The following is a 56,792-nucleotide window of genomic DNA, read 5'->3' on the forward strand; positions in this document are numbered from 1 at the left end:
TTGTTCTCCGTGCGCCCCGGGCCGGGGAACTGGGTGTGCTTCTGATACCACACCAGCGCCACGTGCGCGGCGATCAACGCCAGGATGATGCCCGGGAACAGCAGCACGTGCGCGATGTACAAGCGCGGGATGATGATGTCGCCGGGGAAGTCGCCGCCGAACATCAGCCAGTGCATCCACGTGCCGATGATCGGGATCGAGATCGTGATCCCGGAGAACGCCGCCCGCAGACCCGTGCCCGAGAGCAGGTCGTCCGGCAGCGAGTACCCGAAGAAGCCCTCGAACATCGCCAGGATCAGCAGCAGCGAACCGATCACCCAGTTCGCCTCCCGCGGCTTGCGGAACGCGCCGGTGAAGAAGATCCGGAACAGATGCACGATGATCGACGCCGCGAACAGCAGCGCCGCCCAGTGATGCACCTGCCGCACGAACAGGCCGCCACGCACCTCGAACGAGATGTTCAGCGCCGTCTCATACGCCCGCGACATGGTCACACCGCGCAACGGCTGATACGCGCCGTCGTACACGACATGACTCATCGAAGGATCGAAGAACAGCGTCAGGTAGACGCCCGACAGCAGCAGGATGATGAAGCTGTAGAGCGCGATCTCGCCGAGCAGAAACGACCAATGCGTGGGGAAGACCTTGTTGATCGATCGCTTCATGAACGCCGCGGCGCGATACCGCTCGTCCGCCTCGTTGGCTTGGGCTGCGACAGAAGGACTCATGAACGGCGCTCCCAGTAGGCCGGGCCGAGCGGCTCGATGAAGTCGCCGTTGGCGACCAGGAAGCCCTCAGCGTTGACGGTGATCGGCAGCTGCGGCAGCGCGCGAGCGGCGGGACCGAAGATCGGCTTGCCCCACTCGGTCGCGGAGAACTGCGACTGGTGGCAGGGGCACAGGATCCGGTTGGTCTGCTGCTCGAACAGCGAGGTCGGGCAGCCGAGGTGGGTGCAGATCTTCGAGTAGGCGAAGTAGTCGCCGTAGTTGAAGCTCTCCTGCCCCTTACGCTTGATCGCCTTCTGCGCGTCTTCGGTGCGCAGGCGGATCAGCATGACGGCGTTGCGGATACCGCGCAGGGAGTCCAGCGTGGCGTGCTCGTCGCCGCGCCACTTCTCCTTCCACGGGAACACCGTCTCCATCGCGCCCGCGTCCAGATCCTCCGGACGCACCAGCACCACGTCGTCGGGCCGACCGGTGTCGCGCCGGATGTAGATGGTCTCGCCCGGGAAGTCCGGAGTCCAGCCCGAGACCCACAGCGGCGACTTGTCGCCCTTGGCCCAAGGATTCTTGATCAGGCCGCCGACGAACACCAGCAGCGCACCGACGCCGAGCACACCGACGCCCGCGCCCGCGGTGCGGGTGATCATCTTGCGACGTCCCAGGGTGGAGGTGTCCAGCGCGTCCTGCAGCTCGGCGACCAGGGTGCGGCGCTCGACCTCCGGCGACGGACCGTCGTGCCGCTGCTGGATGGACAGCTCGGCGGGGATGAACAGTTTGCGGATCAGCACCACCGCGACGCCGATGACCAGTACCGAGATGCCGAAGGTCAGGCCGACCAGCGGGGTGAACAGCGAGTAGGCCACGTGGCCGTCCTCGTTCTTGCCCTTGAACTCCCACGGCCAGAACAGGAACACGCCGACCAGCGCCGCTGCCGCGATGCCCGACACGGCGAACCAGAAGCTCACCGCGCGCTCGGCGCGCTTCTCCGCCCGGGTGCCCGGGATCGGGAAGCGCTCGCGGCGGTAGGCGACGTCGACGCCGTCGCGCTCGGTACCGAGCTTGACCAGCTCCTCGCGCGTCATCTTGTCGAGGTCCGCCTCGGTGGGCTCCGCCGGAGTCGCGTTCACCGGCTGCTCCTTCGACTGCTGCGCGTGGCCCTCATCCGGGCGACCCATGTCGTCTCGCTCCTTATTGCTCATGACCTGTGTCCTTTCGGCATGACCGGGGCGCCCTCCGTGGTCACGCGAGCTGCCTGCTCCGGGCGCTGACCGGTCATGACCGGGATCCGATCCACATCGCGGCGCCGACCACGAGCGTGATACCGACCACCCAGATGGCCAGGCCTTCGGTCGCGGGACCGAAACCACCGAGATCCCAGCCGCCCGGGCTGTGCTCCTCGGTGGCGTTCTTGACGTAGGCGACGATGTCGCGCTTTTCCTCCGGGCTCAGCTGGCGGTCGGAGAACTTCGGCATGTTCTGCGGGCCGGTGAGCATTGCGGTGTAGATCTGCTGTTCGCTCGCGGGTCCCAGCGGCGGTGCGAACTTGCCGGAGGACAGCGCGCCGCCGCGTCCGGTGAAGTTGTGGCAGGACGCGCAGTTCATCCGGAACAGCTCCGAGCCGCGGGCGATGTCCTCACCGCGCAGCGACTCCTGGGCGATCTCGCCGTTGGCGTCGCGGATCACGGTCGGGCCGCCACCGTTGGCCGCCACGTACGCGCTCAGCGCGTCGGTCTGGTGGGCGTCGAACTTCGGTGGCTTGCGCTCCGCCTGGGCCTCTTGGGCGGCCATCGGCATACGGCCGGAGGACACCTGGAAGTAGACGGCGGCCTCGCCGACGCCGATCAGGCTGGGACCGCGGTCGACGACACCCTGCAGGTTCGCGCCGTGGCAGGTGATGCAGGACGTGTCGTAGAGCTGCCTGCCCTCGCGGATCAGCGCGGACTGGTCCTCGTTCGCTGTGGCGCGCTGCGGGTCCGGCGTGAAGGCCGATGCCAGGAAGCCTGCTCCGACGAGGCCCACCAGCAGCGCAAGCCCGCCCGCGATGCGACGGCGAACGCGGCGCTGCCTGCGCGTCTTGCTGGCCTGGCCGTTCCCGTGCGTGGCGGGCTCTGGCGCTGACGGGGGAGATGAACTCATCTGTGTCCCTTTGGAGTAGACGGAACCGACTTGTGCGAAAGATCTTGGGTTCAGCCGCACCCGCTCGGCGGCGCGGCGTCCACGATCAGCGGACGAAGTAGATCGTGGCGAACAACCCGATCCACACGATGTCGACGAAGTGCCAGTAGTAGGAGACGACGATCGCCGCGGTGGCCTGCGCTGGGGTGAACTTGCTCACCTTGGTGCGGGCCAGCAGGAACACGAACGCGATCAGACCGCCGATGACGTGCAGACCGTGGAAGCCGGTGGTGATGTAGAACACCGAGCCGTAGGAACTGCTGGAGATCGACGTCCCCTCGTGCACCAGGTTCATGTACTCGTAACCCTGGCCGAGGACGAAGAACGTGCCCATCGCCAGCGTGACGACGTACCAACGGCGCAGGCCGAACACGTCACCCTTCTCCGCGGCGAAGACGCCCATCTGGCAGGTGAACGACGACGCGACCAGCACGGCCGTGACCGGCACGGCGAGCTTGAGGTTCAGCTCGGTCGGCTCCGGCGGCCAGTTACCGTTCGCCTGGGCGCGCGCGACGAAATACATCGCGAACAGGCCTGCGAAGAACATCAGCTCGCTCGACAGCCAGATGATGGTACCGACGCTGACCATGTTGGGCCGGTTCAGCGAATGCACACGCTGGGTAATGGCCGATCCTGGGGTCCCTACTGCGGTCGTCACGGGGGTAAGTATGACTCGTCGTAGTACGACGCCAGTACCCGGGTACGAAACTCGTTCCTCCGTGTCGAAAAACGCAGGGAAGGGCGGGTGATCGACCAGGCGGGGCGCAGGCTGAGCTGCGCGGCGGACCCTGGAACCGGTCGCACCCGCGACCGAACGCCCGGTCAGCATGACAGGCCCGGGTAAGGAGAACCTGAGATGGAGACGAATGTGGCAGCACGATTCTGGCGACGGCTGCGGCGGCGGGACCGGAGCACAGCCCTCGAGCTTCACCAGGCTGATCTGGTCGTCGTCGCGTCGAGCTTCGACGACGCGGAGGCGTGTTCGACCGCGCTGGCGCGCGCGACCGACCTGACACCGGACGCACCAGCGGTGCTGCGGCACCACCTGCGCATCCCACCACGGCACATCGAGACCGTCTGCGCGATCGCCGCGCAGGACGGATACACCCCCGCCCCGCCCGTCGGCGGACCGGGCACCGACGCACTCGAGACGGTCATCCTGCAGCGGGTCCAACTCCTCGACGCCCTGCACTGCTCGCAGGAGCGCTCGCGCATGGCCGGCCTCGCCCAACGCCACGACGGCACCGCCGACGGTTGGGACGCCTTGCAACCGGGGCCACATCAGCAGGAGCCGTAAGCAGACGGCGGCGCCGTCACCGCCGACGGCGAACCCGGGTCGTGCGATTGCCGACCCGACCACCCACCCCGACCCCCGTTTCCAGCGAAGCGAAACCGAGCATGTGCCGTTCGCGGCCCGGCTCGCGTCCGATCGGCCGTCGCGTGGGCGACGAAGAAGCAAGTGGCGACCACTCCGGCGCGAGCCACCAAAGCCGCGAACACCCAGCGACCCAGCCTCCGGACAAACCAGCACTGTCCGGCACCCGCCCGAGTGGCGACCGCACACGCCACAGACACCGGCGCCACCCACCCAACAGCCGACCCACGTCGTGCGCTTACCCCCTCACGGGACCACACCAGCTCGACTCCAGGTTTCGAGCGAAGCGAGACCGAGCATTGGCCACGAACACGCCGCGACGCAGTCGCGGCAAATACAACCCAGCTAGGCTGCTTGCGGACGAAACTGGTGCGCGAACCAGTGTGACGGGAGATGTGTGGAATGAGCGTGCGCAGCTGGCCCCAGGTGCTCGGAATCCTCGCCGACGGTGGCGACCTGGCCGCGGACGACACGGCGTGGGCGATGAACGAGATCATGTCCGACAACGCCACCCCCGCGCAGATCGCCGCGTTCGGCGTCGCGATGAAGATCAAGGGCCCTACGCCCGCCGAGCTGACCGGTCTGGCCGCGGGCATGCTCGACCACGCCCGGCTGGTCCGGATCGATGGCGACGCGGTCGACATCGTAGGCACCGGCGGTGACCGGTCCGGCTCGGTGAACATCTCCACCATGTCCTCGATCGTCGTGGCAGCGGCGGGCATTCCCGTGGTCAAGCACGGCAACCGGGCCGCGTCGTCGAAGAGCGGCGGTGCGGACGTGCTGGAGGCGCTGGGCGTGAAGCTCGCCCTCGGCCCCGAGGCGGTGGCGCGGTGTGTGCGGGAGGTCGGTATCGGCTTCTGCTTCGCGGCGGTGTTCCACCCCGCTCTCCGGTACGCCGGGGCGGCGCGCAGCCAGATCGGCATTCCAACGGTCTTCAACGTGCTCGGGCCGCTGACCAACCCCGCGCAGCCGCGTGCCGGCCTGGTCGGCTGCGCGTTCCCCGAACTGCTGCCGGTGATGGCGGGCGTGTTCGCCGAACGCGGTGCGAGCGCGCTGGTGGTGCGCGGCAACGACGGGCTCGACGAGATCACCACCTCGGACACCACCGAGGCGTGGATCGTCTCGGGCGGCCGGACGCGCCGGACCACCATCGATCCCACTCGCATCGGCGTCCCCCGCGTGGATCTGGACGCGCTGCGCGGCGGTGATGCCGAGGTCAACGCGGGTGTGGCCCGCGATGTGTTCGCCGGTCGCGCCGGCGCGGTACGGGACGCGGTACTGCTGAATTCGGCCGCCGCGATCGTGACCTACGACTGGTCGCGCGGCGCGGGCGATCCGGAGGCGGACCTGCATACCGCGCTCGCCGCCGGCATCGACCGCGCCGCCGAAGCGATCGACACGGGCAGCGCCGCCGCGCTGCTGGAGCGCTGGGCGAAGCTGACGCAGACGCTCGGCGACGCCTGAACCGGCGCACGGAGCGAGCCGTCACCCGCCGGGCTACTCGCCCAGCGAGAACCCGGCTTCGACTTCGGCGCGCGAGTACGACTTGAACGCGATGTGCGTCGTGGTGCGCACGACGCCCGGCGTCTTGTCGATCCGGCCGGTCACCACCTCGGCTATCTGCTCGTGGTCGCGCACCCGCACGATCGCGATCAAGTCCACGTCACCCGCGCAGGAGTAGACCTCGGCGACGCCCTCGGTGTCCGCGACCGCTTGCGCGGTCTCGGGGATGCGGCCGTTGTCGGCGTGAATCAAGACGATCGCGGTAATCATGGTGCTCAGCCTAAGCGGTCGAGGTAGGCCTGTTCGGTCGGTTGGGCGCGTACCGCCGCATCGGCGAGATCCGCCCAGCCGAGCCACCGCGCCGCGCCGAATATCGGCTCGCGGTATCCCTCGGCGGTCCGCACGATCCGCACCCCGGGCCGCGCCAGCCAGCGCGCGACCAGCGCCACCTCTTCCGGCGAGGCGCCGCGCAACGGTGGGGCGTCGTCCAGGTACGCGGCGGCCTGATCCGAAGCATCGGGGCGCGATCCGACGAGCATCGACGACTCCGACAGCGGCGCCATCTCTCGGGTCGAGCGCGCCGATGCGGCCGGTGTCGAATTCTCTTGCCGCTGTGCGTGCGTCGGGTCGGCGGTGGGCGGATGCGGCGCTGTGGTGCGGTGCGAAGCCTCCGCCCCGGCTGTCACAAGGGGTTCCGTAGTCGGCTCGGCATGGACGTGTCCTAGCGTCGTCTCCCCGGCCGGATGTGCCTCGACGAAAACCCCTGCCGGAACCACGGTCTCGGCGGACGCGACGATCTGTTCCACGATTGGCATCGGCGGCACGCCGCGCGGGGCGGTGCCCGCGCCGGCTAGACGGCCGTACCGGATGACCGCGAACTCCCATCCGCCGTTGTCGTCGGGATGCGCGGCGACCAGTTCGGCTATGCGTGCCACCGCGGCCAGTCGCTGTGTACGGCGCAGCGCGCGCACCACCCGGGCCGCGCGGTCGCGCACGCCCGCGGCCGCTTCGAAGTGCTGTGCCCGCGAATGGGTTTCGATGCGATCGAGCATGGAGCGGATCGGCGCGTCGCTGCGCCCGGCGAACAGCGCGCGCACGAGCGCGGGCGCGGGGGCGTACTCCGCCATATCCGACACCCTTCCCCTCGATCCCGCCGGACACCCGCCGACGAGCGTGGGCGGACATTCGTGCACCGCCCTCCGGGACAATCGCGTCGTGCAGGTGCGCAGCCCGGTGAACTCCGCGATGATCAGGCCGAGGTCGGCCGCGTCGTTACGAGAGTTGAACGGTCCCAAGGCGTCCCGCGTGGGTTCCCGCACCACCGAGAACCGGGGGAACGGCTCGTCGGTGAGGGTGAGCCACCAGGCCCGCTTCGGGAACTTGGACCGGCGATTGTAGGGCGGGGTGTGCGCCACCAGCAGCCGCAGTTCGCGCACCCCCGCCTCGAGCGCGTGCGCGCACACCACATGGTCGACCCGGGTCGCCAGCGACACCATTTCCTTCATTCGGCCCCGGGTCTCCGAACCGGTGAAGTAGTTACGGACGCGTCGGCGCAAGTTCACGGCCGTCCCTATATATAGGACTTCATCGGAAGGACCGCGGAACAGATACACGCCCGGACCGGCGGGGAGATCGGCCGCGAGGACGCGTTTGGATCGCTGCCGGGGGGTGATGTCGGGCAGATAGTCGAGCAGCTCGGTGAGACTGTGGACGCCCTGGTTCCCGACTCGTCCGATGAGCGCGTGCAAGACGTCGACGGTCGCACGGGCGTCTTCGAGGGCGCGGTGGGTGGGCTGTGTGGCGGCGCCGAGCAACCGGGCCAGCGAGCTCAATCGCACCGAGGGCGCTTCGTCTCGGCCGAGCACCCGCCGGGCCAGTTTCACGGTGCACAGCACCGGCGCGGCCGGCCACGCGGTGTCGCACTGCGCCGCGGCGGCGCGCAGGAACGCCATGTCGAACCGGGCGTTGTGCGCGACCAGCACCGCGCCCGACGCGAATTCCAGGAAGCCGGGCAGCACCGCCTCGATCCGCGGGGCGGCGTACACCATCGCGGTGGTGATACCGGTGACGTGCACGACGGCGGGCGGTATCGAGCGTCCCGGGTTGACCAACGTCGCGAACTCGCCGAGCACCTCCCCGCCGCGCACCTTGACCGCGCCGATCTCGGTGATGCCGTCCGCCCCGGGACTGGTGCCGGTGGTCTCCAGGTCCACGACCACGAACGTGGTGTCGTAGAGCGGGGTGTCGAGCTCGTCGAAGGCCAGTTGCTGGGCAGCGGCGGGGCGCGGCGCGGGGTCGGACACGGCGTGCAGCGTAGGGCCACGGTCCGACAGGAACGGGGCGTCCCAGCGCGCCCTGATATGCCCGAATGACACCGGGGGGATTCGAGCGCGGTACCCGGGAAATGATCTAGAAATGCGCAAATGAGATCCAGATCACAAATCAGAGAAATCTGTATCAAACATTGCGGCGAGTCCATCGAAATGAGAGTGATCTAGGCCGGGCGTGTCGGCCGCCGGTGGCTCTACAGCGTACAAACCGGCGACCGTAGTGCGATTTACGGCCAATTTTCCCTTGCGACCTGCCTAAACGCTCGCCAGACCACCGCGCGGCGACCAACCGGTTCCACCCACTGCATCCGGCCGCGGAGCGGGCTTACTTCTCGCGATTTCGCAGTCGTTATCTTTTCGTGATGCGCTGGGACGCATCTCACACCGAATCGACCGCCAATTGTTGAGCGACCCCTTTTCGCATTCCCTCTGCCTTTACAAATCACCGTGATGTGTTCGTAACCTTTTCGAGACCTCACGGAGTCCGCCGCACCCACCGGTGCGGCGCCGACGAAGTCCGCGGCACCACCGGGTGCGGCGTCGTGAGGCAGATTGGGAGTACCGCATCATGACGACCAACGCCGTCAAGCGTCACGCACAGCGCGCTGTTGCCGCCGGGGCCGTCGGCGCTGCCACCCTCGGGGCGTTCCTGCTTCCGGCAGCGCCCGCGTCTGCCCAGCCGGTGACCATCCCCGGTGTGGGAACCTTCGAAGTCCCGAACGAACTCCCGGTTCCGCCGGCGCTCCCGGGCGTCGAGCTGCCGGGTCCCGCTCCGCTTCCCTTCGCCGCGCCCAAGAGCTCCGGCGAAGTCGCCCTCGACGCCGCTCTGAGCAAGGTCGGCTCGCCGTACGTCTACGGCGCCGCGGGCCCCAACTCGTTCGACTGCTCCGGCCTGGTCCAGTGGTCCTACCGGCAGGCGGGCGTCGAACTGCCGCGCACCAGCGGCGCGCAGCTCGCCGCGGGCAGCCCCGTTTCGGTGGACGACCTACAGCCCGGCGACCTCGTCTCCTTCTACGGCGGCGGCCACTCCGGCCTGTACGCCGGTGACGGCAACGTGGTGCACGCGGCCACCTCCGGTACGCCCGTGCAGGTGGCGCCGATCTCCTCGATGCCGATCGCGGGCGCTCGCCGCTTCTGAGAAGCAGCTGGTCGGGCCGCACCCGCGCGGCCCGACCGCACCACGGCCCTGTGATCGTTTCGTGCTCTACTGGACACCGACGAGGACCGTTCCGTAACCTAACCGAGACCTTCGATTGATTACCCCGGTTCGCGGCTCGCAAACCACGGGTTCGAACGAAGGCCGATGCGTCGGTTTCACGAGAGATCGCTTCACGAGAGAACGGGGCACTGCGGGCTGTGGCTGAACATCACCGGAGACAGCGAACCAAACGTCTCATGGGAGGAGGGCTGGCAGCCGGGATGCTCGCCGCCGCTCTCTACAGCGGCGCTCCGGTTGGCGCGGATCCGGTCGCCCTCCCAGCGACGGCCTCCGAAGCCGTGCAGCGGATGATCGATCTGTCTCGTCAGTCCGAACAGCTCAACCAGCAAGCGCTGGGAGCGGAAGCCGAACTCGAGGCCAAGCTCGCCGTACAGCGTGACGCCGATGCCCGGCTGGCCGCGAGCACCGACATGGTCGATCGCGCCCGCGACGAAATCCGGCGGTATCAGCCGGTCATCGACCGCACCGCGATCGCCGCCTATCAAGGCGCCCGCACCAACCGCCTGTTCGCCGTGCTGGTCAGCGACTCACCGCAACAACTGCTCGACCAGATGTCCACACTGGACGTCGTCTCGGCGCAGACCTCCGAACAGCTCGACCGGTACGACAAGGCCACCGACGCCGCGACCGCGGCCGAATCGGCGGCCCGCGCCGCCGCCGACGCCGCCCGTTCCGCCGCGCAGAAGGCCGAGGCCGTGCGCATCGATCTGGAACACAAGCGCAGCGATCTCGGCGGCGCCATCGCCGAGGTGGTGCACGCTTGGGGCGCGCTGTCGGCGAAGGACAAGTCGGCCCTGGCCGGCTCGCCGTTCCCACCCGGGTTCGACCGGGACACCCTCCTGCAGGGCCTCGTTCCCGGCAGCGGCACCAGCGCGCTGGCGGCGGGCCTCACCCGCGTCGGCGACCCCTACGTCTGGGGCGCCACCGGCCCGGACAAGTTCGACTGCTCCGGCCTGGTGCAGTGGGCGTTCAAGCAGGTCGGCAAGAACGTGCCCCGGACGAGCTCGCAGCAGGCCGGTTACGGCACGCCCGTCGCCCAGAAGGATTTGCAACCCGGCGACGTCGTCTTCTTCTACTCGGACATGTCGCACGTCGGCATCTACGCGGGCAACGGTCTCATGCTGCACGCCTCCACCTTCGGCGTCCCCGTCGCGGTCGCGCCCATGGGCTCGACGCCGTTCCATTCGGCTCGGCGATACTAGACGCCGTGAGCGAGCCAATCAGCGGCATTGCACTACCCGCGGCACAACCGACCGGCGACGGGCGACCGTGACCGACCCGCGCGGTCGATACGGCACCCTGGGCCTCGGCACCGTGACGGCGGCGGTGACGTGCCGATGACCGGTTTGCGCAGCTTGCGCGCATGGTGGTCGGCGCGACGGCGCTTCGAGTTCTGCCTCACCGTCGCGATGGTGATGGCGCTCACCGGCGTATGTGTCGCGTTGATCATGTTGCCCAACACGGTGCTTCCGAAACCGCGGGCCGCCGAACCCGGCACCGCCGAGGCCGTCGGCCAAGCGGCGGCCGCCGATCCGCGACTGGCCGAGGTGCGGCGCCTCATCGAACCGTTCGGACCGATCATCGCCCGCGAGGTGGCGACCGGCGACGGACGGCAGTCGGTGGTCGTCGGGCACCCCGACCAGCGGAGCGACATCGAGGTCCTGGAGAGTGCGCTCGCCGACGCCATCGCCGCGGTGACCGACGTGTGGGGTCCGAGCTGGGCGCAGTCCGCGCTCGTCGTCGTCGCCTCCTCCCCGTCCGAGTTCGCCGCCCTGGTGCGCTCGGCCGGCCTCCTGCCCGCCGAAGTCGCCGCCGCCTCGGTCGCCGACCCGTTCACGCCGGGTACTCGACCCACCGGCCAGCGCGTCGTCTTCGGTCCCGACGCGGGGCGCCGCCTCGATCCCGAGGGCATGGCCACCCTGCTGCGGCACGAACTCACCCACATCGCGGCCCGCGCCGACACCGTCGACGGCGCCCCGCTGTGGATGCTGGAGGGTTTCGCCGACTACATCGCGCATCACGGCCAGGGCGAGCGGTTCACCGATATCGCCCCCACGCTCACCGCCCATGCCCACGCCGGCCGGATCCCCGAGGTTCTGCCCGCCGACGCCGACTTCTCCGGCCCCGACGCCGCGCTCACCTATGAAATCGCCTGGTCGATCTGCGCTTTCGTCGCCGAGAAATACGATCAACCCCGCCTCGTCCAGCTCTATCACCGCATCGCGGCTGGCAAGCAGGACCCGGCTGGCGAAGAGCTCGTCCTCGGCGAAGTACTCGGCACCACCCGCACCGCTTTCCTCGACGACTGGCGTTCCTGGCTCCGAGCAGTCGCGTAGGCCGAGACAGAGCGAGCGGCGATCGCTCGGACGCGAGCCACAAGGGGCCACGAACACGCCGCGACGCAGTCGCGCAGATCCGACACAGTATTTTGTTGCGCATGGCCCGAACTTTGCTGGTTACCAATGATTTCCCGCCGCGGCCGGGCGGTATCCAGTCGTATCTGCAGGCGTTGGCCGGTGAGCTGCCGCCGGATGACCTGGTTGTCTACGCTCCGCGCTGGCGTGGCGACAGTCATCTGAAGTTCGATGCCGAACAGAAATTCCAGGTCGTTCGCCATCCCACGACGCTGATGCTGCCGACTCCGCTCGTGCTGCGCCGGGCCACGCGTCTGCTGCGGAGCGAGAACTGCGACACGGTGTGGTTCGGGGCGGCGGCGCCGCTGGCGCTGATGTCGCCGGCGCTGCGCCGTGCGGGCGCCGAACGCATCCTGGCCAGTACCCACGGTCACGAAGTCGGCTGGTCGATGGTGCCGGGAGCCAGGCAGGCGCTGCGAGCCATCGGCGAGCACACCGACGTGGTCACCTACGTCAGCCGCTACACCCGTCGCCGATTCGCCTCCGCGTTCGGTGCGAACGCGGCGATGGAGTATCTGCCGCCCGGGGTGGACACCGATGTGTTCCGTCCGGATCCGGCGGCGCGGGCGGAGCTGCGCGAACGTTACGGCCTGGGCGACCGTCCGACCGTCTTGTGCCTGTCCCGGCTGGTGCCGAGGAAGGGCCAGGACGCGCTGATCCTGGCGATGCGCGAGATCCGCGAGCGGGTCGAGGGCGCGGTGCTGGTGATCGCGGGCGGTGGCCCCTTCGCGGACAAGCTGCGCGCCCTCGCGGTCGCCGCGGGCGTCGACGACGACGTGGTGTTCACCGGCCGCGTCCCGTCCGGCGAACTGGCCGCGCATCACACGCTGGCCGACGTCTTCGCGATGCCCTGCCGGACCCGGGGCGCCGGCCTGGACGTGGAGGGTCTCGGCATCGTCTACCTGGAAGCGTCCGCGTCGGGCGTTCCGGTGGTGGCGGGCAATTCCGGCGGCGCGCCGGAAACCGTGATCGAGGGCGAGACCGGGCGCGTGGTGGACGGCCGCTCCGTGCGGCAGATCGCCGACGCGGTGGTGGAGATCCTGTCGGATCGGGATGCCGCCGCACGGATGGGCGCGGCGGGGCGCGCGTTCGTCGAGCAGCAGTGGCGCTGGGACAACCTGGGCGCGCGCCTGCGACAGCTGCTGCGGTGATCCGCGTCGCATCTACTACGCTCAGCGGAGTGAGCAGTATCCAGGTCGCAGATCAGACCTTCGTCGCCGCATCGGGGGCCGCCGTGGCCGAGCTGCTGGCGGGACCGAACACGTGGCGCCGCTGGTGGCCGGACCTGGACTTGGAGGTCCGGGAGGACCGGGGTGAGAAGGGCATCCGCTGGTCGGTGGCCGGGGCGCTGACCGGGACCATGGAGGTGTGGCTGCAGCCCGCGCTCGACGGCGTGATCCTGCACTATTTCCTGCACGCCGAACCGCGGCCCGCGCTGCCCGTTGGCAAGCTCGCCGCGGCCAACCGGGCACGCCGGGTCGCCGGCAAGAACATGTCGTTCGAACTGAAGTCCCGGCTGGAGGCGGGTCGTCCGGCGGGCGTCGCTCCCGCGCCGCTTTCTTGATCCACCAGCACCGACGCTGAAAGGAATCGCTGTCCGCATGGCCGACAGGACCCAGAGATCGATCGTCATCGAGGCCCCGTCGCAGCAGGTGATGTCCGTCATCGCCGATCTGGAGTCCTACCCGGAATGGGTCTCGGCGGCGAAATCGGTCGAGGTGCTGGAAGCGGGGCCGGACGGTCTGGCCAGGACCGCGCGATTCGTGCTGGACGCCGGGGTGGTCAAGGACACCTATGTCCTGTCCTACGACTGGCGCGCCGATCGCAAGGCGGTCAGTTGGCGGCTGCTCAGCGGTGAGCTGCAGAAGGCGCAGAACGGCACCTACGAGCTGATCGATCGGCCGGGCGGCGGCACCGAGGTCGTGTACACGCTGACCGTCGACCTGAACATCCCGATGATCGGCATGTTCAAGCGCAAGGCCGAGAAAGTGATCACCGACACCGCGCTGAAGGAACTGAAGAAACGGGTCGAAGGCTGACCGCGCACCAGACCCGGGTCGAACTGTTCATCGGCAAGGGTGGGGTAGGCAAGACCACGCTCGCGTGCGCCACCGCCATGGCCGAGGCCGGAGCGGGCCGTCGCGTGCTGGTCGCCTCGCTCGACCAGGCGCACTCACTGGGCGACGCGCTCGGCTTCCGTTTCCCGCACGACCCGGGCACCGTGACCGGTGTCGCCACCGTGCTGCCCGGACTGGACGTGATCGAGGTGGACTCCCTCGCGCTGCTCGAGGACCGGTTCCGCGACGTAGTGCGGATGATCTCGACCGGCCGCGGGCACGAGCACGGTATCGATCTCGCCGCGCTGAACCCGGCGGAGCTGACCGGATTGCCCGGCGTGCAGGAACTGCTGATGCTGGTGGAGATCGCCCAGTTCGCCGCCGAGGACGACTGGGATCTGATCGTCCTCGACTGCCCGCCGTCGGCGGACATGCTGCGCATCGTCACCGCGCCCGGCACCCTGCTCGGCTACGTCGAGCGGATGTGGCCACCGCATGCCAGGGCGATGAGCGCCACCGGCACCGACCTGCGCCGCGCCGTGCTCGCGGCCACGGTCGAGCGGATCGTCATGGCCGTCACGGAGGTTCGCGATCTGCTCGCCGACCACCGGCGCACCGGAGCGCGGCTGGTCACGGCGCCCGAGCGGGTCGCGGTGGCCGAATCGGAGCGGGTTCGTTCCGCCGCGGCGCTGCTTGGCCTGCGGCTGGACGCCGTACTGGTCAACAAGGTGCTGCCCGACCTCCCCCCGCCCACCGATCCGGCCGGAGCCGAACATCCGGCCGTGCAGTGGTATTCGCACCGGCGGGCCGAGCAATCGGAGGTCATCGCGGATTTGCGGAGCAAGATGCCGGGTATTCCGGTGGTGATCGCGCAGCACACCGGTCCCGAGCCGATCGGGCTGAATTCGCTGGCCGCGCTGTCACGGGCGATGGAGTCGGCGGGCGATACCGGCGACGCTGCGCTTATGCTGAGCGACAATCAGACGGAGGTCGACGCGAGTTCCGGCGAACCGCTGGTTCTCCGGGAATCCGGCACCGGATTGCAGTCGGTGTACGCGCTGCGCATGCACCTGCCGGTGGTCGACGCCGCCACGTTGCGCCTTGGCCGAGTGGAGGACGATTTGATCGTGGGAGCGGACGGTGTCCGGCGCCGGGTGCGCCTGGCGCCGGTATTGCGGCGGTGCACGGTCGACAGCGCCGAACTCGATGACGAGTTCCTGGTGATCCGCTTCCGGCCCGATCCGCGGGTCTGGGCGCACGCGTCCGAAAGTGACGGACATGACCGGTGATCCGCATTCGCCCGAGAGCGACGGGCCCGACGGCCGCACCGCGCCGGACGGCGTCGCCGAATTCGCCGAGGAATTGAAACTGCTGGCCGAGGCGGTGCTGGAACGGGTCGAGCCGGTGCTGCGCCGCGCCGCCGACGGTCAGGTCGAGTGGTCCAGCTGCAGCTGGTGTCCGGTGTGCGCCGCCGCGGCGCTCGTGCGCGGTGAGCACCACGACGTGCTGGCCGCGCTGGCCGATCACGGCACCGCGATCGTCACCGTGCTGCGCGAGGCGCTGGCGGGGGTGCCGGTCGAACCGGTGATGCCCACCGACGCCGACCCGGAAACCGGTGCGCCGCATCGCCACGGTCGACGCGAGGACGCCGAGGACGGCGAAGGCCCCGGTTACGTCGACATTCCCGTGACGATCAAGGTATGACGCAGCAGATGGCCGATACGCGACCGCTGACCGTCGGAATCGATGTCGGCGGCACCAACATCCGGGCGTCGGTGATCGACGACAGTGGCGAGGTGCTCGACACCGTCCAGGCTCCGACGCCGCATTCCGCGCGGGCGCTGGAGGACGCGCTGGACCATGCCGTGCGCGACCTGTCCGGCAGGCACCCCATCGGGGCGGTCGGCCTCGCGGTCGCCGGGTTCATCAGTGGTGATCGCTCCACGGTGCGCTTCGCCCCGCATCTGCCCTGGCAGGACGCGCCGGTCGCCCAGCGCCTCACCGAACGACTGGAACTGCCGGTGATCCTGGAGCACGACGCCAACGCGGCGATGTGGGCCGAATACCGGTTCGGCGCCGCCGCGGGCGGACACAACGTGGTCCTCATCGCGATCGGCACCGGCATCGGCGCCGCCCTGCTGATCGACGGCCAGCTGTATCGCGGCTCGCACGGCGTCGCGCCGGAACTCGGTCACCTGCAAGTGGTTCCGCAGGGTCGGGCCTGCCCGTGCGGCAAGCGTGGGTGCTGGGAGCGGTATTGCAGCGGAACCGCACTGGCCGAAACCGCGATCGAGATGCTGGCCAGCGACCCGGTGCGGTCGGTGCTGGCCAGGGATGTAGCACGCGATCCCGGCTCGCTGACCGGACGGCGGGTCGCGGGCGCGGCGCAGGACGGTGACCCGCTCGCGGCACGGGTGATGGCCGACTTCGCGCGCTGGCTCGGGCTCGGACTGGCGTTCGTCAGCGACATCTTCGATCCGGATCTGGTGGTCATCGCGGGCGGCGTCAGCAGTTCGGCGCCGCTTTTCCTCGACGAGGCACGCGAGGAGTACGCGCGCGCGATCACCGGCGCCGGGCACCGGCCGCTGGCCCGCATCCGGACCACCCAGCTCGGGGAGGCCGCGGGCATGATCGGTGCCGCCGATCTCGCCAGGGCGGCCCTGCCCACTGGAGCGCACAAGCCCGCGCGGATCGCGCGGACCCACCGTTGACGCCGGAGCGCACGACCTCGCGGCGTGGCGCGACACGCCGGTGTCCACCATCGGTCGGCGTGGGGGCCGAAGTGTGGTGAGATTCGCCGCTGCGGTTGGATGTGATCTTGCACCAACGGTAAAGTCGGGATTTGACGCAGGTGCCCGCTACTATCCCGGTCCCGGGGGAAGGACGTCATGTTCTACTGGCTGCTGAAGTTCGTGCTGCTGGGACCGTTCATTCATCTCTACAATCGGCCTACGGTCGAGGGTGTGGAGAACATTCCGGCGGACGGGCCGGCCATTATGGCGGGTAACCACCTCTCCTTCGCCGATTGGTTGTTCGCTCCGTTGCTGAGTCCGCGGCGGATCAACTACCTCGCCAAGGCCGAGTATTTCAACACCCCCGGCATCAAGGGCCGGTTCCAGAAGTTCTTCTTCAGCGCCTCGGGCCAGTACCCGATCGACCGCAGCGGCGCCGACGCCGCCGAGGACGCGCTGAACGCCGCCCGCAAGCTGCTCGACCAGGGCCGCTTGGTCGGCCTCTACCCGGAGGGCACCCGCTCCCCCGACGGCCGCCTGTACAAGGGCAAGACGGGCCTGGCCCGCCTGGCGCTGGAGACCGGCGTTCCCGTCATCCCGGTCGCCGTCATCGGCACCGACCAGGTCAGCCCCCCCGGGCCGTTCCGCTGGCGCCGCAGGAAGGTCACCGTCAAGTTCGGCGAGCCCATCGATTTCTCCCGCTACGAGGGCATGGGCGGCAACCGCTTCGTCGAACGCGCCGTCACCGACGAGGTCATGTACGAACTCATGCGGCTCACCGGTCAGGAGTACGTCGACGTCTACGCGCACAGCCTGAAGGAGGGCGTACCCAGCGGCAGCCGCCCCGCGGCCGTGTCCGTCCGCATTCCCGACACCGCCGCGGGCTGATCCAGTTCGTCTCCGGCCCCGAGACCGCACGGTCTCGGGGCCGTTTCGTGTCCGGCCCCGGGCGATACGCTGAGCGAGCGATAACGCGACAGCGAGAAGCACTGAGGCCGAGCGCCTATTGGCCGCACGGACCCAGCCCGTTCACGTGGCGTTGACGTAGTTGCGCCAAGGTGTCCCACATGACTGGCTCAGGACCATCCCGGCGCACCGTCTTACGGGCCTCCGCGCTCGGACTCGTCGCAGCCCCGGCGCTGGCGGCATGCGCTCCGGACAGCGGCCCCGGGCTGGTCCGGCCGCGACCGGTGCTCACGCACGGCGTAGCGGTGGGCGACCCACGCGCGGACGGCGCACTGATCTGGGCCCGCGCCGATCGTCCCGCCACGTTGATCGTGGAAACCGCCGCCACGGAATCGTTCACCGACGCCAAGCGTTTCACCGGTCCGTTGCTCACACCGGATTCCGACGGCACCGGCCGGGTGCGGGTCGACGGGCTGCCCGCGGGACAGCTGGTGCACTACCGGGTGACCCTGCGAGGCGAGGACGACGCCACCTCCGAACCGGTCACCGGCGTCTTCCGCACCGCGCCCACCGCCGCGGCGGACATCAGGCTCCAGTGGTCCGGCGACGTCGCGGGCCAGGGCTACGGCATCAACCCCGACCTGGGCGGTATGACGATCTTCGCCACCATGGCCGCCCGCGACCCGCACCTGTTCCTGCACTCCGGCGACTCCATCTACGCCGACGGACCGCTGAAGGAATCGGTGGCCCTGCCCGACGGACGGATCTGGCGCAATATCGTAAGCGAGGCGAAAAGCGCTGTCGCGCAGACATTGGACCAATTCCGCGGTAACTACGCCTACAACCTGACCGACGAGAACTACCGCCGCTTCAACAACTCGGTCGCCCAAGTGGTGCAGTGGGACGACCACGAGACGGTGAACAACTGGTACCCCGGCGGACTCGTCGCCGAATCCAAGGGCTACACCGAACGCGGCATGGACACCCTCGCCGCCCGCTCGTGGCAAGCCTTTCACGAGTGGATGCCGCTGGAGCCGAGAGAAGCGGTGGACGGTCGCCTGTATCGCAAGATCGCCTACGGTCCGCTGCTCGACGTCTTCGTGCTGGACATGCGCACGAACAAGGACGCCAACGACGCCAACAACGGACCCAACGGCCGCATTCTCGGCCCGGCGCAGACGCAATGGCTGATCGACGGCCTGCGCGCGTCCACCGCCACCTGGAAGATCATCGCCAACGACTTGCCCCTCGGCGTGATCGTCCCGGACGGCGAACAGAAGAACACCACCGCCTACGAAGGCTCCGCCAACGGCGACCCCGGTGCGCCGTCGGGCCGGGAACGCGAGATCGCGCAGGTGCTGTCGTCGATCAAGGCGAACGAAGTGACCGGCGTCGTGTGGCTCACCGCCGACGTGCACTACACGGCGGCGCACCGCTATTCGCCCGAGCGCGCGGCCTTCACCGACTTCGACGAGTTCTGGGAGTTCGTCTCCGGTCCGCTGAACGCGGGCGCGTTCGGCCCGAACCAGCTGGACGGGACATTCGGCCCGGAAGCGGTCTACGTCCACGCGCCGCCGGCGCAGAACAGTTCGCCGCTGGACGGCTTTCAGCATTTCGGCGAGGTGCGCATCGACGGAAGGTCGAGGGAACTGACCGTCGACCTGTGCGATGCCGCCGGATCCGTCCTGTTCAGCAAGAGCCTTGCGCCCGCCTCGCGATAGCCCCCGAGTTCGGGGAAGCGGCGCGGGCCGCGCTGTGGTTAGCTTTTGGGCCATGAGCACGCCGCAAACTGTCTCCAACGCCGAGGAATACCTCCCCCGGGACACCGCCGATGTCGTTCGCACGGTACGGGATTCACGCGGCCGATCGGAACGGCTGATGGTGCGCGGTGGAGAGCTGCTCGACGAGGGGCTCACGCTGCCCGCCCAGCCGACCGTGGTGTCGCTGCGCCGGATGAATCAGGTGCTGGACATCAACCTGGGCCGGCGCACCGTCCGGGTGCAGGCGGGCGCCAAACTGTCCGACATCGACCGCAGGCTCGGTGCGCACGGTCTGGGCCTGCCCGTCGTCGGCGACCACCGAGACATCACCGCGGGCGGCTTCGCCTCGGTCGGCGGCGTCAGCGCGGCCTCGCACAAGCACGGCCTGTTCATCGACCAGATCGTCGATCTGGAGTACGTGGACACCGACGGGCGCATCGGCACCTGCGGGCGCACCCACCACACCGAGCGCTTCGGGCGCATCCTCGGCGCGGGCGGGCGCGCCGGCATCATCACCGCGCTCACGCTGGACGCGATCGAGATCGACAAGGACCGCACCTGGCTGACCACCGACGCCGACCGGTTCCTCGACTTCGACTCCTTCGTCGAACACGCCTACGCGGAGATCGCCCGGCCCGGCAACGCCGAGCTGCAAGTCGGCCGCTGGGTCGACACCGCGCCGCTGAAGGTGGCGCGTCCGGTCGGCACCGGCCACGTGCAGCTGGGCACGGTGCGCTTCGGACAGTGGTCGAGCCTGTACCCCACCGCGCCGACCCGAGGACTGCGCGCTCGGCGCGAGGTCGGGTCGCGGGCGCGGAAATCCCTCGGTGCCATCGCCTCCGCCGCACCCGGAAAGGCGGGCATGCCGGTGCGCAACGCGGCCGCCGGCGCGGTGTTGTTCGCGCCGAAGGTCCAGACCCTGCGCGATGCCGAATATCTGGCCGACACAGCCCTCAGCTCGTCCGAGCGTGGTCCCGCCTACCGGGTAGGCGTTTTCGCGCCCCTGTCGAGCTATACGTCGGTGTTCTACCGCCTCCACGATCTGTTCGCCGGGCACCGGGAACGCACGGGCTGCTTCACCGTCATCTCGGCGATGACCTACGGCGTGCGCTCGCGCTACCTGCGCGCGGAATCCGCCGCCCGCGGCCTGCCCCCCGAAGACCACGGCCTGATCACCTTCACCTGCCGCCTGCGCCCCGCCGCACTGCCCTCCGAACTGCTGCGCGACATCATGTCCGGAATCGAGGAGATCTGCCGCTCGGAGAACGCGCTGCGGTACGAGGCCGAGTGATTTTGCAGCGCCTTCGGCGCTGCGTGTTCGCGGCCCCCTTGGGGCTCGCGTCCGAGCGACCGCCGCTGGCGACTTCGTCGCGGACGCGGCGGCCACTCGGACGCGAGCCGGGCCGCGAACGGACAATGCTCGGTCTCGCTTCGCTCGGAACCTGTGGTTGAGCTGGTGTGGTTGCGACCAGCGGTGAGCTCGCTACCTGAGCGCGCAGACGTGTGAACGGGTGGCAGCCTGCGGATTCGATCCAGACCGGCCCGCCGACCCGCGACCGCGAGCCAGGCCGCACCGCGACCGTTCTCGAGGTGAGCGGCCGACCTGCTCGGCTCGAGCGGCGGATCTCGGCTCTGTGCTTCTTCGGCACGGATGAGTCGCCGCGCACCCTGGTTGGGGTTGCGCACGCACGCTGCTGACCCGTGAAATACGAGCAGAGCGCCCCACCGGAATTCCGATGGGGCGCTCTGCGCGTCTTCAGCTCAGTGCTTTTCCGGCCCGAGATAGTACTCGAACACCAGACCGGCGGCGGCGGCCAGGACGCAGACGACGCCGATGCCGATCAGCCAGAACTGGAAGAACGCCAGGCCGAGAGCCGTCACCGAACCGGCGGCGGCCAAGGTGATCGGCCAGAAGCTGCCGGGCGAGAAGAAGCCCAGGTCACCGGCGCCGTCCACGATCTCGGCGTCCTCGTAGTCCTCCGGGCGCAGGTCGACACGACGTGCGACGAACCGGAAGTAGGTGCCGATGATCAGCGACAGGCCCGCGGTCAGCACGGTGGCCGTGGTGCCCGCCCACTCGACGCCGGTGCGCGACTGGCCGGTGAAGAAGCCGTAGACCACCGCCACGATGACGAAGAACACCGTGAGCAGTTCGAAAATCCGCGCTTCGATCTTCATGTCAGATCAAATCCTCACTTGCTCTCGGCCGAGGCCGCGCTCTTGACGTCGCGCCTGGTGTTGAACGGCGTGGTGGAGGTGGCGACGGGGGACTCGCCGATGGACTCGAGCGCCTCGGCGTTGGTCTTGCCCGCCTGGCGCGCGTCCAGGTACTTGGTGAACTTCTCCGGCGTAACCGCGCGGACCTCGAAGTTCATCATCGAGTGGTAGGTGCCGCACATCTCGGCGCAGCGGCCGACGAACGCCCCCTCCTTCTCGATCTTCGTGATCTGGAAGACGTTGTCGGACTGGTTTTCCTTCGGGTTCGGCATCACGTCGCGCTTGAACAGGAACTCCGGCACCCAGAAGGCGTGGATCACGTCGGCGGCGGCGAGCTGGAACTCGATGACCTTGCCGGTCGGCAGCACCAGCACCGGGATCTCGCTGCTGGAGCCGATCGTCTCGACCTTGTCGTAGTGCAGGTAGGAGAGGATGTCGTTCTCCGGCTTACCGTGCACCGGGCCCGGCTGCGGGTGACCGTTCTTGGTCCGCTCCTCGTACTCGTCGAGCTGTTCCTGGCTCAGCGCCTCACGCGTGGTGTCGATGCCGTCGAACTTGTAGCCGTCCTTGAAGTCGACGTTGCGGTAGCCGAACTTCCAGTTCCACTGGAACGCGGTGACATCGACCGTGACATCGGGGTCGGCCACCTTCTCGTGCACGTAGTTCTGCACGACCACGGTGAAGTAGAACAGCACCGCGATGATGACGAACGGGATCGCCGTGTAGGTCAGCTCCAAGGGCACGTTGTAGCCGGTCTGGCGCGGGAACTCCGGGGAGTCCGCCTTCTTGCGGTGGAAGGCGACGGTCCAGAAGGTCAGGCCCCAGACCAGCACGCCCATCGCCAGCGCGGCGACGACCGACCAGGTCCACAGTTCCCGCATCCGGGTGGCCTGCGGCGTGACACCCGAGGGCCAGCCGAACCGCAGCCAGACATTGTCGATCGAGCAGCCCGAGACGAGCAGCGCGGTGATCCCCAAGGACACCGCCAGCCCGGCCCGCCGGAGGATGCGGCCCTGGGGACGGTAGGCCCGCGGAGCCGGCGGGGCGGGTGAATACCGCCGACCCCGGGCGGGTCGTGCCCCGATCTCTTCGCTCGCCTTGTGCGCCACGCTCACGCCTTCCTGGTCGCCACACATTTCGACAGTGCATCCTCAGGGCTGCGATCGGCCCCGACGATACGTTCAAAGCTCATTTCAGGGCACTCCAGGGCCAGCGCGTTCGCGCGGGTCGCCTGAGAGAGACCTGAGTACTACGGAGCGTAGACCAAACGCGCCTCCCCTTTGTCGTCGGGTCGGCTTCGACATCCCACCGGGCGCGCACGGGTCACCGTCACCAGCGATTCCGGCCGGGACGTGATGCGCACGACGCGCGGATCCCGTGGGTGCGGCATACTCGGACACTAGATTTCGTCCCCTTGCGTTCCATCCGGTGAACGCGTATCCCGACTGCGAGAAATGAGGTTGCCGACGCCGTGTGTGGACTGCTCGGATTCCTGGCATCTGACGAGGCGGCACCTGGCACGGTGGAGCAGGTCTACGAGGCCTTGCACTGCGTGCGTCACCGCGGCCCGGACGAGCGCGGTACCTGGCACGACGACCGCGTGATCTTCGGTTTCAACCGCCTGTCGATCATCGACATCGAGCACTCGCACCAGCCGCTGCGCTGGGGCCCGCCGGAGCAGCCCGAGCGCTACGCGCTCACCTTCAACGGCGAGATCTACAACTACCTGGAGCTGCGGGCGGAACTCACGGACGCGCACGCCGCCGAATTCCCCGACGGCAAGATCTTCCGGACCCAAGGCGACAGCGAGGCCATCGTCGCGGCGTTCCACTACTGGGGTCCGGAGGCGGTGCGGCGGCTGCGCGGCATGTTCGCCTTCGCGATCTGGGACACCGTGACCCAGGAGTTGTTCCTGGCCCGCGACCCGTTCGGCATCAAGCCGCTGTTCCTGGCCACCGGGCCGGGCGGCACCGCCTTCGGCAGCGAGAAGAAGAGCCTGCTGGAACTGCTGCCCGCGCTGGGGTTGAGCGACGCGCTGGACCCGCGGGCGCTCGAGCACTACACGGTGCTGCAGTACGTGCCGGAACCGGAGACGCTGCACAAAGACGTGCGAAGGCTGGAATCGGGCAGTTACGCCACCGTGCGACCTGGCGCGGCTCCGGCCGTCACCCGCTACTTCACGCCGAAGTTCTCCGTGCGGCCGTTCACCTCCGGTTCGGCGGCGGCGCGCTACCGGGAGATCGCCGCGGCGCTCGAGGACTCCGTCGCCAAGCACATGCGCGCCGATGTGACGGTGGGCTCGTTCCTCTCCGGCGGCATCGACTCCACCGCGGTCGCCGCGCTGGCAATGCGGCACAACCCGAAGCTGATCACCTTCACCACCGGGTTCGAGCGCGAGGGCTACTCGGAGGTGGACGTGGCCGCCGAGAGCGCCGAGGCGATCGGCGCGCGCCACATCGTGAAGGTGGTCTCCCCCGCCGAGTTCGCCGAGGCGATCCCGGAGATCGTCTGGTACCTCGACGACCCGGTGGCCGATCCGGCGCTGGTCCCGCTGTACTTCGTCGCCAAGGAGGCGCGCAAGCACGTCAAGGTGGTCCTCTCCGGTGAGGGCGCCGACGAACTGTTCGGCGGATACACCATCTACCGCGAGCCGTTGTCGCTGAAACCCTTCGAGAAGCTGCCCCGTGGCTTGCGCAGGCTGGCGGGCAAGCTGTCGGACCGTATTCCGGAGGGCACCAGGGGCAAGAGCCTGCTGCATCGCGGTTCACTCACCTTGGAGGAGCGTTACTACGGCAACGCGCGCAGCTTCAACGACGCCCAACTGCGGGCCGTGCTGCGCGAGTTCCGGCCGGAGTGGACGCACCAGGACGTCACCGCGCCGCTGTATGCCCAGTCGCGTGGCTGGGACCCGGTGGCCCGGATGCAGCACCTGGACCTGTTTACCTGGCTGCGCGGCGACATCCTGGTCAAGGCCGACAAGATGACCATGGCCAACTCGCTGGAACTGCGCGTGCCGTTCCTGGACGCCGAGGTGCTGAAGGTCGCCGAGGGTCTGCCGTTCGACCAGAAGATCACCAAGGAGACCACGAAGTACGCGCTGCGTCAGGCGCTGGAGGGCATCGTGCCGCCGCACGTGCTGCACCGCGCCAAGCTCGGCTTCCCGGTTCCGCTGCGGCACTGGCTGCGCGGCACCGAACTCTACGACTGGGCGCAGCAGCAGATCGCCGAGTCGCAGACCGACCACCTGCTGAACAAGGCCGCGATCAGCGAGATGCTGGTCGCGCACCGGGCCGGGACCGCCGACCACAGCCGCAGGCTGTGGACGCTGCTGGTGTTCATGGTGTGGCACGGCATCTTCGTCGAGAACCGGATCAAGCCGGACATCCAGGAGCCGGTCTACCCCGTCTCGCTCTGACCCGGGAACAGACGAAGGCGCGCACCCGGCTGGGGTGCGCGCCTTCGGCGTCTCTACCAGGTCACAGCAGGGGCTTGAGGTCGGCAGCGGCCTCCGGACCGTAGGCCAGGGTGAGACGCTCCAGAGCCGACTCCTTGTTCAGCGTCCACTCCTGCGTGCCCATGGTCTCCAGCACGAGCACGGCGATCAGCGAACCCAGTTGAGCGGAACGCTCCAGGCTGAGCCCGGCGGTGTGGGCGGTGAGGAAGCCGGCGCGGAAGGCGTCGCCGACGCCGGTCGGCTCGACCTTCTCGATCTCGGGCACCACGCCGACGGTCACCTCGGTGCCGTCGCGGTCGACGATCCGCACACCTTCCGGGCCGAGGGTGGTGACGCGGATGCCGACCTTCGACGCGACCTCTTCCTCGCTCAGGCCCGTCTTCTGCAACAGCAGCGCCCACTCGTACTTGTTGGTGAACAGGTAGGTGGCGCCGTCGATCAGCTGCACGGACTGGTCACCGTCCAAGCGAGCCAGCTGCTGGGAGGGATCGGCGGCGAATGGGATGCCGAGCTCACGGCACTCGGCGGTGTGGCGAAGCATCGCCTCCGGGTCGTTGGCCCCGACCAGGACCAGATCCAGATCCCGGGTCTCGGCGAGCTCGGCGATAGAGATGTCGCGGGCCTCAATCATCGCGCCGGGGTAGAACGACGCGATCTGGGCCATGTCGTCGTCGGTGGTGCAGACGAAACGGGCGGTGTGGGCGCGATCGGACACCAGCACGGTGGAGCAGTCGACGCCGTGCTTCTCCAGCCAGGCGCGGTACTCGCCGAAATCGGCCCCCACGGCGCCGACGAGCAGGGGCGCGCGGTTGAGCAGGCCCATGGCGTAAACGATGTTGCCGCCGACACCGCCCCGACGGATCTGCAGATCATCGACAAGGAAGCTCAGCGAGACATGGTCGAGCTGATCGGCCAGCAGTACGTCGGCGAACCGTCCGGGAAAACGCATGAGATGGTCGGTCGCGATGGACGCGGAAACGGCGATGGACACGTGGCTGGGCCCCTTCAACGGTAGGCGGCAAGCGGTGCAGACCGGGACGCGAGTCCCGGTCTCACCGTAGCTGATCCGCCTCGCCGGGTCTGCAGGCCGTACGGGTCCCGTGACGCGAAATGCGCGCTCAGGTCCCGCTTTCGGCGCCCCTCGGGTTGGGTGTACTCGGCGAGTTACCCATGTCCTCGCGGCATCAGTCGTCGCGTTCGGCCACACTCACGCGCGGCCGCGGGCGCTCAGTTGAAGGAGTCGCCGCAGGCGCAGGAGCCGGTGGCGTTCGGGTTGTCGATGGTGAAGCCCTGCTTCTCGATGGTGTCGACGAAGTCGATCGAGGCGCCCTGCACGTACGGCGCGCTCATCCGGTCGACGGCCAGCGTGACGCCACCGAAGTCGACGGTCAGGTCGCCGTCGAGCGAGCGGTCGTCGAAGAACAGCTGGTAGCGCAGGCCGGCACAACCACCCGGCTGCACCGCGATCCGCAGCGCCAGGTCGTCGCGACCCTCCTGGTCCAGCAGCGCCTTCGCCTTCGCGGCGGCGGCGTCGGTCAGAGTCACACCGTGGGTGGCGGTCTCGTTCTGCACAGTCATGAACTCTCCTCGAGGAACCTTTGGTGAACCCGTGAACAGCGCACGGGTCGTGTCGGTCAACACCACTCGGCCGGCTGCTATTCCTCCATCTTGCCACCACCTGATCCGCTCTGACACGCAACCTCCGTGACCCCGCACACTCCCGGCGAATCGGACCGCATTTCTCGCCGCGACACCCATCGAATAGCCTGGTCGGTGTGAAATTGTTCCGTCGCGGCGAGTCCAGCACCACCGACGCGACCGCCGAATCGACGGTGGTCACGGACGGCGACTCGGCCGCGGGCACCACCCGCACGACAACCACGTCCACCGCGGGCAAGGGCCGCCCCACCCCGAAACGCCGTGAGGCGCAAGGCAAGCGCCGCGGCCCGGTAGCACCCGCTCCGCTCACCGCGAAGGAAGCTCGCGCCCGGCGCAAGGCCGCGCGGGGCACCAAGCAAGACCGCAAGGCCGCGGCCGCCAAACGGCGCGAAGCCGCCGCGGATCGCCGCGAGCGCATGCTCGCAGGCGAGGACAAGTACCTGCCGCATCGCGACCAAGGCCCGGTCCGGGCGTTCGTCCGGGACATCGTCGACGCCAGGCGCAACCTGGTCGGCCTGTTCATGCCGATGGCGCTGGTGCTGATCCTGTCGATGTTCGTCGCGCCCGCGCTGCAGACCATCGTCACGCTCGCCATGCTGGTCATGATGCTGTTCATGGCCATCGAAGGCTTCTTGCTCGGGCGGGTCGTGAACAACCGGGTCAGGGAGCGTTTCCCGGAGACCACCGACATCGGGTACCGGCTCGGCTGGTACGCCTTCGTCCGCGCCTCCCAGATCCGCAAGATGCGCGCTCCCAAGCCGCGCGTCAACCCGGGCGACGCTGTGTAGTTTTTCCAGCGCCTGCGCGCGCATATGCGCGCGTGGGACTGGTCAGCGATGGTGGGCGCTTCGCCCCAGCATCGCCGTCAGCTCGGACCGTACGCGGTCGGCGTCGCGATCGATGACATCCGACGAGCCCGCGCGGCCGGTGCCGTAGGCGACGAGAGTGGCGAAAGCCACGATGACTGCCAGGGAGATGAGAAAAGTAACCATGGCAGTAATTTTGCGGACGCTGCTTTAGTGCCGAAAGTGGCGGCACTGACATTGTTCGTAAAGATACGGCCAGTAGACTGACCACATGCTGTCGAAGGTCGCCGTGGTGCTGTCCGACCGGATGGCCATGTTCGAGTTCGGCGTCGTCTGTGAGGTTTTCGGCCTCGACCGCACGGCCGACGGATTGCCCGCCTTCGATTTCCGGGTATGCGGGGCCGAGCCGGGCGTCCCGCTGCGCTCGACAACCCCCGGACTCACGGTCACACCCGAGTACGGGCTCGCGGAGTTGGCGGCGGCCGATCTGGTGGCCATTCCGGCCGCCGCCAGCGACAGCGGATTCGATCCGCGGGTCGTCACCGCCGTCCGCGACGCGGCGGCAGCCGGAGCGACGGTGCTCACCGTGTGTTCCGGCGTCTTCCTGGCCGGGGCGGCCGGGCTGCTCGACGGCCGCAAATGCACCACACACTGGCGTTATGTCGAAAAGCTCGCCGCCGAGTACCCCGCGGCGACCGTCGACCCGGACGTGCTGTTCGTCGACGAAGGGGATCTGATCACCAGCGCGGGCACCGCCGCCGGAATCGACGCCTGCCTGCACCTGGTGCGGCGTGAGCTCGGCAGCGGCGTGGCCAACGCGATCGCGCGGCGCATGGTGGTCCCGCCGCAGCGCGACGGGGGGCAGCGCCAGTTCATCGAACGTCCCGTCGCCGCCTGTACCTCCGACAGTCTCATCCCGACCCTGGAGTGGATGAACGAGCATCTCGACCTACCCCACACGGTCGAGAACCTGGCCATGCGCGCCAACATGTCCACCCGCACCTTCGCGCGCCGCTTCGCCGCCGAGACCGGGACCACCCCGGTGAAATGGCTTACCAACCAGCGCGTACTGCTGGCCAAGCAACTCCTCGAGGAAACCGATCTCGGGCTGGAACGCATCGCCGCCCGCTCCGGCTTCGGCTCCGGCGCCCTCCTGCGCCACCACTTCCAACGTCTGGTCGGCATCGCCCCCACCGAATACCGGCGACGCTTCGGCCGAAGCCCGGAGACGTCGGCCTGATCGCGGAACGAGACATCGGCCCGCGCGCCCGGCTTCGTCGATGGTCGGCGCGCCGCGCTGCTGCCGCGAGATGTGTGTCCGAATAGGGCACCGGGAGCGCGGCGTGGTTCCGGAGACGCGCGGCAGGCCGCCGTTCGATTGATACCGTGCACCCGTGTCAGACAGTCCCCCGTTGTCCGCGGCGCCGCGCAGCACCTTCGTCCTCGGAGGCGCGCGGTCCGGGAAGTCGGCGTTCGCCGAGGACCTCGCGGTCCAGGCGCGCGGCCCCGTGCGCTATCTCGCCACCGCGGTGCCCGACCCCGCCGACCGTGATTTCGCCGAGCGCATCGCCAAGCACCGCGGCCGAAGGCCTGCGGGCTGGTCGACCGTCGAAAACGCCGATCCGGCGGAAATCCTCACCGAACCCACGCCGCCCCGGCCACCCTTCACCCTGATCGATGACATCGGTACTTGGCTGACCGCCCGGATCGACGCGCGCGACGCCTGGAACGCCCCACGGGGCACGATCTCGCCCGATACCGACGCACTGGTCGCGGCCGTCGCCGCCTACACCGGCGACCTCGTCGTCGTCAGCCCCGAGGTGGGCATGGGCGTCATTCCCGCCACACGCTCCGGCCGCCTCTTCCGCGACGAGATCGGCACCCTCAACCAGCGCCTGGCTCAAGTCTGCGACGAGGCGTTCTTCGTCGTGGCAGGCCTCCCGCTCCGTCTCAAATAGCTCGTTCACGGACCCGCCTCCTCATGCGTCGAACGGCGCGTTCGCGGACCGGCTCCCTCTCCCGTGGTGCGGCACATGCCAGGACCGGGCGAGATTTCGCCCGTCCGGCGACCGGGGTGGCGAGTTCAGGTCACGGGGCCGACGGCACGAGAGGGCAATGGCAAGATTGGGCGGCGTAGTCGGCGGGATCCGCCATGACCGAAAGGCTCGACAGTGACGCACGGATTCGGACCGGTAGCGCCTCCGGACGCACAGTTTCGTGTGACGGCCGAGCAGCGGCAGGCGCAACTGACCAAACCCGGTGGGGCGCTGGGACGATTGGAGGAACTAGGCAACTGGGTTGCCTCCTGTCAGGGCACCTGCCCGCCGAAACAGTTCGAGCGCGCCCGGGTCGTGGTCTTCGCCGGGGATCACGGAATCGCGCGGCACGGGGTCTCGGCGTATCCGAGCGAAGTCACCGCGCAAATGGTCGCGAACTTCCTCGGCGGCGGAGCCGCGGTGAACGCGCTCGCGGCGGTGGCAGGCGCGACGGTCCGGGTCGCGGACATCTCCGTCGACGCCGACACCGACCCGCGGGTGTCCAAGCACAAGGTGCGCCGCTCGAGCGGGGCGATCGATCGCGAGGACGCGCTCACCGCCGAGGAGGTCGAGTCCGCGATCAGCGCGGGCCGCGCCATCGCCGACGAGGAGATCGACGGGGGCGCCGACCTGCTGATCGCGGGGGACATGGGCATCGGCAACACGACCCCGGCCACCGTGCTCGTCGCGAGCCTCACCGATACCGAACCGGTCGCGGCGGTCGGCCGCGGCACCGGCGTCGACGACGCCGGATGGATCCGCAAGGTCGCCGCCATCCGCGATGCCATGCGCCGCGCCCGCCCGGTGCTCAAGGACCCGGTGGAACTCCTTCGAGTCGCCGGAGGCGCCGATTTCGCCGCGCTGGCCGCGTTCCTCGCCCAGGCCGCCACCCGGCGCACACCCGTCATCCTCGACGGTGTCGTCGTCACGGCCGCCGCGCTGGTCGCCGAAGACCTCGCCGCGGGCGCGAGCGCCTGGTGGCTGGCCGGGCACCGCTCCACCGAACCGGCGCACGACCTCGCACTGAAACAGTTGCGCCTTGAGCCGCTGGTCGACCTGAGCATGCGCCTCGGCGAAGGCTCCGGCGCCCTCACCGCCCTCCCGATCCTCCGCTCGGCGGTGGCGACCCTCGCCGAGATGTCCACCTTCGCCGAAGCGGGCGTCAGCACCGCCGACCCCGAACCGGCAAGCCCCGCGCCGAACCTGCGCAAGTGAAGTCTTCCCGTTCCCGCGACACCTTCCCCCACCCGCCGGGCGGGGCGCAGGCGCTCGACGGGAACTCCGGCCTCGCGACGCACCGGCCGACAGCTTCGTGCGCGAACCAACGCGCCTGGTCAGATCCCTGCCCGGCACCGCAGCCGGTCATCGACCAGGCGCCCGGCAACGCGGTCGAAGCACGGCCCGCCGCACGGGGCTCGAGATGAACGGGGTTCGCTTGGCGATCTCCTGGCTGACGGTGCTGCCCGTCCGCGGGCCGGATGACGTCGATCGGTCGGCGGCCGCACGCGCGATCCTGCTGGCGCCGCTGGTCGGTGCGCTGCTGGGTGCGGGCGCCGCAGGACTGCTCTGGGCTCTGAGCTGGGTCGGGGCGAGCGCTCCGCTGGCCGGGCTGTTGGTGGTCGGCGCGCTGGCGTTGATCACCAGGGGCATGCATCTCGACGGTCTGGCCGACACCTTGGACGGGCTCGGCAGTTACGGGCCGCCGGAGCGGGCCAGGCAGATCATGAAGAGCGGCGGGGCCGGACCCTTCGGGGTGGCGGGACTCGCGTTCGCCATCGGCGTGCAGGCCTTCTCGTTCGCGGCCTTGGCCGATTCCGGCAGATGGGTCGCGGTGGCCCTCGCGGTGGCGACCGGCCGCGTCGCGGTGATCCTCGCCTGCCGGGGCGTCCCGGCCGCCCCCGGCACCGGGTTCGGCATCCTGGTCGCGGGCACGCAGTCGGCCGTCGCGGCGGCGTCCTGGTCGGTGGCCGCGCTCGCCCTAGCCGTCTTCGCCGTCCCGAGCCGCCCGTGGCTCGGCCCGCTGGCCGTGGCGCTCGGCCTGGCCGCCTCGACGGTTCTGGTCCGCCACTGCGCCCGGCGCTTCGGCGGACTCTCCGGTGACGTCCTCGGCGCCGCGGTCGAGACCACCGTGGCGCTCACGGCGGCCGTGCTGTCCCTCGCCGTCCAGCCGGGCTGACCCGCCACCGGCGTTGCCGTTCCATGCCCGAATTGAACGTCGGTCCGGTTCAAATCGAGCTCAGAGTCTGGGTCACTGGAATTTTTCCGGCCGTGGCGCGCGGATCGTCTGGGTCGGGCAATAAGGTGGGCGGTATGTCTTCTGAGCGACTGTATTTTCGCCAGCTCTTGTCGGGACGCGACTACGCCGTGGGCGATCCGATCGCGACGCAGATGCGCAACTTCGCGTATCTGATCGGCGACCGGGAAACGGGCGAGTGCGTGGTGATCGATCCGGCCTACGCGGCAGGTGATCTGGTGGACATCGCAGAGGGAGACGGTCTACGGCTCAGCGGCGTGCTGGCCACGCACCATCACCCCGATCACGTGGGCGGAACGATGCTCGGCTTCACCCTGCGCGGGGTGCGCGAGCTGCTCGAAAAGACAAGTGTCCCAGTGCATGTCAACGCCAAAGAGCTGCCGTGGGTGGCCAACGTCACCGGGATCGCCGAGAGCGAACTGACCGGCCACGAGCACGGCGACAAGGTCACTGTCGGAGCCTTCGACATCGAATTACTCCACACGCCCGGCCACACCCCGGGCAGCCAATGCTTCCTGTTCGACAACCGCCTGATCGCCGGTGACACCTTGTTCGTCGACGGCTGCGGCCGCACCGATTTCCCGGGTGGCGATTCCGACGAAATGTTCCGCAGCCTGCGCTACCTGGCCGGTCTTTCCGGCGACCCGGTCGTCTACCCGGGCCACTGGTATTCGCAGGAACCCAGCGCCGCGCTGTCGACTGTCCGGGACAAGAACTACGTCATGCGTCCGCAGACGCTCGAGCAGTGGCACATGCTGATGCCGGGCTGAGTGACATCCGGCGTCACATCCGACGCATCCACCCGTGGGTGTCGGCGAAGGTGCCGCGCTGGATGCCGGTGAGGGTGTCGCGCAGAGCCATGGTGACCGTGCCGGGCTCTCCGCCTCCGATGGTGAATTCGCCCGCCTCGGAACGCACCCAACCGACCGGGGTGATCACCGCGGCGGTGCCGCAGGCGAAAACCTCGGTGATCTCACCGGATTCGGCGCCCTTGCGCCATTCCTCGACCGAGATCTTGCGCTCCTCGACCGGGAAGCCGGAGTCGGCTGCGAGGGTCAGCAGCGAGTCGCGGGTGATGCCCGGCAGCAACGAGCCGGACAGTTCCGGTGTGACCAGCCGCGCCTCGGAGCCGGAACCGTAGACGAAGAACAGGTTGTTGGTGCCCATTTCCTCGACATAGCGCCGCTCGCACGCGTCCAGCCACACCACCTGGTCGCATCCCTTGGCCGACGCTTCGGCCTGGGCGAGCAGCGACGCGGCGTAGTTGCCCGCGACCTTCGCCTCGCCGGTGCCGCCCGGCGCGGCGCGCACGTACTCCGTGGACAGCCAGACCCGCACCGGCTTCACGCCACGCGGGAAATACGCTCCCGCCGGAGAGCCCAGAAGCAGGTACTTGTACGCCGCGGCGGGCTTCACACCGAGCCCGGCCTCGGTGGCGAACATGAACGGCCGCAGGTACAGCGATTCCTCGCCGCCCGCCGCGGGGACCCAGTCCCGGTCCACCTCGAGCAGTTGCCGCACCGACTCGATGAACAGCTCGTCCGGCAGCTCGGCCATCGCCATACGACGAGCGGACCTGCGGAAACGCGCGGCGTTGGCGTCGATGCGGAAACAGCAGACGCTGCCGTCGCTCTGGCGGTAGGCCTTGAGTCCCTCGAAGATGGCCTGGCCGTAGTGGAACACCATGGTCGCGGGATCCAACGCCAAAGGGGCGTACGGCTCCACCCGTGCGTTCGTCCACGTGCCGTCGAGGTAATCGATCGAGACCATGTGATCGGTGAAGTATCGCCCGAACCCCGGCTCCGTCAGTACCTCTTGTCGCCGCTGCGCCGCGAGGGGCGCGGGATGCGGAACACGGGTGAACTGTGCGGCAGCGGTCATGCCGACGATCCTATCCGGCCCGATTCCTGCCATACCGCCATGGTCCACGCCCCTTTCTCCCGCCGCACGTCGCGAAGGACAGCCGGTCTTCGCAACCCGTTACCGGGCGGGAGAAAGCGGGCGGGAATCACTTGGTGCTGGAGGGGACGAACGGGGGGCGGACGATTTCGCAACGCAGGCGGCGTCCGCGGACGTCGACCTCGACCTCGGCGCCGGGTTCGATGGCGGCCGCGGTGTCCAGCAGAGCCAGCGCGATGCCGACCTTCAGGGTGGGCGAGAAGGTGCCGGACGTGGTCGAGCCGACCGGCTCGCCGTCACGCAGCACGGTTTGCCCTTGCCGGAGCACACCGCGGTCGAGCGCTTTGAGCCCCAGGAGGATTCGGCGCGGACCGTCCGACTTCTCCTGTTCCAGAGCGGCCTTGCCCCAGAACTCCGGCTTCTTCCAGCCAACCGCCCACCCGCAGCGCGCCTGCACCGGGGAGATGTCCAGCGAGAGTTCGTGTCCGTGCAAGGGGTAGCCCATCTCGGTGCGCAGGGTGTCGCGGGCGCCGAGCCCGGCCACCTGCCCCTCGGCGGCGCGCACCCGCTCGGCCAGAGCGCGGAACAGCGCCTCGGCGTCGTCCCAGCGCGGCAGCAACTCGTAACCGTGCTCGCCGGTGTAGCCGGTGCGGCAGACGCGCACGGGGCGGCCGTCCCATGCGGCGTCGGCATAGGCCATGTACTCGAGGTCGGCGGGCAGCCCGAGCGCGGTCAGCACCTCGGCCGAACGCGGACCCTGCACGGCGAACACGGCGTAATCGCGGTGCTCGTCGGTGACCGTGACGCCCTCGGGGGCGGCCTCGCGCAGTCGGGCGACGACCGCCGCGGTGTTGGCGGCGTTCGGCACCAGGAAGATCTCCTCGTCGCCGACGTAGTAGGCGATCAAGTCGTCGATCACTCCGCCGTTCGGGGCGCAGCACAGGGTGTATTGCGCCTTGCCCGCCCCGATTCGGCCGAGGTCGTTGGTGAACGCCGAGTTCACCAACGCCGCGGCGCCCGGGCCGCGTACCGTCGCCTTGCCGAGATGGCTGACGTCGAACAGTCCCACCGTGGCGCGAACCGCTTGGTGCTCGGTCACGGTGCCCGCGTAGGACACCGGCATCTCCCACCCGCCGAACGGCGCGAAGGTGGCGTCCAGCTCGACGTGCACGGCGTGAATGGGTCCCTGCAGGAGGCTCGTCTCGGTCACCAGCCGAGCTTATCGGGGACCGATCCGCGAAGTTCCGGCTCGCCGCGCTAGGGCCGGAACCACATGGGGATGAGGGTCGGACCGTTCTCCGGCAGAGTGTGGGTCGTCCCGGTCGGCGCGAACCCGCAGCGGCTGTAGAGCCGAGCGGACCGTTCGGTGCTCGCCTCGAGAAACGCGGGAACAGCCGCTTCGGAGGCGGCCTTCAAGCGGTCGGCGAGGATCACCGCACCGGCCCCTTTGCCGCGGTGCTCCGGCCTGGTGACGATCACTTGCAAGTACTGGTGCGGGAATTCTCGGGGATGCTCGCGGGCGAGCAGGTCGGTCAGGATCGCCACCCTCCGCAGCTCGCCCATGTCGGGAGCCTGTTCGGCCATGGTCCGCATCTCGGCGGCTTCCTCGGCGAATCGCTCGACCGAGGTGACGTGCTGCCAGATCGAGATCGACCAGATTTCCTCGCCCGCTCCCGCGACCCAGATCTCGTCATCGCGTAACGCCCAATCGATGACGCCCGGCACGAAGGCCGTGCGGATGCCCGGGTCGGATTGACCTTCGAGTACCCAAGCCGTCACCACCTCGTCGGCGCTGGCCGCGCCGAATGCCTCGATCAGCGCGTCCCGGTCCCGGGCTTCTGCCCGGCGAGCGGCGATTTCCATCCGCCATCCCCTTCCAGTGAACATCGTATTTCGACTACCAATCTAGGCAGGTCAGCGCGACCTCGGTATTATTTCGTCACACTCGTTCGTGTGTCGAAATGGAACCCCGCATGACGTGCGCGCTCTGCCGCAACGACCTCGCGCAGCCCGCCCGGGGCCGACGGCGCAAGTACTGCTCCCGCTCCTGCCAGGCACGCGCCTACCGCGCCCGTCGCGCCGCGATCCCGATGCGCCGCGCCACCCGCCCGGCGCGGCTCACCGCCGTCGGCATCGCCCGCATGGCGGTGGAGCTGGCCGACCGCGACGGGATCGACGGCCTCACCATGCGCCGCCTGGCCGGCGCACTCGGCGTCGCGACGGCCACCCTCTACCGTCACTTCCCCGACCGCGAAGCGCTGCTGGCGAGCATGGCGGAGCTGGTGCTCGACGAGATCCCGCCGCCGGCCGCCGAATGCACCGGCTGGCGCCCTCGGCTACGGTACGAGGCGCACGAGGAGTGGCGCCTCTACCGCAGGCATCCGTGGATGTTGCCGCTGCTCGCGCGCACCCACCCGCCGCTGGGTCCCGCGCTGCTGGACGTCCTGGAACGAAACTTGGCCGCCCTCGACCACCCCGGCCTGACCGGGCGAACCGGACTCACGATCTATCTCGCGCTGTCGGGCCTGGTCCAGGGCCTGGCGCTGTTGTGGAGTTCCGATCGCGCCGATCGGCTCGGCGATCCGCGCCGCGCCGCCGAGGCGACCGCGCCGCACCACGATCTCGCCGAGTTGCTCGACCCGGCGATCCGCCCCGTGCTGCACCGCGTGCTCACCGAGCTGGACGCCGATTTCGAGATGGACTTCGACGACCTGCTCGCCACCGCGGTGGAACTCCTGCTCGACGGCGTCGCGGTGCGACATCGGGAACGCACCGAATAACCTGTGCCAATGACCGCTGTTGCAGATCGCTCGCTCGGACCGGAACTGGCACGCACCGAGACCATCGGCGCGGACACCGATGTGCTCGTCATCGGGTTGACCTCCTCGGAGGACGGCCCCGTCATCGTGCCCGAGGACCTGTTCGGCGACGTGCTCACCGCCGAGGTGCGCGGCGAGTTACTCGATCAGCTCGGTGTGGTGGGAGCGAAGGGCAAGGCCGAGGAGCTGACCCGCATCCCGGCGCCGGCCGGGCTGGACGGTGTGTCCAGCGTCCTCGCCGTCGGCCTCGGGTCCGCCGACAAACTCGACGCCGAGCAGATCCGCCGCTCGGCCGGTGTCGCCGCCCGCGCGCTCTCCGGCACCGAACTGGTGGTGACCACGCTGTCCGGGCTCGACATCGCCGCCGCGGCGGAAGGCTTCTACCTGGGCGCCTACTCGTTCACGCCGTTCCGATCGGACAAGTCCGCGCCCAAGCCGGACGAGCGGCCCGTCGCCCGGGTCGAGCTGCTGGTCCCCGAGCCGGGATTCGGCGAAGAGGCGCTGTTCCGGGCGCAGCTCACCGCCGAGGCGGTCGCCACCGCACGGGATTTCGTGAACACCCCGCCCAGCCACCTGTTCCCCGCCGAGTTCGCCTCCCGTGCGCGTGAACTCGCCGAGGCCGCGGGCCTCACCGTGGAGGTGCTCGACGAGAAGGCGCTGGAAGCAGGCGGTTACGGCGGCGTGCTCGGCGTGGGCAAGGGTTCCTCGCGACCGCCGCGCCTGATCCGGATCACATACGCGGGTGGCCCGAAGAAGGTGGCGCTGGTCGGCAAGGGCATCACCTTCGACACCGGCGGCATCTCCATCAAGCCCGCGCAGAACATGGAGAACATGACCTCCGATATGGCGGGCGCGGCGGCCGTGATCGCCACGACGCTGCTCGCCGCGCGGCTGAGCCTGCCGATCACCGTCACGGCCACGGTGCCGATGGCGGAGAACATGCCGTCGGCCACCGCCCAGCGCCCCGGCGACGTGCTCACCCAGTACGGCGGCACCACCGTCGAGGTGCTCAACACCGATGCCGAGGGCCGTCTGATCCTCGCCGACGCGATCGTGCGCGCGAGCGAGGACGAGCCGGAGTACCTGATCGACGTGGCCACCCTGACCGGAGCGCAGATGGTCGCGCTCGGCACCCGCACGCCCGGCGTGATGGGCACCGACGACTTCCGCGACCGGGTGGCTCGCATCTCCCGCGCGGTCGGCGAGAACGGCTGGTCGATGCCGCTTCCCGCCGAACTGCGCGCCGACCTGAACTCCAAGATCGCCGACCTGGCCAATGTCGCACCGCACCGCTGGGGCGGCATGCTCTCGGCCGGACTGTTTCTCAAGGAGTTCGTCCCGGAGAACGTGCAGTGGGCCCACCTCGATGTCGCCGGTCCGGCCTACAACACCGGCGGCCCGTTCGGCTACATCGGCAAAGGCGGCACCGGCGTCCCGGTCCGCACGCTGATCGCCGTGCTCCAGGACATCGCCGCGGAGTGAAGTCGGAGTGCGTCGTCCGGGGCGTCCCGGGCGACGCACTCGAGCGCACCCGGGAGCCTTCGGACACGCCCGCGGAAACCGGGCGGAACGGACGATCCGACGCCTCAGAGGTCGTACAGATCTCGCTCCAGTTCGCGCTGCCGCTCCACCCGCTTGCGGGCGTCGTAGTCGCGCATCCGCTGCGGATAGCCGGTCTTGTGGACGTCGTAGACGGGGATGTGCAAATCCTTGGCAAGTCGTCGCGCCCCGCGCTCGCCGACGATCCGGCGCGTCCATTCACCATCAGCGGCAACAAGGACGACTGTGACATCTGTCACCGTGGTCTTGGGTTCGATATAGCCCTCGACGCCCACATGCGTGCGCACCCAGTCGGCCAGATACCGGGCATCCTCCCCGGCCACCGAACCCCCACGTAGAGCGCGGCCACCCCGAGTAGCGCCGCGGCGGAAACGATCTAGCAAACCCACCGACGCCGACCTCCTTTCCTGCACCGGAGAATGTTCACCGCCGGTCTTCCCATACTGCCAGCTCTGTGCAGTTGGCCGCCCTGTGCTACATGGCTTGCGAGCGAGTGCAAGGATGGACCGCGGTACAAGAACCACACACGGATCTCCGGTGCCACGCACAATGATCGGTGGCTTCCGGACTACCGTCGCGACCCGCGGCGGGCGTCCGCAGCGAGATCAACTGTTGTAGAACCCCGTCGAGCAGTCAGAGGAGTCAACGGACATGGCCTTCTCCGTCCAGATGCCCGCTCTTGGTGAGAGCGTCACCGAGGGAACGGTGACCAGGTGGCTGAAGCAGGAAGGAGACACGGTCGAGGTCGACGAGCCGCTGCTCGAAGTCTCCACCGACAAGGTCGATACCGAAATCCCGTCCCCCGCGGCGGGTGTGCTGTCGAAGATCGTCGCGAACGAAGACGACGTGGTCGAGGTCGGCGGCGAACTGGGTGTCATCAGCGAGCCCGGCGAGGCGGCATCGTCGGCCCCCGCACCTGCCCCGGAAGCCGCGGCGCCCGCCCAGGAGGCTCCCGCCCCTGCTCAGGAGGAGCCCGCGCCGCAACCCCAGGCCACTCCCGCCCAGGAGTCCGCGCCCGCCGCCCAGGCCGCGCCCGCGTCGTCCGGTGACGGCACCGCGGTGAAGATGCCAGAGCTCGGCGAGTCGGTCACCGAGGGCACCGTCACCCGCTGGCTGAAGTCGGTCGGTGACGAGGTCGCCGTCGACGAGCCGCTGCTCGAGGTCTCCACCGACAAGGTCGACACCGAGATCCCCTCGCCCGTGGCGGGCACCCTGCTGGAGATCACCGCGCAGGAAGACGACGTCGTGGCCGTCGGTGGACAGCTCGGCGTGATCGGCAGCGGTTCCCCGGCGGCCGCCGCCCCGGCTCCCGCACCGGCCCCGGCTCCCGAACCTGCCCCGAAGCCCGAACCGGCCCCGGCTGCCGCCGCGCCCGCTCCGGCCCCCGCTCCGGCTCCGGCTCCGGCCCCCGCTCCGGCTCCGGCTCCAGCTCCCAAGCCCGAACCGGCCCCCGCGCCCGCCGCCGCGGGTGCCGAATCCTCCAACGGCGCAACCCCCTACGTCACGCCGCTGGTCCGCAAGCTGGCCGAAGAGAACAACGTCGACCTGTCCTCGCTCACCGGTTCCGGTGTCGGCGGGCGTATCCGCAAGCAGGACGTGCTCGCCGCCGCCGAGGCGAAGAAGGCTCCGGCTGCCACGGCGACCGCGACCGCACCCGCCCCGGCGAAAGCGCCCTCCGCGCCCGTCGCGGCGAGCCCGGAGCTGGCCCACCTGCGCGGCACCGTGCAGAAGGCCAACCGTATCCGCCAGATCACCGCGACCAAGACCCGCGAGTCGTTGCAGACCACCGCGCAGCTGACCCAGGTGCACGAGGCCGACGTCACCAAGATCGCGGCGCTGCGCAAGCTGGCCAAGGCGGCGTTCAAGGAGCGGGAGGGCGTCAACCTGACGTTCCTGCCCTTCTTCGCCAAGGCCGTGGTCGAGGCGCTGGGCGTGCACCCGAACGTCAACGCCAGCTACGACGAGTCCAGCAAGGAGATCACCTACCACGCCTCGGTGCACCTCGGCATCGCCGTCGACACCGAGCAGGGTCTGCTGTCCCCCGTGATCCACAACGCCAGCGACCTGTCGCTGGCCGGACTGGCGCGCGCCATCGCCGACATCGCCAACCGGGCCCGCAACGGCGGACTCAAGCCCGACGAGCTGGCCGGCGGCACCTTCACCATCACCAACATCGGCAGCCAGGGCGCGCTGTTCGACACGCCGATCCTGGTTCCGCCGCAGGCGGGCATGCTCGGCACGGGTGCGATCGTCAAGCGCCCGGTCGTGGTGACCGACGAGACCGGTAACGAGTCCATCGGCGTCCGCTCGATGTGCTACCTGCCGCTCACCTACGACCACCGCCTGATCGACGGCGCCGACGCGGGCCGCTTCCTGACCACGATCCGCCACCGGCTCGAGGAAGCGGCGTTCGAGGCCGATCTCGGGCTGTGAGGAAGGTTCCGCGGCACGTATGAAGGTCGTGATCGCCGGCTCGTCGGGGTTGATCGGGACAGCGCTCGTCGCGGCTCTGCGCCGCGACGGGCACGACGTCGCCCGGCTGGTGCGCAGAACAGCGGCGGGCCCGGACGAATTCGCCTGGAACCCGGCCCGCGCCCAGCTGGACGAGCGGGCGCTGCGCGGCGCGGACGCCGTGGTCAACCTGTGCGGCGCGGGCGTCGGCAGGCGGCGCTGGACCGGCAGCTTCAAACAGGAGTTGCGCGACAGCCGGATCACACCGACCGACGTGCTGGCCGGCGCGGTCGCCGCCGCGGGAGTGCCGGTGCTGCTCAACGCCAGCGGCGTGCACTATTACGGTGGCGACACCGGCGATCGAGTGGTGGACGAAACCTCCCCCGCCGGTTCCGGCTTCCTGGCGACGCTGTGCCGGGACTGGGAGAAAGCTACCGAGCCCGCCACCGCCGCCGGTGTGCGCACGGTGCTGCTGCGCAGCGCCGTGGTGCTGTCGGGTGCCGGAGGCATGCTCGGGATGCTGCAACCGCTGTACGCGCTCGGGTTGGGCGGGCGGCTGGGCAGTGGCCGTCAGTACGTGCCGTGGATCTCGATGGCCGACGAGATCGGCGCCGTGCTCTTCGCGCTCACCCACGACACGGTGTCCGGTCCGATCAACGTGGTCGGCCCCGCTCCGGTCACCAACGCCGAGTTCAGCCGCGCGCTGGGTCGTGCGCTGCGGCGTCCCACTCCGCTGGTGGTGCCCGCGTTCGCGCTGCGTGCGGTGGTCGGCGAGATGGCGCAGGAGGCGATCCTGCGCGGGCCAAGGGCGATTCCGACTGCCCTCGAGGAGGCGGGCTACCGGTTCGACCACCCCACCATCGGCGCAGCGCTGGCCGACGCGGTGGGACGATCCGGAGACGCTCGATGACCGATCGACTCGACACCGGGCTCGCCACCGTCATCCGCGACGCGACCACCGATGACCTTCCGGCGATTCTCGACATCCACAACGCGAATATCGCCGCGTCCACCGCGATCTGGGACACCGAGCGGGTCGGCCTGGACGAGCGCCTCGGCTGGTTCCGCGCCCGCACCGGCGCGGGGTTGCCCGTGCTGGTCGCCGAGTTCGACCGCGAGTTGGCGGGTTACGCGAGCTACGGGCCGTGGCGCACCAAGTCGGGATACCGCTACACGGTCGAGAACTCCGTCTACGTCGACGAGCGCTTCCACCGTCGCGGCATCGCCACGGCGCTGCTCACCGAGCTGATCGAACGTGCGCGCCGGGCGGGCGCCGTGCACGCCATGATCGCGGCCATCGAATCCGGCAACACCGGTTCGATCCTCCTGCACGAGCGCTTCGGCTTCCGGACCGTCGGGGTCCTGCCCGAAGTAGGCCACAAGTTCGGCCGCTGGATGGACCTGACCCTCATGCAGTTGACTCTGCCCGTCGACGTGCCCTGAATCGGCAGCCGCAGGACCCTCGCATACCGCGTTCACACTTCGCAGATGCATCAGGCGGCGTGCGGCGCTATGCGCCCGATCCGAGATCGCGCGGGGCACGGCCGTGCTCAGCATAGGTCCACCCCAAGTGGTGCAACCCGATTCGACACGTGACGTTCAGGCCTGTTCCACGACTTGGCCGAAGCGCGGACACTTCTCGACCAACCCTGAACCGAGCGGATCGACGCGCTGTGCGAGCGCCTGGATTCGGATCGGGACGCGCAGTTCGACCCCACCCGCCCGCAGCTTTCCGATAGAACTGCCGGGAATCGGCGCTACCCGATCGGTATGAGCTCGCTTCGAGCAAGGAAGCCGGACATTCCACGCTCGCGCCATACTCACGTTCGGGACGCGAGATCACCCGGTCGGATCCCTCGGCCGCTGGACCACGGCGTGGCAGGCGCAGCAGCAATCTCTCAGCGCTGCCCTGGCAACCCACTCCCGCTGTGGCTGTTCCCACATCGAGGTGCTGGAACCGGCTGACCCCTGGGCGTACCGTCATGCTGTGACCCACACGCGCACCACCCTGTCCGCCCGGTCCGACACGACTCCGATCGTCGTCGAGGATCTCGGACTCATCGACTACCACGCCGCCTGGGACCTGCAACGCAGCATCGCCGAGCAGCGGGCCGAGGGCAGCGGATCCGATCATCTGCTGCTGCTCGAACACCCCTCGGTCTACACCGCGGGCCGCCGCACCGAGGACGAGGACCTGCCGATCGACGGCAGCCCGGTGGTGCAGGTCGACCGCGGCGGCAAGATCACCTGGCATGGCCCCGGTCAACTCGTCGGCTACCCGATAGTGCGGCTGGCCGAGCCGATCGACGTCGTCGACTATGTGCGCCGCCTCGAGGAGGCGTTGATCACCGTCTGCACCGGCCTCGGCCTCGTCTGCGGGCGGGTCGAGGGCCGGTCCGGCGTCTGGCTGCCCGCCACCGAGTTCCACGCCGAACGCAAGATCGCCGCGGTCGGCGTGCGCGTGCAGCGGGGCGTCGCCTTGCACGGCGTCTCGTTCAACTGCAACGCCGCCATGGACGGGTTCCAGGCCATCGTCCCGTGCGGCATTCGCGATGCGGGCGTCACCACTCTGACCCGTGAACTCGGTCGCGAGGTGACCGTGGCCGAGATCAAGCCGCTGGTGGCCGACGCCATCATCCGCGCACTCGACGGCGAGCTGCCGGTCAGCGCGCACGATATCGCGCGCGTCACCCCTGGCGACACCCCTCCGCAGTCTCGAGCCGCGACGGCGTAAGGTCGATCGAGTGACCTCAGTCGACACCCCGACACCACACAACGCGGCCACGGCAGCCGAACCTGCTGCGGCACTCCCGGGTCCCGCCGTGGCTACGCAGGCCACCTCCTCCGGGCCCGACGCTCGCGCCGCGAACGGCCGCAAGCTCCTGCGCATCGAAGCCCGCAACGCGGAAACCCCCATCGAGCGCAAGCCCAAGTGGATCCGTACTCGCGCCACCATGGGCCCGGAGTACTCCGAGCTCAAAGGCTTGGTCAAGCGCGAGGGCCTGCACACCGTCTGCGAGGAAGCGGGCTGCCCCAACATCTTCGAATGCTGGGAAGACCGCGAGGCCACGTTCCTGATCGGCGGCGAACAGTGCACCCGCCGCTGCGACTTCTGCCAGATCGACACCGGCAAGCCCGCCGCCCTGGACCGCGACGAGCCCCGCCGCGTCGCCGAAAGCGTCCAGGCCATGGGCCTGCGCTACTCCACCATCACCGGCGTAGCCCGCGACGACCTTGACGACGGCGGCGCCTGGCTCTACGCCGAAACCGTCCGCGCCATCAAGCGTTCGAACCCGCACACCGGCGTGGAGTTGTTGATTCCCGACTTCAACGCCGACCCCGACCAGCTCGCCGAGGTCTTCTCCTCGCGCCCGGAGGTGCTGGCGCACAACCTCGAAACGGTCCCCCGCATCTTCAAACGCATCCGCCCGGCCTTCCGCTACGAGCGCTCCCTCGCGGTCCTGACCGCCGCCCGCGAAGCCGGTCTGGTCACCAAATCCAACCTCATCCTCGGCATGGGCGAAACGCCGGAGGAAGTCACCCAGGCCATGCGCGACCTGCACGAGGCAGGCTGCGACATCCTCACCATCACCCAGTACCTGCGCCCGTCCCCGCGTCACCACCCCGTCGACCGCTGGGTGAAGCCGGAGGAATTCGTGGAGCACTCGAAGGCGGCCGAGGAAATGGGCTTCGCAGGCGTGATGGCCGGTCCCCTGGTCCGCTCCTCCTACCGGGCGGGTCGGCTGTACGCCCAGGCGATGGCGCATCACGGTCGCGAAATCGCGCCGGAGATGGCACATCTCGCCGAGGAAGGCACAGCGTCGCAGGAAGCCAGCTCCGTGCTGGCCCGCTTCGGCTCCTGACCGACACTCGGACCTAACTCCAACCTCGCATTTCACGCGCATGCGCGAGGTTCGGTCGTCTGCGCGTCTACAACTCCAGCGCCGACGGCCCCTAGGCGAGTGTGGGGTTTGCACGTTGGAGATCGATCAGTCCGGCTCCGCGAAAGTCCTCAGTCGGACACCCCTCCCTACTCCAGCACCCGGCTCGATTACCGGAGTAGCTCGGCGCCAGCCTCGCCCAAACGGTCGAATCCGGGCAGTGCCGGAGTGATGCCCGCTGCGATGCGTCGAGCACTCACCTGCGGTAAATCGGCCCGCGGCTTGTCGGTGTGGCTGGCCGCCGTTCGAGCGCCGCGCAGGAGGACGACCTGGCACGCCGACGCAGGGGCCACGCAATGAGGACCGCCGACCGTCGAATTCTCCGATGCCTTGTATGGGAGGGCATCAATCGGATGCAACACCCCGTCCGTTGGTCGGTGATCGGATCGAGACGAAACGTAGAGCTCGATAGGGAGAATTGCATTTTGTGGTGCACATCACGTTTGAGGTCAAATCGTATATATAGGTAGGGTTTTGAATGCTCTGACCAGCTATTCCAAGATCGGCAATTGCATTCATTAACTGCTCGTTTGCCTGATGTTCATCTGCCGTGATCAATCTGAGATCAGGTCGCAAGACCTGAGAAACCAGCTCCACAGCCCACGGCTTGTTTCTCTTCGGGTACGGCAGCGGCATCGACGGGGCACCCGCCCCGAGTAATCCACCGCGTCGCGCCGCCAGGAATGCGAACCCTGGCTTTCACAACGAAATCCGAAAACAGCACACGAGCCGAGACGGCGAACACCGCAGCTGGTGCCCGCCGTAGGTCCGCTCTTGCCTTCTCGAGCCGGATCCCCGCACGATCAAGGAACTGATTTCTCGATGCCCGACGCACGCCTCTCTCGTTTCCGCCACCTGTCGCTTCGTAACGGCGCCGTTCTCGCGGCCACCATCGGCGTCATGGCCGTCGGCTTCTCCGCCGGTGTGGCGGTGGCCGATGACAGCGCTCCAGCACCCGTCACGCCGGTCGCCGAGGCCGCGCCGATCAATGGTCTGGCCTTGCCCGCGCTGCCCCCGTTGCCTGCCCTACCCGCGCTGCCGCCCCTGGGGTTCCTCCCCGCGCCGCCGCCGGTCTACGAGGACAACCTCGACGGCTGGATTCGCCAGTCCCTCGACGTCATGCGCGTGCATCACATCCCGGGTAGTTACGAGGGCATCCACCGCAACATCATGCGGGAATCCGGCGGCAATCCCCGTGCGATCAACCTGTCGGACTCCAACGCCGCCAAAGGCACACCATCCAAGGGCCTGCTCCAGGTGATCGACCCGACGTTCAACGCCTACCACGTCGACGGCACCCCCTTCGACATCTGGGATCCGGTCGCCAACATCACCGCCGCGTGCAACTACGCGGCCCACCGCTACGGCTCGATGGACAACGTCAACGGCGCGTACTGAGTTCGGCCACACCTCGACGGTGCCTCCTCGTCTCACCGATGGGGAGGCACTGTCGTTTCCCGGTACGACCACGGGTTCACCACGATGCATTACTGCCCGGCGATGCCGCTTTCCCACATTTGTGGTGCCAGCGGATCTCGCCCAAGCGCGGCGAGTGCCCTCGGGAAGGTTCTCCCTCGACTCCGAAGGCGGTGACGGCCGGGGCGCACCGTGGTGCCCGACCGGGCGTGCCGCACGCCGCGCTGGGCTAGACGTGCGCCGCTCGCTTCGCCAAGAACTCTCGTACTTCGGGCACTGCGGAGTGGGCACGAACCTCAGCCACGATTGCGTCGATTCTCTGGTGCAGGCGCGTGGAAGCCAGGCCCACGATGGTGTCGTAGTTGTCGGCGAGCAGCGAGCATGCTCGGGCAGCATCACCGGCGTTGACGAAGTTACGTGCGAGGTTGACCTGCCCCGCCGCTCGCTCTCTCGGCCAAGCCGCAGAACTGTCGATAGCGGCTTGTATATGAGTGGTCGCTGCCTCGTGTTCACCCGCCCACATCTGGGCTTTCCCGGTAACGAGGTTCAGTTCGGATTCGGGCAAGAACACCCATTCGGGATCGTGCCCTCGAGTGGATTCGTACGCGCGGAACGCCCGGCTGAGCGCCGCCGTCATCGCGGCCTTGTCTCCACGGGCTCCATAAGCTTCGGCTTCTCGAATCGCCATCAGCGCTCGCAATTTCGGCCCGCCTTCACGAAGAGATGCCCGCGACGCGGCCTGCGCGTACTGCACCACCAATGGGTTCTTCTCCATCTCTCCGGGGAGGCTGATCATGAGGCAGCTGGTATTCCCCAGCGCATGCGCGGCCGCGATCCCGTCACCAGCCGCGTTCGCGGCGTTCGCCGCATCCGCGTAATACCGCCGCGCGTCATCGACACGACCCGCGTCGTAGTGCACCCACCCGGCGGCGGTCATCATCTCGGCGGCCGCGCTGGTGAGCGACCGTCCGACCGCTTCGGTATAGCTGCCGTGGTGGAGCAACTGTTCGACATAACGGACTTGATTGGCCGCCATCCGGCACAACCGGTCGCCGCCGACCACCAGATCCAGTTCATGGATCTGGTTCACGCTGTCGATAATGGCTTCCACGTCGCTCGCGCCGACTTTCGCACCGGAAGGCGACGCGGCTTTCGCCGGGGAAGTCGCCGACATCATGACGGCCCCCGCGCTTCCCAATGCCCCTGCTCTGAAGAAGTTGCGACGGTCCACATCTGCCTCCTGGTCCGACTCCACCACCAGTATGGCAAGCGGAACCTGAAGCGCACGGGCTACGAGCCGTAGCACGCGAACGTCGTGCGAGGCCGGGCCACCGCGCTCCAGACCCGAGACCGCGGGCTGCGAGAAGTTGATGAGCGCGCCCAGCTCCGTCTGGGTCATGCCGATCGATTTCCTGATCCGCCGGATCACTTCACCGGTGGTCATGTACATGGCCCAGCGTCCCCCGATCGTTGGTCGATTTCCCCCACAGCTTCGCCCCCTGAAGCGATTGTCCGCGCAGAATATACGGCTCCCCGGATAGCCGGAACGGAAACCGGAATCCGCAGTCCCGCCTCGCTGTTCGCCGCGCATAGCTTCGGTCGCGGGCGCCCGGTGCCGGGCCGACGCCGCCCGCCGCAGCGGCGCATCGGCCCGCCAGAGTGGCGGGCCGATGGCGAGAGCCCCCGGCACCGAGCGCCGTCCCCAGACCGGTGTTCGACACAGAGAGGCATCCCGTGTCCACGAATTCCCTCGCCATCTATCAGCTCATCGCCCTGTACGACGTAGCCGCGCACCAGGCGCCGATCCTTCCGTTCACCGTCGGTCAAGCCCACGAGGTGATGCGGATTCACATCGCCTGCCGCGCGAAACACTGCGCCCGCAAAGCGGCGGCGCGGCAGGTGCTGATCGACGCGGGGCGGATGGTGCCCGACACCAGCAAGCCCCGGTGAGACCGCAAGCCCCAGCCGATCCGCCCGACCCGCGTCGAATCCGCCACATCCGCATCGAATTCGGTGAGTTGCGTCTGGACTATCCGGCCGGCGCGGAACAGGCCCGCGATGTGGCGGACCACCTGGCCGAACACTGCCCAGAGCTGCTCGTGACGGTCGACGACGAGCTGCGAGACGACCTGCCACCGCTGCCTTGCGCACAACTGTGGGAGGACACGCCTTCCGGACTTCGCCCGCCTTCCGCGAAATCGCAACGCACCAGGCTCATGTCACCCGGAACTCAGCTCCAGCTGCCCATCCAGCCCGACGCATCGGCAGTGGCTGCCCACCTATGAGCGCGACCGAACTCATTCTCATCCGGATACGCTCGGTACCGGCGCAGTGCCGCGCTCCGTGTGCTGGCACACCGTGTGGATACGCTGTTGCGCAGTGCTATTCGCGCACGAAGTAGACGCCAATACTCTCCGGTAGCCGCGCATACCGAGTGAGCAAGCTGTCGATCACACATCGGCCCTGGTCACATCGGTACTCCCGCCAGTGACAACAAACACACACATAGCGACACCTACGCTTGCCCTATGCCTCGCTGGAGCACGCACGATCGGAAATCAGCGAGAGTAGGTCGGCTGGCACGACTCGGCGGCGATCTTGAAACACTCTCAGCGACAACGCTTTCGAGTGCCAGGACAAGATCGGTCAGTTCCCCTGTGAGCAGACCGGAGGCGCAGTCGGATGCCGACAGCGAAGCAACAGGACCAACGTCTCCCACCGTGCGCCCGGGCTCGATCACGCCGAAGACAGAATCCGTCTCGCCGACAACGGCAATGGCGATGCCCCCGCTTCCGCCACCACGGCGGCGGGACGACGAGCCGCATCGACCGCACAACTTCGGCGCGGCCGCGCTCGTCGGGCTCTGCATCGGACTGGTGCTCGTCGTGGTGTCCGGTTGTCTACTCGTCGACCGCTCCACCGGAACGACGGCCTCGGCCACGCCGATCCGTGCCAGCGCGCCGACCACCACGACACCTTCGCCTACCGTCCGCACGACACCTCCACCTACCGTCCGCACGCCTCCCCGAGCCGCTCCACTTGTTTCCCGCCTCGGAATCGGGATGACCTTCGGGAAAGTCACCGCCAACGACGGCACGACCCTGGTGGTCCGAAACGCGTTCACCACCGGCACCGCCAAGGTCCGCACCGACGCCGACACAAAGGTGCACGTCCTGGCCGCCAAACAAGCATCCGACATACGCATCGGCGCCATCGTCGCCGTCTACGGTCGGCGATATGTCGATGACGCGATCCTCGCCGATGTCATCACCGGCATCTCCGTCGGCTCACCCCCCAAGTAATTCTCGTTCGTGCGCTTGCCGCCGAGTCAAGGCCGCCCGCGTAACGCGGCTTCCACCTCCACCTCATCGACGGGCTCTCGCTGTCCCCACACACTCCGTGCCAGGCGCAGCTTCCCGGCCATGCTGACCACCAACGCCACCTCCGCGGCCACATCTCCGGCTCCCTCCCGGAGCAGTTTGCTGTAACGGACCGCATCGACGACGACCGATTTGACCCGCTCGTGGTCGAGGTACGTCCGCAGGTCACGACGCCACTCGCCGGTCGCGGCCTCGGGCTCGGCGGCGATCCACTCGGCGAGGAACGCCTCCTGTTCTTCCGGGAGATAGCCCATCTTGTGCAGATGGGTGGCCACGTCGTAAACCGGGTCGCCGTACAGGGCGAATTCCCAGTCGAGGAACACGACCCGGCCGTCACGCACGATCATGTTCTTGCGATGCACGTCGGCATGCACCATCCGAAAGGGTCTCGGCTCGAGCGTGTTCCACGACGCGTGGATATCCTCGAGCGGCCGATCGGGAACGCCCAACCGGCGGTAGAGGTCGCCGAAATCCGCGCTGCTCTCGCGGTACACCCGGGTGGTGACAGCCGACAGTCGCCCGGCGAACCCGGCGGGATCGTCGGTCCAATCGGTATCGACCGGTGGCAGCAACTCTCGTGGGATGCGCCGGAGTTCCGCGAAGAGCGCCGCCACATCCGCCGGAACATGAGCCGGAACCGGCACGCCACGCGGCGCGATGCCATCCAGCAGGTCGCCATCGATGTAGTCGTGGATCTGGTAGGCGGGGCGGGCCGATTCCCAGCGCAACTTCGGCGCCGAAGCGACGAAGGGTTCGATCGAGATCAATACCGCCGCTTCGTGCCACTGCCGCAGATCCATCACGTCGGCGCCTTCGACGGGAATCCGCACGTTCACCGCTCCGGACACGCCGTCGACCCGCACATTGTGGTTGTAGTACCCGGCGGCCGATTGTGAGCGGGAAAGCGCGTCGTCGTACATCGCCTCGGCGTCGACGCCGAGTACCCGCGCGATCACCCGTGCGGCCTCGCGGTCCATGTTCGTTCCGGGCGTCGGCGGCTGGATTCGCGACCGCGCGCCCGCGGCGGCTTTCGAGATGTCGGGTTCGGTCCAGCCATACAGTGCCAGGACCGCTCGCGCCACGAGTACGAGACCGGGGTAGACGTTGGCGCCCTCGAACTCCGAGATAGCCCATCGCGCACTGCGTACCGCGTCGTCGCGTTGTCCTCGGCGCGCGAAGACCCCTGCGCGGAACAGCTCGGCCCTGGCCCGGCCCGATCGGTACCCGGCCTGTTCGAGGATCTCGCACGCTTCGGCGAGCGCGTGCTCGGCGGCGTCCAGCTCCCCGAGCGCCAACCGCGCCAAACCGAGTGCCGTGTAGGCCTTTCCGAGCTCGTGCAGGGCGCCGAGTTCCCGCTGCCGCACGATCGCGGTCCCGGCGGCCTCGATCGCCCGCGACGGGTCGGTGAGCGCCAAGAGTTCGGCCACATTCGTCGCGATGTTGGCCTGCCCGACGACGCTCCCCGCGGCCAGGTAATGGGTATCGGCCTCGGCCAGATACTGTGCGGCGCGCTCGGTGTCGAACGCCAGCCGGTAGGCGAGATGACGCAGCCGCGCCACATCTCCCAGGAACTCCCGGTCGTCGCCGTCCGTCATGGCCACGAGTTCCTCGCACATGGTCAACGCCTGACGGAATCGCCCCTGGCACATGTGCAGGTCGGCGGCCCACTGACCGGCGACGAGCCGTGCTCGCCCCGATCCCCGCGACCACACACTCTGGTAGATGGCCAGCGCGTCGTCGGTGTCACCGAGTATGCGGCGGGCGTTCGCCGCGGCGACGGCCAACCGCTCCGCGATCGGTCCGGTCCTATCCAGAGCGACGTCCCTGGTGAGCCGATCGGCTTGCTTGGCGTCGCCGAGCAGCACCGCCGCTTCCGCTTCCAGGCACCGCGTCAGTTCCGACAGTTCCGCCATACCTGCCAGGTTCTCATGTGGATCGTTCAGGTAGCGGTCCAGATCGCTGATCACTCCGCCGATCCCCTGGCTGCCGCCCGCCGCTTCGATCCGATCGACGTAGTGCAGCAACGTCACCGCGGACAGCATGCCCGAACGAACACCGTGATATCCCGCCTCCCGCAGGGCGGTGACCCGGCCGGTCGGCCGTTCCGCACGCACGAACCAGAGGTTGTGCAGCATCGCGTGCAGGGTGCGCCGAACATCCGGATCCAAGCGCCGCTGCAACGCGTCCACCATCAACTGGTGCAGCTGGAAGCGCGGGCCTTCGTCGCTTTCGTCCGCCGCGTACACGAACGAGTACGCGATCAGGGACTTCCACGCCGCGATGTGATGAGGCAACTCGAACTGCTCGGCCACCGCCGTGAAGATCTCTCGATCGAAGGTACGAGGTAGCCCCAGCAGCTCCAGCATCCGGACCTCGTCGGGGCGCACGTGCTGGAGGAAACGCTCGAGAATCGTTTCGGGGGATACCAATTCGGCAGGGGTCACCCAACCCGCGCGGGTGCGGGCGTCGATGGCCAGATGCAGATAGAACGGGACACCGGCACTCGAAGCGGCGATTGCCGCGCGCTCGGCGGGTTCCTCGATTCCCGACGAATTCAGCAATTCGAAGCGGGCATCCATCGGCAGGTCGTCGACCGCGACCGCCCGAACTCGGGTGGACCACTCCGGATCGTGCCGCTCCCAGCCCAGTGGCTCGCGGCTGGCGATCACCACCAACCCGGTGTCCAATTGCGCCACTACATCGCGGAGCCAAGCATCGGACGCCGCGGCGCGGCCTTCGCGGTCGGTGCCGCCCATCAAGGCTTCGTAGGCGTCCAGGAAGACCACATAGGGCCTACCTTCCGTCCCGCTTTTGAGATCTTCGGCGAACAGGTAGGAAACGGCTTCCTCCAAGCTCGCCAGGCTCAGCCGGTCGAGTTCCTGGAGGATCGGATCGTGCCGTATCCGATGTGTGCGGATAGCGCGGCGCGCACCGAGGTCGAGCAGCCGGGTCGCGGTGCCGAAGACCGGTATCCCGGTCGCGTCGTTGAGGATCTCGGTCAGGATCTCACTGTGCTCGGCGAGCGCCAGCGAATCAGAGGTAAGACGCAGATGCGGATGCATGCGCTGCCACAACACGGCGCAGGCGATGTCGAAGCGGTGGAATTTGATCTTCTGCGCACCGAACTGGACCCGCAGCACCGCGAGCCCGTCCGCGGCCTGACGATGACTCGGCACTTGCAGATCGAGCACCGCCGCCGGATGTTTGCGCTCGACCCGCGCTCGCAGCTCGGTGACCAACCGGGACTTACCGATTCCGCCGATGCCACTGAGCAGCATGACCCGGGGGTGGTCGGCGGCTTCGGTCAGTAGTTCGTCGAACCGGCTCAGCACCTGCTCACGATCGACGAATGGACGGCTGGCCGATCCCGGCTGAAAACGCGCGGTCAACACCATGGTGTGTTCCCCCTCGTGACGAGCACGCAACGATTCTGCCAGAGCGGGTCGCGTTCGGACCCGCCCTTCAGTTGCGGCGCCCGCGGGACGGGTGATGGAATCTGACATTCGATGGAACCGAACGTCGGGCCGCTACGTCAGATTCAGCAACGGACCGAATTCTCGAAGTGGGGGTTTGCAGGTGCAGGACAGTGGGCGCGACGCGACACAGCCATCCACCGACGCGCTGCGTGATCAGGTCGATTCGCTGCTGGAGGTTTTCGAGCAACAGCGCAGAGACCTGGCCGACGCTCAGTCCGCGATAGCGAGCACCACGGTCACGGCGTGGTCCTCGGACAATCTGATCCGGGTGGTCAGCAACGCCGCCGGTGTTCCGGTGGAAGTCCACGTCGAGCCGGAGGCGTTCAAGCGCTCCACACCGGACAAGCTCGGGCACTCCATCACCGAGGCCGTCCAGGCCGCCGCCCGGCTGGCGCTGGAGGCGACCCGACAGGCCGTGGCCCCGATCGAAGCGTCAGGAGAGGGTATTCCCGATCTATCGGATCTGGTGCCCGGCGCCCCGAGCATCCGTGATCTGGTCCGCACGATGTTCCCGGAACCTCCCACGCCACAGAACGAGCCCGCAACGCTGGACGAGGAATCCGAGGACGAGTACTACCGCAACCGCTCCTACCTGCGGGACCGCCCGTGAGTTGTTTCCAGTCGGTCCGGATTGGCTGCGAGCCAATGCCTTCGGATTGCCGGGGCAACTGCGTCCCGCCATCCGATCGGACCGATGAGAACACAGCCGGGCCGATGGCTACGGCCATCGGAAGTCACTGATCTGGTGATGACAACAAGCGGGCGCTCCTACCTGCTTGTGCTGCACGTTACTTGCTTTCGAGAGGTGGGATTCTGAGTTGAGCCCGTCGAGCTGCTCATGGATGTCGGTCGCTGTCCGAAACCGCGACGGGGAGCGGTGATGGCAAAGCACAGTATTTCGGACTTCATGGAGCCGTATTTCCGGCGCCGGATCTTGCCCGAGCCAACGGATTCGGACTATGCCTGGGCGCGAGCGAACCCCGGCAAGTGGAAGTACCTCACGGACCCGAGGGCCGACAAGTCGGCGATCCGGAAGGAGAACGTGCTCGGCGGGTGGTTGGCCGACGACAACGGCGGGATCGCCGAGTACTGGGTGAACCCTGAATTCGTGCCGGTCCCGGAGTCGGCCGGCGTGGAACTCGCGAACGAGTTCGAGCTGGTGCTATGGCGAGCGACGTGGGGGTTCAACACCATCGCCTGGCTCATCGAGGCGTTCAGCCGCAGCGAGTTCACCGTGGTACTGGCCGCGGACGATCCGCAGGCTCAGCGTGGGTGGCCGTTCCGCGTCCTCGATACGATGACCTCTTCCAGTCCGATGATGATGTTGGATATCTACACCTCGCCGGGCAGGTTGCCGAAGGACGTGAACCCCTGGCTGCGGCGAGTTGTCTCGGGCCGGGAGTTGCTCGAGCAAGTGTGTCCGCAGGAATCGGTTTGGCTGTCGGTCAACCCCGTTCCATCCCTCAACTCGGCCGACGACTTCCTTTCCGCCACCATTCCCGGTTCGGATCTGACCGATTGGTGGCGTGAGTGGTCGGACGGCCAACGTACCCGTCCCGCAGCAGAATCCGATGCAACGTAAACGCCTGGAACGGCCCTCCGAGTACTACCGCGACCGCTCCTACTCACAGGATCGCCCGTGACCAACTTCCGTGTCGACCCGGATGCGCTGCGCGCCACCCGGCCAGGCTTCACCGACGTCGCCGACAAGATCGCCGCTGCCGCCGCCGACCTGCGGCGGGTCATCGAGACCGAGGGCGAGTGCTGGGGTTCGGACAAGATCGGCCAGAGCTTCGCCAAGAACTACACACCCGATGTCCCCAAAGCGTTGACCAGCGTCGACAACCTCGGCAAGACGATGACCAACCTCGGCGACAGCATGGTCGCCATCGCGAACACGGTGCAAAACCGTGACCAGGCCAACGCCGCCCAGATCGACCGGATCACCACCTGATGGGTATCGAAATCCCGGAGTGGCTGCAATGGGTCGCCAAATGGGTGGTCGGCGCGGGTGATTGGCCCGAGGGCGACGAAACCGCGATGCGGCGAGTAGCCGACGCATGGTCGGGGATGTCGGCCGCACTGAACGAGCTCGACGACGACGCCGCGCACACGATGCAGCAGGCGTTGGCGGCGATCGACGGACAAACCCATGACGCGATCGCCGCACACTGGGACACCTTGGCAGGCAAAGAAGGTGCCTGGCAGGCGCTGGTCGGATATATCGACAAATTGGCCGACCAAATCGGTGACGGCGCAGCCGATATCGAGCACACCAAGCTGGTCATCATCGGCGCGATGGTCATCTTCTCGATCGAGGTGGCGCCCTTGCTGCTGACCGCCTGGACCGGGTTCAGCGCCGGAGGCGCCGTCGTCCTGCGAATAGCCACACAGGTCACCATCCGCATGGCGATCAAACAGCTGATCGCCCGCCTGCTCACCCGCGCCGCCGCCAAAGCCGCCGCCCGGGTGGCCCTACTCGGCGCGATCAACGAGGCACTGGAGGAAGGCGGCCTGGAACTCGGCGTCAAAGTCTTCCAAGCCGCCACCGGGCGCCGCGACGAAATCACACTTCAGGACGTGAAGGCCGCTGGAATCGCCGCCGCCGCGGGCGCGGCGGGCGGCGCGGTCGGTGGCGGACTCGGCCGCAGCGGACTGTTGTCCGGTGTCGACGACGTCGCCGCCAGCCGCCTCGGCCGAGCCACCGTCGCCGCCACCACCGAAACCGCCACCGGCATCGCCGGCGAAACCGCCGCCGCAGCGACAGTCGCCGCGCTCACCGACCAACCCTTCAACCTCACCCTCGAAAGCATCACATCCTCCGCCGCACAGGGCGTTCCGCACGGCCTCCACTCCGCTGCCAACGACACGGACACAACGTCGTCCCCACCCGACCTGAGCGATTCGGGCCCGGACCTACCTGCACCCAGCGACAACCAGCCACCCGAACGCACTCAACCCGCACCCGGCGACACCGGAGACCGAACACAGCCGAGCAGCTCTCAGCCGCAACCCGAAGCGACCCAGCCCGCGAGCACCCCCGCCGACGCCGACGGGACCGACAGCGACTCCGTCACGTCGAATCCCCCGGAGAACACCACGCCTGCCTCGACGAGCTCGGCACAGCCGCAGAACACGACGGCTCACACGAGCGAGGTCGGCAACGAGAACTCCGGCCCCACCCCGGCCGGCAGTACCGATTCGACCTCGAACAACCCACAACCCCAGACTCCGGCCGCAACGCCTGTCAGCGCCGAGGGAACCTCGACTCCGTCACATGCCGACAGCCCATCCGATAGCAGCACCAGCACGGTGATTCCGGATCCGGGCCCACCCACGCTCAGCGGCACCCAGACGACGTCCATCGACGACACAGCACACAGCAACTCCGACGAGCAAGACCCGACCGGAACCACGACTTCGCCCGCCCCTGCGGCTTCAGCACACATTTCGAGCGAAATAGGCGGACAACCGACCGCCCCATCGAATCCCGCGCCCGCTGCCTACGATGCGGCTGATCAATCCGGCTCCCAACCCAGCATCCAGAACCGGTCGACCGCCGACGATTCGCCGCCCCTCCCCGACCGCGCCGCCCCGGCACCTGGCCAGCGCGTAGACGCGTCGACCGCACCGGACACCGCGACACCGAGCACGACCGGCCCCCTCGCCGCGACACCGCCCGCGACGCCTACATCCAGATCGGATGCCCAGGCCGATTCGCCATCGGACACCGTCACCTCGAGCGCTGTGGCAACAGCATCTCCAGCGGCCGTGCCGCCCAACACGCTCGCCGGACCTTTCGCGCCCGCCATCGACCCGGGCCAGCGCTCGACCGTTTCCACTCCAGACCCCGCTGCATCCGTCGGTCCAGCACAGTCTGCGACCGCCGCCACACCTCGGCCCGATCACCCCGCGCGCCCGAGGACTCCCCCGCAACCGGTCTCGCCGCCGACCACGACCAGCGAGCCCGGCAGCACCGGCGCCCCACCAGCCGACCTGGCCCACCGCGCGAGCCCAGCCGACCGTGCCTCATCGGGCGGTACTGCGCGCACGGCACCTTTCTCCGACCGCACCGCGGCCACCGATATGCCTAGACGGGACGACACGTCGGAGGCGGCACAGCCCAATCGACGAGCCGACCCGAGTACTCGGCGGCATTCGAACACGAACGATCCAGGCGCCACCGATTCCGAGGCGATGTCGTATTCCGGTGGCGCCGTGCGTCCACGCG

At 68.6% G+C, this 56,792-nt stretch carries 57 protein-coding genes; 35 read left to right on the forward strand and 22 right to left on the reverse strand.

Going from position 1 to position 56,792, the window contains the following annotated elements:
* The 4 genes from GVY39_RS20870 to GVY39_RS20885 all read right to left on the reverse strand — a co-directional run.
* Positions 1 to 728 (reverse strand): cytochrome b (locus GVY39_RS20870; protein WP_201296027.1); only part of this gene is annotated, 728 nt, incomplete at its 3' end.
* Positions 725 to 1,897, reverse strand: coding sequence for a ubiquinol-cytochrome c reductase iron-sulfur subunit (locus GVY39_RS20875; protein ID WP_159927374.1), 1,173 nt, complete (start codon positions 1,895 to 1,897; stop codon positions 725 to 727). The genes GVY39_RS20870 and GVY39_RS20875, both read right to left, overlap by 4 nt.
* Before the next feature lie 97 nt (positions 1,898 to 1,994).
* Positions 1,995 to 2,858 (reverse strand): c-type cytochrome, encoded by an 864-nt coding sequence (locus GVY39_RS20880; RefSeq protein WP_159927111.1) that lies wholly within the window; start codon positions 2,856 to 2,858, stop codon positions 1,995 to 1,997.
* Between the two features lie 85 nt (positions 2,859 to 2,943).
* On the reverse strand, positions 2,944 to 3,555 hold the full coding sequence (locus tag GVY39_RS20885; protein ID WP_159927113.1) for a heme-copper oxidase subunit III: 612 nt from the start codon (positions 3,553 to 3,555) through the stop codon (positions 2,944 to 2,946).
* 198 nt (positions 3,556 to 3,753) lie between these two features.
* On the opposite strand from GVY39_RS20885, the gene GVY39_RS20890 reads away from it, so the two are divergent.
* Positions 3,754 to 4,194: a hypothetical protein gene (locus GVY39_RS20890; RefSeq protein ID WP_236565575.1), complete on the forward strand. Its 441-nt coding sequence runs from the start codon at positions 3,754 to 3,756 to the stop codon at positions 4,192 to 4,194.
* Between the two features lie 480 nt (positions 4,195 to 4,674).
* Positions 4,675 to 5,736 carry an anthranilate phosphoribosyltransferase gene (gene trpD, locus GVY39_RS20895; RefSeq protein ID WP_159927115.1) on the forward strand — a complete coding sequence of 354 codons (1,062 nt, stop codon included), beginning with the start codon at positions 4,675 to 4,677 and terminating at the stop codon, positions 5,734 to 5,736.
* A gap of 33 nt (positions 5,737 to 5,769) precedes the next feature.
* On the opposite strand, the gene GVY39_RS20900 is transcribed toward trpD, so the two are convergent.
* Positions 5,770 to 6,045: an Lrp/AsnC family transcriptional regulator gene (locus tag GVY39_RS20900; RefSeq protein ID WP_159927117.1), complete on the reverse strand. Its 276-nt coding sequence runs from the start codon at positions 6,043 to 6,045 to the stop codon at positions 5,770 to 5,772.
* Positions 6,046 to 6,050: 5 nt separating this feature from the next.
* Entirely contained in the window at positions 6,051 to 8,078 is a 2,028-nt protein-coding gene (locus GVY39_RS20905; protein WP_159927119.1) for a DEDD exonuclease domain-containing protein, read from the reverse strand.
* A 595-nt stretch (positions 8,079 to 8,673) separates the two neighbouring features.
* Here GVY39_RS20905 and GVY39_RS20910 point away from each other — a divergent pair.
* From GVY39_RS20910 to GVY39_RS20965, 12 genes are all read left to right on the forward strand, one after another.
* Positions 8,674 to 9,243 (forward strand): C40 family peptidase, encoded by a 570-nt coding sequence (locus GVY39_RS20910; protein ID WP_159927121.1) that lies wholly within the window; start codon positions 8,674 to 8,676, stop codon positions 9,241 to 9,243.
* Positions 9,244 to 9,500: 257 nt separating this feature from the next.
* Positions 9,501 to 10,526, forward strand: a complete 1,026-nt coding sequence (locus GVY39_RS20915; protein ID WP_159927123.1) for an NlpC/P60 family protein — start codon at positions 9,501 to 9,503, stop codon at positions 10,524 to 10,526.
* A gap of 135 nt (positions 10,527 to 10,661) precedes the next feature.
* Positions 10,662 to 11,660, forward strand: a complete 999-nt coding sequence (locus GVY39_RS20920) for a hypothetical protein (RefSeq protein WP_159927125.1) — start codon at positions 10,662 to 10,664, stop codon at positions 11,658 to 11,660.
* Positions 11,661 to 11,761: 101 nt separating this feature from the next.
* Positions 11,762 to 12,889, forward strand: a complete 1,128-nt coding sequence (locus GVY39_RS20925) for a glycosyltransferase family 4 protein (protein ID WP_159927127.1) — start codon at positions 11,762 to 11,764, stop codon at positions 12,887 to 12,889.
* Between the two features lie 29 nt (positions 12,890 to 12,918).
* On the forward strand, positions 12,919 to 13,302 hold the full coding sequence (locus GVY39_RS20930; protein WP_159927129.1) for a polyketide cyclase / dehydrase and lipid transport: 384 nt from the start codon (positions 12,919 to 12,921) through the stop codon (positions 13,300 to 13,302).
* 37 nt (positions 13,303 to 13,339) lie between these two features.
* Entirely contained in the window at positions 13,340 to 13,777 is a 438-nt protein-coding gene (locus GVY39_RS20935; protein WP_159927131.1) for an SRPBCC family protein, read from the forward strand.
* Between the two features lie 23 nt (positions 13,778 to 13,800).
* Positions 13,801 to 15,084, forward strand: a complete 1,284-nt coding sequence (locus GVY39_RS20940) for an ArsA family ATPase (RefSeq protein WP_159927378.1) — start codon at positions 13,801 to 13,803, stop codon at positions 15,082 to 15,084.
* The gene (locus GVY39_RS20945; protein WP_159927133.1) at positions 15,074 to 15,499 is read left to right on the forward strand and encodes a hypothetical protein; all 426 of its coding nucleotides are present in this window, start codon (positions 15,074 to 15,076) and stop codon (positions 15,497 to 15,499) included. The genes GVY39_RS20940 and GVY39_RS20945 overlap by 11 nt, the downstream gene beginning before the upstream one ends.
* Complete coding sequence (locus GVY39_RS20950) at positions 15,496 to 16,506, forward strand: ROK family protein (protein ID WP_159927135.1); 1,011 nt, start codon at positions 15,496 to 15,498, stop codon at positions 16,504 to 16,506. Before GVY39_RS20945 ends, GVY39_RS20950 begins: the two co-directional genes overlap by 4 nt.
* 177 nt (positions 16,507 to 16,683) lie before the next feature.
* Positions 16,684 to 17,415: a 1-acyl-sn-glycerol-3-phosphate acyltransferase gene (locus GVY39_RS20955; RefSeq protein WP_159927137.1), complete on the forward strand. Its 732-nt coding sequence runs from the start codon at positions 16,684 to 16,686 to the stop codon at positions 17,413 to 17,415.
* 179 nt (positions 17,416 to 17,594) lie between these two features.
* Complete coding sequence (locus GVY39_RS20960) at positions 17,595 to 19,154, forward strand: alkaline phosphatase (RefSeq protein WP_159927139.1); 1,560 nt, start codon at positions 17,595 to 17,597, stop codon at positions 19,152 to 19,154.
* A gap of 52 nt (positions 19,155 to 19,206) precedes the next feature.
* A complete protein-coding gene (locus tag GVY39_RS20965) occupies positions 19,207 to 20,484 on the forward strand; it encodes an FAD-binding oxidoreductase (protein WP_159927141.1) in 1,278 nt (425 codons plus the stop codon).
* A 470-nt stretch (positions 20,485 to 20,954) separates the two neighbouring features.
* Here the strand turns inward: GVY39_RS20965 and GVY39_RS20970 are convergent, their stop codons facing one another.
* Both GVY39_RS20970 and GVY39_RS20975 read right to left on the reverse strand, forming a co-directional pair.
* Positions 20,955 to 21,371 (reverse strand): cytochrome c oxidase subunit 4, encoded by a 417-nt coding sequence (locus GVY39_RS20970; protein ID WP_159927143.1) that lies wholly within the window; start codon positions 21,369 to 21,371, stop codon positions 20,955 to 20,957.
* A 14-nt stretch (positions 21,372 to 21,385) separates the two neighbouring features.
* On the reverse strand, positions 21,386 to 22,417 hold the full coding sequence (locus GVY39_RS20975; protein ID WP_159927380.1) for a cytochrome c oxidase subunit II: 1,032 nt from the start codon (positions 22,415 to 22,417) through the stop codon (positions 21,386 to 21,388).
* Between the two features lie 464 nt (positions 22,418 to 22,881).
* Here GVY39_RS20975 and asnB point away from each other — a divergent pair, with 464 nt between their 5' ends.
* Positions 22,882 to 24,825 carry an asparagine synthase (glutamine-hydrolyzing) gene (gene asnB / locus GVY39_RS20980; RefSeq protein ID WP_159927145.1) on the forward strand — a complete coding sequence of 648 codons (1,944 nt, stop codon included), beginning with the start codon at positions 22,882 to 22,884 and terminating at the stop codon, positions 24,823 to 24,825.
* Between the two features lie 61 nt (positions 24,826 to 24,886).
* Here asnB and GVY39_RS20985 read toward each other — a convergent pair whose 3' ends face one another.
* Positions 24,887 to 25,855 (reverse strand): carbohydrate kinase family protein, encoded by a 969-nt coding sequence (locus tag GVY39_RS20985; RefSeq protein WP_159927147.1) that lies wholly within the window; start codon positions 25,853 to 25,855, stop codon positions 24,887 to 24,889.
* 236 nt (positions 25,856 to 26,091) lie between these two features.
* Complete coding sequence (locus GVY39_RS20990) at positions 26,092 to 26,442, reverse strand: iron-sulfur cluster assembly accessory protein (RefSeq protein ID WP_039797033.1); 351 nt, start codon at positions 26,440 to 26,442, stop codon at positions 26,092 to 26,094.
* Positions 26,443 to 26,639: 197 nt separating this feature from the next.
* On the opposite strand from GVY39_RS20990, the gene GVY39_RS20995 reads away from it, so the two are divergent.
* On the forward strand, positions 26,640 to 27,311 hold the full coding sequence (locus tag GVY39_RS20995; protein WP_159927149.1) for a DUF3043 domain-containing protein: 672 nt from the start codon (positions 26,640 to 26,642) through the stop codon (positions 27,309 to 27,311).
* 42 nt (positions 27,312 to 27,353) lie between these two features.
* Here GVY39_RS20995 and GVY39_RS21000 read toward each other — a convergent pair whose 3' ends face one another.
* A complete protein-coding gene (locus GVY39_RS21000) occupies positions 27,354 to 27,515 on the reverse strand; it encodes a hypothetical protein (protein ID WP_159927151.1) in 162 nt (53 codons plus the stop codon).
* An 85-nt stretch (positions 27,516 to 27,600) separates the two neighbouring features.
* On the opposite strand from GVY39_RS21000, the gene GVY39_RS21005 reads away from it, so the two are divergent.
* The 5 genes from GVY39_RS21005 (at position 27,601) to GVY39_RS21025 (ending at position 32,389) form a co-directional block, all read left to right on the forward strand.
* Entirely contained in the window at positions 27,601 to 28,569 is a 969-nt protein-coding gene (locus tag GVY39_RS21005) for a helix-turn-helix domain-containing protein (protein WP_159927153.1), read from the forward strand.
* Positions 28,570 to 28,723: 154 nt separating this feature from the next.
* Positions 28,724 to 29,287: a bifunctional adenosylcobinamide kinase/adenosylcobinamide-phosphate guanylyltransferase gene (gene cobU / locus GVY39_RS21010; protein WP_159927155.1), complete on the forward strand. Its 564-nt coding sequence runs from the start codon at positions 28,724 to 28,726 to the stop codon at positions 29,285 to 29,287.
* Between the two features lie 213 nt (positions 29,288 to 29,500).
* Positions 29,501 to 30,580 carry a nicotinate-nucleotide--dimethylbenzimidazole phosphoribosyltransferase gene (cobT, locus tag GVY39_RS21015; RefSeq protein ID WP_159927157.1) on the forward strand — a complete coding sequence of 360 codons (1,080 nt, stop codon included), beginning with the start codon at positions 29,501 to 29,503 and terminating at the stop codon, positions 30,578 to 30,580.
* A 205-nt stretch (positions 30,581 to 30,785) separates the two neighbouring features.
* Entirely contained in the window at positions 30,786 to 31,541 is a 756-nt protein-coding gene (locus tag GVY39_RS21020; RefSeq protein WP_159927159.1) for an adenosylcobinamide-GDP ribazoletransferase, read from the forward strand.
* 134 nt (positions 31,542 to 31,675) lie between these two features.
* A complete protein-coding gene (locus GVY39_RS21025) occupies positions 31,676 to 32,389 on the forward strand; it encodes an MBL fold metallo-hydrolase (protein ID WP_159927382.1) in 714 nt (237 codons plus the stop codon).
* Between the two features lie 13 nt (positions 32,390 to 32,402).
* On the opposite strand, the gene GVY39_RS21030 is transcribed toward GVY39_RS21025, so the two are convergent.
* The 3 genes from GVY39_RS21030 to GVY39_RS21040 form a co-directional block, all read right to left on the reverse strand.
* Positions 32,403 to 33,500, reverse strand: coding sequence for a branched-chain amino acid aminotransferase (locus GVY39_RS21030; protein ID WP_159927161.1), 1,098 nt, complete (start codon positions 33,498 to 33,500; stop codon positions 32,403 to 32,405).
* Positions 33,501 to 33,627: 127 nt separating this feature from the next.
* A complete protein-coding gene (gene gcvT, locus GVY39_RS21035) occupies positions 33,628 to 34,728 on the reverse strand; it encodes a glycine cleavage system aminomethyltransferase GcvT (protein ID WP_159927163.1) in 1,101 nt (366 codons plus the stop codon).
* Between the two features lie 47 nt (positions 34,729 to 34,775).
* Positions 34,776 to 35,381, reverse strand: coding sequence for a GNAT family N-acetyltransferase (locus tag GVY39_RS21040; protein ID WP_159927165.1), 606 nt, complete (start codon positions 35,379 to 35,381; stop codon positions 34,776 to 34,778).
* A 110-nt stretch (positions 35,382 to 35,491) separates the two neighbouring features.
* On the opposite strand from GVY39_RS21040, the gene GVY39_RS21045 reads away from it, so the two are divergent.
* Positions 35,492 to 36,298, forward strand: coding sequence for a TetR/AcrR family transcriptional regulator (locus tag GVY39_RS21045; RefSeq protein ID WP_159927167.1), 807 nt, complete (start codon positions 35,492 to 35,494; stop codon positions 36,296 to 36,298).
* A gap of 9 nt (positions 36,299 to 36,307) precedes the next feature.
* Positions 36,308 to 37,819 carry a leucyl aminopeptidase gene (locus GVY39_RS21050; protein WP_159927169.1) on the forward strand — a complete coding sequence of 504 codons (1,512 nt, stop codon included), beginning with the start codon at positions 36,308 to 36,310 and terminating at the stop codon, positions 37,817 to 37,819.
* 104 nt (positions 37,820 to 37,923) lie between these two features.
* Here the strand turns inward: GVY39_RS21050 and GVY39_RS21055 are convergent, their stop codons facing one another.
* On the reverse strand, positions 37,924 to 38,286 hold the full coding sequence (locus GVY39_RS21055; protein WP_195070182.1) for an oxidoreductase: 363 nt from the start codon (positions 38,284 to 38,286) through the stop codon (positions 37,924 to 37,926).
* Positions 38,287 to 38,548: 262 nt separating this feature from the next.
* Here GVY39_RS21055 and sucB point away from each other — a divergent pair, with 262 nt between their 5' ends.
* The 6 genes from sucB to GVY39_RS21085 all read left to right on the forward strand — a co-directional run bounded on the left by sucB (position 38,549) and on the right by GVY39_RS21085 (position 45,687).
* Entirely contained in the window at positions 38,549 to 40,330 is a 1,782-nt protein-coding gene (sucB, locus tag GVY39_RS21060; protein WP_159927173.1) for a 2-oxoglutarate dehydrogenase, E2 component, dihydrolipoamide succinyltransferase, read from the forward strand.
* 19 nt (positions 40,331 to 40,349) lie between these two features.
* The gene (locus tag GVY39_RS21065; protein WP_159927175.1) at positions 40,350 to 41,258 is read left to right on the forward strand and encodes a TIGR01777 family oxidoreductase; all 909 of its coding nucleotides are present in this window, start codon (positions 40,350 to 40,352) and stop codon (positions 41,256 to 41,258) included.
* A complete protein-coding gene (locus GVY39_RS21070) occupies positions 41,255 to 41,791 on the forward strand; it encodes a GNAT family N-acetyltransferase (RefSeq protein WP_159927177.1) in 537 nt (178 codons plus the stop codon). Before GVY39_RS21065 ends, GVY39_RS21070 begins: the two co-directional genes overlap by 4 nt.
* Positions 41,792 to 42,335: 544 nt before the next feature.
* The gene (lipB, locus tag GVY39_RS21075; RefSeq protein WP_159927179.1) at positions 42,336 to 43,082 is read left to right on the forward strand and encodes a lipoyl(octanoyl) transferase LipB; all 747 of its coding nucleotides are present in this window, start codon (positions 42,336 to 42,338) and stop codon (positions 43,080 to 43,082) included.
* An 88-nt stretch (positions 43,083 to 43,170) separates the two neighbouring features.
* Complete coding sequence (gene lipA / locus GVY39_RS21080) at positions 43,171 to 44,211, forward strand: lipoyl synthase (RefSeq protein ID WP_159927384.1); 1,041 nt, start codon at positions 43,171 to 43,173, stop codon at positions 44,209 to 44,211.
* Positions 44,212 to 45,111: 900 nt separating this feature from the next.
* Positions 45,112 to 45,687, forward strand: coding sequence for a transglycosylase SLT domain-containing protein (locus GVY39_RS21085; protein ID WP_159927181.1), 576 nt, complete (start codon positions 45,112 to 45,114; stop codon positions 45,685 to 45,687).
* A gap of 247 nt (positions 45,688 to 45,934) precedes the next feature.
* On the opposite strand, the gene GVY39_RS21090 is transcribed toward GVY39_RS21085, so the two are convergent.
* Positions 45,935 to 47,296, reverse strand: coding sequence for a helix-turn-helix domain-containing protein (locus GVY39_RS21090; protein ID WP_159927183.1), 1,362 nt, complete (start codon positions 47,294 to 47,296; stop codon positions 45,935 to 45,937).
* A 143-nt stretch (positions 47,297 to 47,439) separates the two neighbouring features.
* On the opposite strand from GVY39_RS21090, the gene GVY39_RS21095 reads away from it, so the two are divergent.
* The 3 genes from GVY39_RS21095 to GVY39_RS34515 all read left to right on the forward strand — a co-directional run bounded on the left by GVY39_RS21095 (position 47,440) and on the right by GVY39_RS34515 (position 49,007).
* Entirely contained in the window at positions 47,440 to 47,655 is a 216-nt protein-coding gene (locus GVY39_RS21095) for a hypothetical protein (RefSeq protein ID WP_159927185.1), read from the forward strand.
* On the forward strand, positions 47,652 to 47,990 hold the full coding sequence (locus tag GVY39_RS21100) for a hypothetical protein (protein ID WP_159927187.1): 339 nt from the start codon (positions 47,652 to 47,654) through the stop codon (positions 47,988 to 47,990). The genes GVY39_RS21095 and GVY39_RS21100 overlap by 4 nt, the downstream gene beginning before the upstream one ends.
* A 495-nt stretch (positions 47,991 to 48,485) precedes the next feature.
* Complete coding sequence (locus GVY39_RS34515; RefSeq protein WP_240679467.1) at positions 48,486 to 49,007, forward strand: hypothetical protein; 522 nt, start codon at positions 48,486 to 48,488, stop codon at positions 49,005 to 49,007.
* A 26-nt stretch (positions 49,008 to 49,033) separates the two neighbouring features.
* Here GVY39_RS34515 and GVY39_RS21110 read toward each other — a convergent pair whose 3' ends face one another.
* A complete protein-coding gene (locus GVY39_RS21110) occupies positions 49,034 to 52,480 on the reverse strand; it encodes a phosphotransferase (RefSeq protein WP_159927191.1) in 3,447 nt (1,148 codons plus the stop codon).
* A 181-nt stretch (positions 52,481 to 52,661) separates the two neighbouring features.
* Here GVY39_RS21110 and GVY39_RS21115 point away from each other — a divergent pair, with 181 nt between their 5' ends.
* The 3 genes from GVY39_RS21115 (at position 52,662) to GVY39_RS21125 (ending at position 54,515) form a co-directional block, all read left to right on the forward strand.
* Positions 52,662 to 53,171, forward strand: coding sequence for a YbaB/EbfC family nucleoid-associated protein (locus tag GVY39_RS21115; protein ID WP_223517311.1), 510 nt, complete (start codon positions 52,662 to 52,664; stop codon positions 53,169 to 53,171).
* Between the two features lie 270 nt (positions 53,172 to 53,441).
* Positions 53,442 to 54,143, forward strand: coding sequence for a hypothetical protein (locus GVY39_RS21120; RefSeq protein WP_159927195.1), 702 nt, complete (start codon positions 53,442 to 53,444; stop codon positions 54,141 to 54,143).
* A gap of 57 nt (positions 54,144 to 54,200) precedes the next feature.
* Complete coding sequence (locus GVY39_RS21125; protein ID WP_159927197.1) at positions 54,201 to 54,515, forward strand: WXG100 family type VII secretion target; 315 nt, start codon at positions 54,201 to 54,203, stop codon at positions 54,513 to 54,515.
* On the opposite strand, the gene GVY39_RS21130 is transcribed toward GVY39_RS21125, so the two are convergent.
* From GVY39_RS21130 to GVY39_RS21145, 5 genes are all read right to left on the reverse strand, one after another.
* Complete coding sequence (locus tag GVY39_RS21130; protein ID WP_159927199.1) at positions 54,505 to 54,951, reverse strand: hypothetical protein; 447 nt, start codon at positions 54,949 to 54,951, stop codon at positions 54,505 to 54,507. The two genes, GVY39_RS21125 and GVY39_RS21130, sit on opposite strands and share 11 nt — an antisense overlap.
* A gap of 85 nt (positions 54,952 to 55,036) precedes the next feature.
* On the reverse strand, positions 55,037 to 55,405 hold the full coding sequence (locus GVY39_RS21135) for a hypothetical protein (protein WP_240679468.1): 369 nt from the start codon (positions 55,403 to 55,405) through the stop codon (positions 55,037 to 55,039).
* Between the two features lie 158 nt (positions 55,406 to 55,563).
* Positions 55,564 to 55,698 carry a hypothetical protein gene (locus GVY39_RS35010; protein ID WP_255466236.1) on the reverse strand — a complete coding sequence of 45 codons (135 nt, stop codon included), beginning with the start codon at positions 55,696 to 55,698 and terminating at the stop codon, positions 55,564 to 55,566.
* 6 nt (positions 55,699 to 55,704) lie between these two features.
* Positions 55,705 to 55,926: a hypothetical protein gene (locus tag GVY39_RS21140; RefSeq protein ID WP_159927203.1), complete on the reverse strand. Its 222-nt coding sequence runs from the start codon at positions 55,924 to 55,926 to the stop codon at positions 55,705 to 55,707.
* Positions 55,927 to 56,079: 153 nt separating this feature from the next.
* Complete coding sequence (locus GVY39_RS21145; RefSeq protein ID WP_159927205.1) at positions 56,080 to 56,298, reverse strand: hypothetical protein; 219 nt, start codon at positions 56,296 to 56,298, stop codon at positions 56,080 to 56,082.
* Between the last annotated feature and the right edge of the window lie 494 nt (positions 56,299 to 56,792).

The sequence above is a fragment of the Nocardia sp. CY15 genome (assembly GCF_009829295.1).
Lineage (GTDB): Bacteria > Actinomycetota > Actinomycetes > Mycobacteriales > Mycobacteriaceae > Nocardia > Nocardia sputi.

Bases quoted from the DNA above. Each gene is read 5' to 3' on its own strand.
- GVY39_RS20970 (WP_159927143.1), bottom strand. From the start codon at position 21,371: ATGAAGATCGAAGCGCGGATTTTCGAACTGCTCACGGTGTTCTTCGTC.
- GVY39_RS21025 (WP_159927382.1), top strand. From the start codon at position 31,676: ATGTCTTCTGAGCGACTGTATTTTCGCCAGCTCTTGTCGGGACGCGAC.
- GVY39_RS21065 (WP_159927175.1), top strand. From the start codon at position 40,350: ATGAAGGTCGTGATCGCCGGCTCGTCGGGGTTGATCGGGACAGCGCTC.
- GVY39_RS21045 (WP_159927167.1), top strand. From the start codon at position 35,492: ATGACGTGCGCGCTCTGCCGCAACGACCTCGCGCAGCCCGCCCGGGGC.
- GVY39_RS21000 (WP_159927151.1), bottom strand. From the start codon at position 27,515: ATGGTTACTTTTCTCATCTCCCTGGCAGTCATCGTGGCTTTCGCCACT.
- GVY39_RS20880 (WP_159927111.1), bottom strand. From the start codon at position 2,858: ATGAGTTCATCTCCCCCGTCAGCGCCAGAGCCCGCCACGCACGGGAAC.
- trpD (WP_159927115.1), top strand. From the start codon at position 4,675: ATGAGCGTGCGCAGCTGGCCCCAGGTGCTCGGAATCCTCGCCGACGGT.
- GVY39_RS20990 (WP_039797033.1), bottom strand. From the start codon at position 26,442: ATGACTGTGCAGAACGAGACCGCCACCCACGGTGTGACTCTGACCGAC.
- GVY39_RS20955 (WP_159927137.1), top strand. From the start codon at position 16,684: ATGTTCTACTGGCTGCTGAAGTTCGTGCTGCTGGGACCGTTCATTCAT.
- GVY39_RS21070 (WP_159927177.1), top strand. From the start codon at position 41,255: ATGACCGATCGACTCGACACCGGGCTCGCCACCGTCATCCGCGACGCG.
- GVY39_RS21040 (WP_159927165.1), bottom strand. From the start codon at position 35,381: ATGGAAATCGCCGCTCGCCGGGCAGAAGCCCGGGACCGGGACGCGCTG.
- GVY39_RS20900 (WP_159927117.1), bottom strand. From the start codon at position 6,045: ATGATTACCGCGATCGTCTTGATTCACGCCGACAACGGCCGCATCCCC.
- GVY39_RS20950 (WP_159927135.1), top strand. From the start codon at position 15,496: ATGACGCAGCAGATGGCCGATACGCGACCGCTGACCGTCGGAATCGAT.
- GVY39_RS20925 (WP_159927127.1), top strand. From the start codon at position 11,762: ATGGCCCGAACTTTGCTGGTTACCAATGATTTCCCGCCGCGGCCGGGC.
- GVY39_RS20875 (WP_159927374.1), bottom strand. From the start codon at position 1,897: ATGGGTCGCCCGGATGAGGGCCACGCGCAGCAGTCGAAGGAGCAGCCG.
- GVY39_RS20960 (WP_159927139.1), top strand. From the start codon at position 17,595: ATGACTGGCTCAGGACCATCCCGGCGCACCGTCTTACGGGCCTCCGCG.
- GVY39_RS20890 (WP_236565575.1), top strand. From the start codon at position 3,754: ATGGAGACGAATGTGGCAGCACGATTCTGGCGACGGCTGCGGCGGCGG.
- GVY39_RS20920 (WP_159927125.1), top strand. From the start codon at position 10,662: ATGACCGGTTTGCGCAGCTTGCGCGCATGGTGGTCGGCGCGACGGCGC.
- GVY39_RS21030 (WP_159927161.1), bottom strand. From the start codon at position 33,500: ATGACCGCTGCCGCACAGTTCACCCGTGTTCCGCATCCCGCGCCCCTC.
- GVY39_RS21050 (WP_159927169.1), top strand. From the start codon at position 36,308: ATGACCGCTGTTGCAGATCGCTCGCTCGGACCGGAACTGGCACGCACC.
- GVY39_RS21110 (WP_159927191.1), bottom strand. From the start codon at position 52,480: ATGGTGTTGACCGCGCGTTTTCAGCCGGGATCGGCCAGCCGTCCATTC.
- GVY39_RS20965 (WP_159927141.1), top strand. From the start codon at position 19,207: ATGAGCACGCCGCAAACTGTCTCCAACGCCGAGGAATACCTCCCCCGG.
- GVY39_RS21120 (WP_159927195.1), top strand. From the start codon at position 53,442: ATGGCAAAGCACAGTATTTCGGACTTCATGGAGCCGTATTTCCGGCGC.
- GVY39_RS34515 (WP_240679467.1), top strand. From the start codon at position 48,486: ATGCCCCCGCTTCCGCCACCACGGCGGCGGGACGACGAGCCGCATCGA.
- GVY39_RS20910 (WP_159927121.1), top strand. From the start codon at position 8,674: ATGACGACCAACGCCGTCAAGCGTCACGCACAGCGCGCTGTTGCCGCC.
- GVY39_RS21090 (WP_159927183.1), bottom strand. From the start codon at position 47,296: ATGCGCGGCGAACAGCGAGGCGGGACTGCGGATTCCGGTTTCCGTTCC.
- GVY39_RS21140 (WP_159927203.1), bottom strand. From the start codon at position 55,926: ATGGACGTCGTCTGGGTGCCGCTGAGCGTGGGTGGGCCCGGATCCGGA.
- GVY39_RS20935 (WP_159927131.1), top strand. From the start codon at position 13,340: ATGGCCGACAGGACCCAGAGATCGATCGTCATCGAGGCCCCGTCGCAG.
- GVY39_RS21085 (WP_159927181.1), top strand. From the start codon at position 45,112: ATGCCCGACGCACGCCTCTCTCGTTTCCGCCACCTGTCGCTTCGTAAC.
- sucB (WP_159927173.1), top strand. From the start codon at position 38,549: ATGGCCTTCTCCGTCCAGATGCCCGCTCTTGGTGAGAGCGTCACCGAG.
- GVY39_RS20945 (WP_159927133.1), top strand. From the start codon at position 15,074: ATGACCGGTGATCCGCATTCGCCCGAGAGCGACGGGCCCGACGGCCGC.
- GVY39_RS21005 (WP_159927153.1), top strand. From the start codon at position 27,601: ATGCTGTCGAAGGTCGCCGTGGTGCTGTCCGACCGGATGGCCATGTTC.
- GVY39_RS20915 (WP_159927123.1), top strand. From the start codon at position 9,501: ATGGGAGGAGGGCTGGCAGCCGGGATGCTCGCCGCCGCTCTCTACAGC.
- GVY39_RS21020 (WP_159927159.1), top strand. From the start codon at position 30,786: ATGAACGGGGTTCGCTTGGCGATCTCCTGGCTGACGGTGCTGCCCGTC.